The 57671-nt window shown below is 51.0% G+C and carries 40 protein-coding genes (2 of these 40 only partly in view); 13 read left to right on the forward strand and 27 right to left on the reverse strand.

The window, feature by feature from the left end; genetic code table 11:
- Both Pan161_RS20280 and Pan161_RS20285 read right to left on the reverse strand, forming a co-directional pair.
- Positions 1 to 1426: the 5' portion of an amylo-alpha-1,6-glucosidase gene (locus Pan161_RS20280; protein WP_145230279.1), read on the reverse strand. The gene continues 740 nt to the left of window position 1, outside the view; only the first 1426 of its 2166 coding nucleotides appear in the window; it begins with the start codon at positions 1424 to 1426; its stop codon lies beyond the left edge, outside the window.
- Positions 1427 to 1502: 76 nt separating this feature from the next.
- The gene (locus Pan161_RS20285) at positions 1503 to 2597 is read right to left on the reverse strand and encodes a glycosyltransferase family 4 protein (RefSeq protein ID WP_145230280.1); all 1095 of its coding nucleotides are present in this window, start codon (positions 2595 to 2597) and stop codon (positions 1503 to 1505) included.
- A gap of 662 nt (positions 2598 to 3259) precedes the next feature.
- Between Pan161_RS20285 and Pan161_RS20290 the strand changes: the two genes are divergently transcribed.
- The 3 genes from Pan161_RS20290 (at position 3260) to Pan161_RS20300 (ending at position 6324) form a co-directional block, all read left to right on the forward strand.
- A complete protein-coding gene (locus Pan161_RS20290) occupies positions 3260 to 4060 on the forward strand; it encodes an SRPBCC family protein (protein ID WP_232103345.1) in 801 nt (266 codons plus the stop codon).
- A 75-nt stretch (positions 4061 to 4135) separates the two neighbouring features.
- Positions 4136 to 5305, forward strand: a complete 1170-nt coding sequence (locus Pan161_RS20295) for a zinc-dependent alcohol dehydrogenase (RefSeq protein WP_145230282.1) — start codon at positions 4136 to 4138, stop codon at positions 5303 to 5305.
- Positions 5302 to 6324, forward strand: a complete 1023-nt coding sequence (locus Pan161_RS20300; RefSeq protein WP_145230284.1) for an SDR family NAD(P)-dependent oxidoreductase — start codon at positions 5302 to 5304, stop codon at positions 6322 to 6324. Before Pan161_RS20295 ends, Pan161_RS20300 begins: the two co-directional genes overlap by 4 nt.
- Before the next feature lie 162 nt (positions 6325 to 6486).
- On the opposite strand, the gene Pan161_RS20305 is transcribed toward Pan161_RS20300, so the two are convergent.
- The 12 genes from Pan161_RS20305 to Pan161_RS20360 form a co-directional block, all read right to left on the reverse strand.
- Positions 6487 to 6741, reverse strand: coding sequence for a DUF7218 family protein (locus Pan161_RS20305; protein WP_145230286.1), 255 nt, complete (start codon positions 6739 to 6741; stop codon positions 6487 to 6489).
- Between the two features lie 71 nt (positions 6742 to 6812).
- A complete protein-coding gene (locus Pan161_RS20310) occupies positions 6813 to 7688 on the reverse strand; it encodes an SDR family oxidoreductase (RefSeq protein ID WP_145230288.1) in 876 nt (291 codons plus the stop codon).
- A 266-nt stretch (positions 7689 to 7954) separates the two neighbouring features.
- Positions 7955 to 9091 carry a c-type cytochrome gene (locus Pan161_RS20315; RefSeq protein WP_145230290.1) on the reverse strand — a complete coding sequence of 379 codons (1137 nt, stop codon included), beginning with the start codon at positions 9089 to 9091 and terminating at the stop codon, positions 7955 to 7957.
- Positions 9088 to 9750: a cytochrome c oxidase assembly protein gene (locus tag Pan161_RS20320; RefSeq protein ID WP_145232780.1), complete on the reverse strand. Its 663-nt coding sequence runs from the start codon at positions 9748 to 9750 to the stop codon at positions 9088 to 9090. Before Pan161_RS20320 ends, Pan161_RS20315 begins: the two co-directional genes overlap by 4 nt.
- A 53-nt stretch (positions 9751 to 9803) precedes the next feature.
- On the reverse strand, positions 9804 to 10214 hold the full coding sequence (locus tag Pan161_RS20325) for a hypothetical protein (protein ID WP_232103348.1): 411 nt from the start codon (positions 10212 to 10214) through the stop codon (positions 9804 to 9806).
- Positions 10211 to 12751: a cytochrome c oxidase subunit I gene (gene ctaD / locus Pan161_RS20330; protein ID WP_197995435.1), complete on the reverse strand. Its 2541-nt coding sequence runs from the start codon at positions 12749 to 12751 to the stop codon at positions 10211 to 10213. The genes Pan161_RS20325 and ctaD overlap by 4 nt, the downstream gene beginning before the upstream one ends.
- Before the next feature lie 11 nt (positions 12752 to 12762).
- Positions 12763 to 13773: a cytochrome c oxidase subunit II gene (coxB, locus tag Pan161_RS20335; protein WP_232103350.1), complete on the reverse strand. Its 1011-nt coding sequence runs from the start codon at positions 13771 to 13773 to the stop codon at positions 12763 to 12765.
- Between the two features lie 213 nt (positions 13774 to 13986).
- Positions 13987 to 14580: a superoxide dismutase family protein gene (locus Pan161_RS20340; protein WP_145230292.1), complete on the reverse strand. Its 594-nt coding sequence runs from the start codon at positions 14578 to 14580 to the stop codon at positions 13987 to 13989.
- Positions 14581 to 14757: 177 nt separating this feature from the next.
- Positions 14758 to 15270: a ferritin-like domain-containing protein gene (locus Pan161_RS20345; RefSeq protein ID WP_145230294.1), complete on the reverse strand. Its 513-nt coding sequence runs from the start codon at positions 15268 to 15270 to the stop codon at positions 14758 to 14760.
- Between the two features lie 590 nt (positions 15271 to 15860).
- Complete coding sequence (locus Pan161_RS20350; RefSeq protein WP_145230296.1) at positions 15861 to 18923, reverse strand: efflux RND transporter permease subunit; 3063 nt, start codon at positions 18921 to 18923, stop codon at positions 15861 to 15863.
- Positions 18920 to 20176 (reverse strand): efflux RND transporter periplasmic adaptor subunit, encoded by a 1257-nt coding sequence (locus Pan161_RS20355; RefSeq protein ID WP_145230298.1) that lies wholly within the window; start codon positions 20174 to 20176, stop codon positions 18920 to 18922. The genes Pan161_RS20350 and Pan161_RS20355 overlap by 4 nt, the downstream gene beginning before the upstream one ends.
- A 126-nt stretch (positions 20177 to 20302) precedes the next feature.
- Complete coding sequence (locus Pan161_RS20360) at positions 20303 to 20644, reverse strand: cupin domain-containing protein (RefSeq protein WP_145230299.1); 342 nt, start codon at positions 20642 to 20644, stop codon at positions 20303 to 20305.
- Between the two features lie 720 nt (positions 20645 to 21364).
- Between Pan161_RS20360 and Pan161_RS20365 the strand changes: the two genes are divergently transcribed.
- From Pan161_RS20365 to Pan161_RS20375, 3 genes are all read left to right on the forward strand, one after another.
- The gene (locus tag Pan161_RS20365) at positions 21365 to 22318 is read left to right on the forward strand and encodes an NAD(P)-dependent alcohol dehydrogenase (protein ID WP_145230301.1); all 954 of its coding nucleotides are present in this window, start codon (positions 21365 to 21367) and stop codon (positions 22316 to 22318) included.
- Between the two features lie 186 nt (positions 22319 to 22504).
- Entirely contained in the window at positions 22505 to 23119 is a 615-nt protein-coding gene (locus tag Pan161_RS20370) for a superoxide dismutase family protein (protein WP_232103352.1), read from the forward strand.
- A gap of 137 nt (positions 23120 to 23256) precedes the next feature.
- Positions 23257 to 24063 (forward strand): MBL fold metallo-hydrolase, encoded by an 807-nt coding sequence (locus Pan161_RS20375; protein WP_145230303.1) that lies wholly within the window; start codon positions 23257 to 23259, stop codon positions 24061 to 24063.
- Between the two features lie 95 nt (positions 24064 to 24158).
- On the opposite strand, the gene Pan161_RS20380 is transcribed toward Pan161_RS20375, so the two are convergent.
- From Pan161_RS20380 to Pan161_RS20395, 5 genes are all read right to left on the reverse strand, one after another.
- The gene (locus Pan161_RS20380) at positions 24159 to 29492 is read right to left on the reverse strand and encodes a CheR family methyltransferase (protein ID WP_145230305.1); all 5334 of its coding nucleotides are present in this window, start codon (positions 29490 to 29492) and stop codon (positions 24159 to 24161) included.
- A gap of 356 nt (positions 29493 to 29848) precedes the next feature.
- A complete protein-coding gene (locus Pan161_RS31245; RefSeq protein WP_261342927.1) occupies positions 29849 to 29977 on the reverse strand; it encodes a hypothetical protein in 129 nt (42 codons plus the stop codon).
- 112 nt (positions 29978 to 30089) lie between these two features.
- Entirely contained in the window at positions 30090 to 30311 is a 222-nt protein-coding gene (locus Pan161_RS20385; RefSeq protein ID WP_145230307.1) for a hypothetical protein, read from the reverse strand.
- Positions 30312 to 30636: 325 nt separating this feature from the next.
- Complete coding sequence (locus tag Pan161_RS20390; protein ID WP_145230309.1) at positions 30637 to 32151, reverse strand: FAD-dependent oxidoreductase; 1515 nt, start codon at positions 32149 to 32151, stop codon at positions 30637 to 30639.
- Positions 32152 to 33500: 1349 nt separating this feature from the next.
- Entirely contained in the window at positions 33501 to 38291 is a 4791-nt protein-coding gene (locus tag Pan161_RS20395) for a glycosyl hydrolase family 8 (protein WP_145230311.1), read from the reverse strand.
- A 553-nt stretch (positions 38292 to 38844) separates the two neighbouring features.
- Between Pan161_RS20395 and Pan161_RS20400 the strand changes: the two genes are divergently transcribed.
- Both Pan161_RS20400 and Pan161_RS20405 read left to right on the forward strand, forming a co-directional pair.
- The gene (locus Pan161_RS20400; protein WP_145230313.1) at positions 38845 to 40185 is read left to right on the forward strand and encodes a hypothetical protein; all 1341 of its coding nucleotides are present in this window, start codon (positions 38845 to 38847) and stop codon (positions 40183 to 40185) included.
- A gap of 63 nt (positions 40186 to 40248) precedes the next feature.
- Complete coding sequence (locus Pan161_RS20405; RefSeq protein ID WP_197995436.1) at positions 40249 to 42234, forward strand: carboxylesterase family protein; 1986 nt, start codon at positions 40249 to 40251, stop codon at positions 42232 to 42234.
- A 12-nt stretch (positions 42235 to 42246) separates the two neighbouring features.
- Here the strand turns inward: Pan161_RS20405 and Pan161_RS20410 are convergent, their stop codons facing one another.
- Together Pan161_RS20410 and Pan161_RS20415 are read right to left on the reverse strand one after the other, a co-directional pair.
- Positions 42247 to 42492: a LexA family protein gene (locus Pan161_RS20410; RefSeq protein ID WP_145230317.1), complete on the reverse strand. Its 246-nt coding sequence runs from the start codon at positions 42490 to 42492 to the stop codon at positions 42247 to 42249.
- 85 nt (positions 42493 to 42577) lie between these two features.
- Positions 42578 to 42883 (reverse strand): hypothetical protein, encoded by a 306-nt coding sequence (locus Pan161_RS20415; protein WP_145230319.1) that lies wholly within the window; start codon positions 42881 to 42883, stop codon positions 42578 to 42580.
- Between the two features lie 391 nt (positions 42884 to 43274).
- Here Pan161_RS20415 and Pan161_RS20420 point away from each other — a divergent pair, with 391 nt between their 5' ends.
- Positions 43275 to 44639 (forward strand): OprO/OprP family phosphate-selective porin, encoded by a 1365-nt coding sequence (locus tag Pan161_RS20420; RefSeq protein WP_145230321.1) that lies wholly within the window; start codon positions 43275 to 43277, stop codon positions 44637 to 44639.
- 20 nt (positions 44640 to 44659) lie between these two features.
- Here the strand turns inward: Pan161_RS20420 and Pan161_RS20425 are convergent, their stop codons facing one another.
- Positions 44660 to 46096, reverse strand: coding sequence for a DUF1501 domain-containing protein (locus Pan161_RS20425; protein ID WP_145230323.1), 1437 nt, complete (start codon positions 46094 to 46096; stop codon positions 44660 to 44662).
- Positions 46097 to 46280: 184 nt separating this feature from the next.
- A complete protein-coding gene (locus tag Pan161_RS20430) occupies positions 46281 to 47699 on the reverse strand; it encodes a mechanosensitive ion channel family protein (protein WP_145230325.1) in 1419 nt (472 codons plus the stop codon).
- A 268-nt stretch (positions 47700 to 47967) separates the two neighbouring features.
- On the opposite strand from Pan161_RS20430, the gene Pan161_RS20435 reads away from it, so the two are divergent.
- Entirely contained in the window at positions 47968 to 50355 is a 2388-nt protein-coding gene (locus tag Pan161_RS20435) for a dienelactone hydrolase family protein (protein WP_145230327.1), read from the forward strand.
- A 16-nt stretch (positions 50356 to 50371) separates the two neighbouring features.
- Here Pan161_RS20435 and Pan161_RS20440 read toward each other — a convergent pair whose 3' ends face one another.
- Genes Pan161_RS20440 through Pan161_RS20455 form a run of 4 tightly spaced genes read right to left on the reverse strand, consistent with a single transcriptional unit; the run spans position 50372 to position 55165 of the window.
- The gene (locus Pan161_RS20440) at positions 50372 to 51985 is read right to left on the reverse strand and encodes a glycoside hydrolase family protein (RefSeq protein WP_145230329.1); all 1614 of its coding nucleotides are present in this window, start codon (positions 51983 to 51985) and stop codon (positions 50372 to 50374) included.
- A 29-nt stretch (positions 51986 to 52014) separates the two neighbouring features.
- Positions 52015 to 53559, reverse strand: coding sequence for a hypothetical protein (locus Pan161_RS20445; RefSeq protein WP_145230331.1), 1545 nt, complete (start codon positions 53557 to 53559; stop codon positions 52015 to 52017).
- Between the two features lie 27 nt (positions 53560 to 53586).
- Positions 53587 to 54435 (reverse strand): alpha/beta hydrolase family protein, encoded by an 849-nt coding sequence (locus Pan161_RS20450; protein WP_145230332.1) that lies wholly within the window; start codon positions 54433 to 54435, stop codon positions 53587 to 53589.
- 34 nt (positions 54436 to 54469) lie between these two features.
- Entirely contained in the window at positions 54470 to 55165 is a 696-nt protein-coding gene (locus Pan161_RS20455; RefSeq protein ID WP_145230335.1) for a FadR/GntR family transcriptional regulator, read from the reverse strand.
- 112 nt (positions 55166 to 55277) lie between these two features.
- On the opposite strand from Pan161_RS20455, the gene Pan161_RS20460 reads away from it, so the two are divergent.
- The 3 genes in view from Pan161_RS20460 to Pan161_RS20470 are tightly spaced (at most 33 nt apart) and all read left to right on the forward strand, a layout consistent with a single transcriptional unit that may run on beyond the window.
- Positions 55278 to 56006 (forward strand): RraA family protein, encoded by a 729-nt coding sequence (locus Pan161_RS20460; RefSeq protein ID WP_145230337.1) that lies wholly within the window; start codon positions 55278 to 55280, stop codon positions 56004 to 56006.
- A gap of 33 nt (positions 56007 to 56039) precedes the next feature.
- On the forward strand, positions 56040 to 56903 hold the full coding sequence (locus tag Pan161_RS20465) for an alpha/beta hydrolase family protein (RefSeq protein WP_145230339.1): 864 nt from the start codon (positions 56040 to 56042) through the stop codon (positions 56901 to 56903).
- Between the two features lie 29 nt (positions 56904 to 56932).
- Positions 56933 to 57671, forward strand: the start of a protein-coding gene (locus tag Pan161_RS20470) for a hypothetical protein (RefSeq protein WP_145230341.1). The gene runs 920 nt beyond the window's last position; 739 of the gene's 1659 nt are visible here — the first part of the coding sequence; it begins with the start codon at positions 56933 to 56935; the stop codon falls past the right edge of the window.

The following is a 57671-nucleotide window of genomic DNA, read 5'->3' on the forward strand; positions in this document are numbered from 1 at the left end:
CACCAAAGATTTCTGCCAGGTCAGCGGCCCTGTTTTTTGCCGCATACACATACCCCTGAACTTCGCTGAGTGCGATGGCGCCTTCTGCATTATTTCCATCAGCGTGAAAGATGGAATCATCCGAGTCTTTCCAGCCCTGTTGTTTTAAGCCATCTTCATTCTGCCTCATGTACTCTAGAAAGCCATCGCGGTCGGGATCTCCATAGCTGTCGATCCATGCGATCGCGCGTTTGATATTTGTCCAGATTTTTTCCAGGAACTCCAGATCTCCTGTCCGCCAGTAATAATGGGCAGCCAAGATTACAAACAAGGGAGTGGCATCCACCGTCCCGTAATATTGTCGAAAGGGAATCTCGCCTAAGGCCGCCATTTCCCCCTCACGGATTTCATGAAATATCTTTCCTGGTTCCGATTCAGCAACAGGATCGAGTTCTGTAGCCTGCGTAGCTGCCAGAAAGTTGAGAACGCCTTTTGAAAGCTGTGGATGAATCCACAGCGTCTGCAGAGCAGTAATGATTCCATCACGTCCAAAAGGAGTGGAAAACCAGGGTACCCCTGCATAAGGATAAGGGCCATGGGGGGTTTCAGACGTCAGCATCATCAGATCGGAGGTGGAACGGTTGATCCAGTCATTGAACTGTTCATTCGAAGTTTGGATGCAGGTTCTCTCCTGATTGAACTGATCGATAAAAGTCGAAACCTGTTGGATCGCCTGTTGCTGGCTGCGTTTCGTGACCGGGATCTGGTCATTCTGGCAGGCGACGATGGTCCGCAGAGTATCAGATTCACCTGGCTGAAGTTGAATCCGAATGTTCGCTTCTTTGTCAGAGACGGTTTGCTCTTTTCCCTGGACATCGATTTCCGTGCTGCGTTCTATTTGATCCAGCCCCCGATATTTCAGAAGGGCGGAGTCAGAATCGACTTCTACCGGCAGCAGCGATCCCCGCCGACTGCGATGATTCCCGCGCACTTCAAAAATATCGCGAAAATCAGCCGCGTAGTGATATTTTATTTCAAAAACCAGTGGCGCATTGGAATAGTTCGTCAGTTTCAGGTTTTCATACAGGATGGCGCCTTCAATGATAATGGAACGCGAGGCATGCAGTTCCCCTTTCCGTAACACCAGACGGTCTCCCTCATGTATATCAGGCGTTGTCAGTTCAACCATCAAAACGCTGTTGTCCTCTTTCATTGTAGAATTCAACAGCATGGGCCGACGATCGTTGATCAGCAACTCCCAATGAGAAAGATGTCGCGTTCCCAGGTGATAAACCCCCTGCTCGCCGAGTCCGGTACGGGAGATATCCCCCAGCAGGTCAAGCACGGCAAAGGTGTTTCCCTGTTTTAAAACCTGATTTCGAGAGTCGGTTTTCTGTGAACCGGCAGCGTAATACCACTGATCGTCGATTTGAATGACGTCATCCATAGGGTGTTCTTTTCCAGTTAAGGCCGACAGCTTGTCTGAGCTGTTCTTTACTTTTGAAAAGCAATTCCCTTTGAAATTACGGGCTGCGTTGCTGATGAAGCATGGTCCTGGGTTTAAAGACAGGTTTGCCGGGATTCGCTTTTCTCTTCCACTCAGCGAGTACGTTTTGATAAGTTTTCAGGTAGCCTTGTGCCATGTGCTGGCAGGTAAAACGGTTTTCAAAATATTTTCGGCAGAGCCGTCGGTCCAGCTGGCTGATTTTTGAAACCGCTGCAACCGCTTCCTGCACCGTCTCCACAATAAACCCGCTCACGCCAGGTTTGACAACTTCCGGGACAGAACCTTCCATGAAAGCAATCACGGGAGTGCCACAGGCCATTGCTTCGGTCATGACCAGCCCGAACGGCTCTGGCCACTTTATGGGAAACAACAGGGCACGGGCACCACATATCAGTTCTGATTTTTGGGGCTCACCGACTTCCCCCAGATATTCAATCAGGGGATGCTCCAGAAAGGGTTTTATCCGGGATTCGAAATAGGCTTTATCAGTCACATCCACCTTGGCTGCCATCTTCAGATGGGTATTGGATTTCAAAGCGATATCAATCGCTTCTTCCGGACCTTTATCAGGACAGAATCTTCCCAGAAACAGCAGGTAATCTCCGGGGCTGTCATTGTACTTTTCATTGACGGGAATTCCATTATACACTGTCGAAACCCAGTTGGCATCAGGAATAAAACACCGCTGCGCATCCGAGATGGAGACGACAGGCACTTCTGGGAATTCCTCATACAGGGAAATCACATCCGGTCGGTCCAGGCGGGAGTGCAGTGTGGTCACATGCGGGATGCCAAGATGACGCACCAGGGGATAATGAATCGTTTCGATATGAAAATGGATTATATCAAAACGGTCCCGCATCTGAATCAACTTTTCCAGTTGAATGATCTGAGCGATCTCCGGATCTCGCGGTGACTGAGATAAACGCAACGATTGCTGTACTACCGCATACAGATCGGCGGTCGTTTTTGAATCTCCTGAAGCAAATAAGGTAACATCGTGACCTTCCTTAACAAGTGATTCCGTAAGATTAGAGACCACTCTTTCAATTCCCCCATAAGTCTGGGGAGGAACGCTTTCAATCAATGGTGAAACCTGGGCGATCCGCATTTTCTCTCCTTAGTTCAATGTGAACCTCGTAAGTATTTTCCTGTGCCACCATCTCCAAATTTTGATGGCTTGTTACTGTCAAACAATTTTAAACTTATCAAGTGACATCTACTGAAAGGGCTCCCGTATCGTATCTCTCGACGTCTCTTTTTAAACTCGCAGAAAAAGAATGAAAACACGTCAGAATAAAGTCTCCTTCGCAGTGAGAAACACTCTTGCAAATGATGAGCCAGTCAGAACAGAAGATTTTAAACTATTATCAAATCGTCTTTTTCGCGTTTCAGAAGCAAATTTCCACCCGCTTGAACCAGTCAGAATCATTGATCGCCCATGGCGCATCGTGCGCGTTGATAGACCAGAAACTGGGAAGTCGAAGAAGAAACATCACACGCATAGAGTCAGGCAGTGAGAAGAACCGGAAAATGCGACAGGCCACGGCATTACACGAAATATGATCGCTCAGGAACTCTGGACGAACTTTGTTTCTCTCCGATCCTGTGTAGTGGCCCGCTATTTGCTCGCTATATTTGCTGCTATTAGCAAATAGGAATGATCAGTTCGTATTAGTGAAGTGATTCTGAATGGCGGTTGCGTAAGTCTGCATACCAGTGAGCGCGCTTTCGATATGGGGATCACATCAGATAATAAAACGGAGAGCAAAGATGAAAACGGGATTAATGAATTCAACGTGTTCTTCCAGTCAATCGGTAAAACAATGCCCTCTCTCACAGAATGTCGCTAACAGCGAGCGTGTGCTTTCGTTACTGGGAGGAGGAGGCTTGCTCTTGATGGGATTGAGACGTGGATCGGGCGCCGGTTTACTGGGCGTGGCCGCAGGAGCTTCACTGTTATATCGCGGATGGACGGGGCATTGCCACCTGTATGAAGGTCTGGGGATTAATACAGCCGACTCGCAGAGAAAGAGACCCGGCGTCCCCGCGCACCAGGGAAGTAAGGTAAATAGCGCTCTGCACATCAATCGTGATCGCCAGGAAATATACGATTTCTGGCGAAAACTGGAAAACCTTCCCCAAATCATGCAGCACCTGGAGTCGGTGACAATGCTGGATGAGAAGCGTTCTGAATGGGTGGCCCGCGCGCCGTTAGGAAAAACGCTGCAGTGGGAAGCGGAAATTATCACAGATAAACCGGGCGAAGTAATCGCTTGGCAGTCATTACCCGGTTCTCAGGTGGATACCGCTGGATCCGTTCATTTTAAAGATTCGTCTACAGGAGCCGGCACGGAATTTGTGGTTTCGATTATGTACAATCCCCCCGGCGGACAAATCGTCACTCAAATCGCACATCTGCTGGGACAGGATCTTCAGGCGGAACTGAATCAGGATCTGAGGGAATTCAAACAACTCCTCGAAGCGGGTGAGATTGCGACGAACGCGATCGCACCGGAACCAGGTCAGATCCAGAAACCGGTGATGTCTGACCTGAAGGTAGTTAAATCATAATTGTCGTTCTCCTTACTGGTGTTTTAAACAGGAGCCTACCCCTTCCGCTAACCATTCAATAGAAGTGAGATCATCATGAGAGCTGTTTCCTGGCATGGAAAAGAAGACATTCGTGTGGAAACGTTTCCCGATCCCCAGATTGTCAATCCCCGTGACGCGATCGTGAAAGTAAGTCTCACAGCCATTTGCGGATCTGATCTGCATCTTTATACGGGACGAATTCCCACCATGCAGGCTGGAGATATTCTCGGTCATGAGTTTATGGGAGAAGTCGTCGCCGTTGGTCATGAAGTGACAAATCTTAAGATCGGTGATCGTGTCGTGGTTCCATTCACCATTTCCTGTGGCGGCTGCTATTTTTGCAAACACGATCTCTGGTCTCTCTGCGACAATTCAAATCCCAATGCGTGGATGGTGGAAAAGTTATACGGTCATTCCCCCTCTGGACTGTTCGGGTACTCACATATGCTGGGAGGCTATGCCGGCGGACAGGCGGAGTATGTGCGCGTGCCCTTCGCCGACGTGGGGCCGATAACTGTTCCTGAAGGACTCTCCGATGAGCAGGTTCTGTTCCTCTCAGATATTTTTCCTACCGGGTATATGGCCGCTGAAAATTGTCAGATCAGAGAAGGTGACACTGTCGCAGTCTGGGGTTGTGGTCCTGTGGGACTGTTTGCCATCTGGAGTGCCTATAAATTAGGGGCCGGAAAGGTGATTGCCATTGATCGCTTCCCCGAACGCTTGAAACTGGCCCGGGAATATTGCAAAGCCAAAACACTCAATTACGAAGAAGTAGACGTGTTTACCATGCTCCAGGAATTAACGGGAGGACGCGGACCGGATTCCTGTATTGACGCAGTTGGGAGTGAAGCACACGGCACCACTCTTGATGCATGGTATGATCTGGCTGCCGAGAAACTGATGCTGGAAACAGATCGCGGGCATGTCTTGCGACAGGTCATTCATAGCTGTCGCAAAGGAGGCACCATTTCCATCCCCGGCGTTTATGGAGGCTTTCTGGACAAAGTTCCCATTGGTGCCGCGTTTGGAAAAGGACTACAGCTGCGGATGGGTCAGACACACGTGCATCGTTATTTACCACGATTGCTGGAATTTATTCGTGAAGGCGAACTCGACCCTTCGTTTCTGATTACACACCGCAGTTCCCTCGAACAGGCTGCAGACATGTATCGGATTTTTGAACAGAAGCAGGACGAGTGTATTAAGGTAGTATTACAAACATGAATTCGAACATTAAGCAACCACTTGTATTAGCAACAGCCGGGCTTGGACTGGCTCTGGCAGGCCGGGCTTTGTATCGACGCATGACCCGCCTCAATCTGGCTGGCCGCACCGTATTGATCACGGGTGGCTCCCGCGGACTGGGACTCGTACTGGCACGTCAGTTTGCTGCAGAAGGGGCCAATTTGGTTTTATGTGGTCGCAACAAAGATAAACTTCTGCAGGCAGGAAAAGAATTATTTGAAAAAGGCGCGAACGTCAGTTGTGTCACCTGTGATGTCACTCAACCGGAACAGGTTCAAGACATGGTCACACAGATTGAACGACATTTCAGCAGTATTGATGTCGTTGTGAATAATGCTGGCATCATCCAGGTCGGTCCCATGGAATCCATGGAAAGACAAGACTACCAGGAAACGATGCAAACTCACTTTTATGGACCGCTGCATGTGATTGAAGCAGTTCTACCCGGAATGCGGAAACGAGGTGCAGGACGCATAGTCAATATCTCCTCAGTCGGTGGTCGCATCAGTGTGCCTCACATGCTGCCTTACAGTGCCAGCAAATTCGCCCTTGTCGGCTACTCACTCGGATTACGGAGTGAACTGGCAAAAGAGGGGATCGGCGTTGTAACGGTCTGCCCCGGTATGATGCGGACGGGCAGTCCCCAAAACGCCTATTTTAAAGGTCAACATGAAGCGGAATATGCATTGTTTAAAATCAGTGATTCACTGCCTCTGATCTCCATGAGTTCAGAAAGAGCTGCCAGGCAGATTCTCAAGGCCTGTCAACACAATGACGGATTTGTTGTCCTGGGCCTGCATATCAAGCTGGCAGAAAAACTGTACGCGCTCTGTCCCGGCCTGATGGCAGATGCGCTGGGTGTAGTCAATCGGATCCTGCCTGCAGCGGGTCCCGCTGGCTCGGTCAAAAAACAAGGATCAGAAAGTCAGTCGAGATGGTCTGAGTCCTGGTTAACGGAATTAACTCAGAAAGCCGCTGAACGTAACAACGAACTCTGAAGGCTTCAAAGCAATACATCATTATTACGTTACAGCCCTTATAGACTGTGTCCAGTCTCACCGTAGCGTCGAGAAGTCCATTTAGACCGGGTTTCTCAGATTGACAGACGCTACAGTTAAATGTGGTGCGATCCAGAATAAACAATATCGAAACAGAATTTCTTAGTGATTCCTGAGAGCATGAATCAATTCTTTTTTGTCCATTTTCGAACGCCCCTCAATACCCACTTCTTTCGCTTTATCATAAAGCTCTTCTTTCGTCCAGTCTTCGTATTTGCCTGCTTTACCTCCGCGTTTTCCTGTTGTCTGACGATCAGAATTCGCAATGCGTGCCGCCTTTTCCTTACTCATCCCTTTTTCACGCAGTGTCTGATATTGGGCATCATCTTTGATAGTGGGACCATGACTTTTAACCATGATTATCTCCTTTAGATTGACATTGAAATACAATCCGGTAAAAACAAATCTCTGCTAAGTTTTCAACTAATTCAGCCGGCCCGTGTCGCCCCTCCCAGGATGGTCATAACTTCTCCGGTGACATAGCTGGAATCTGCATTGGAAGCGAAATACACATAAGCTGGTGCGATTTCTTCCGGCTGTGCGGGCCGCCCATAAGGCGTACCACTACCGAAGTCCTTTATCTCATCCTCGGAACGTTCCGCGGGATTCAGAGGCGTCCAGACCGGACCTGGGGCAACACAATTCACTCGAATTTTCCGGTCCACCAGGTTCTGGGCCAGGGACTTGGTAAAAGCATGAATGGCCCCTTTAGTTGCTGAATAATCCAGCAGGCGACCACTGCCCTCCAGTCCGGTGATCGAACCCGTATTGATAATGTTCGCCCCCTCTTTCATGTGTTTCAAGGCAGCCTGCACCATGTGAAAGTATCCATAAATATTCGTCTTGAAAGTATGGTCCCACTGTTCTTCACTGATGTCATCTATCCCATCCTGGTGCTGCTGATAGGCGGCATTATTCACAAGAATATCCAGGTGACCATACTCAGTAACCGTTTGCTCAACCGCAGACTTACAGAAGGAGGCATCAGTGACATCGCCGCAAATCAGTAGAACTTGATCGCTGCCGACAGTCTCTAGAATATAGTTGCGAATGGCTTCCGCGTCCTGCTGCTCCTCTTCCAGACAGACCAGAGCTATACTGGCGCCTTCGCGGGCAAACAGCGTTGCGACAGAACGTCCGATTCCAGAATCTCCACCTGTGATCAGAGCCACCTTACCCTCCAGCTTATCCGCAGCTCGATAATCGGGAGCCTCAAAATGAGGTTGTGGATCCATCGCTTCTTCAATTCCAGGTTTTTCCAGTCCCTGTGGAGGAAATTCCGGAGCAGGTTGTTGGCGGGGCATAATACGTTTCCTTTTTACTATTGATTCGAGTCAAATAATGAGAGCAATATGATTTCTCGTAGAGTGCTTAAGTCAGTGAGAACAGCACTTCGCGTACCAATCCAGAAAGGATTTTTCAGTGCCTGACGAGAAAAGACTTCAGTAACGCGTCTGGAAAAAAGGCACTCTTTGCCCGGGAGATGCCAGACCGAAACTGTTCTCTCTGCGAACAATCTGCTCGGTGAGGAATCAGCGGTTCTGACGAATATATTGTGAGAAACTGCGTTTTATCTCTCAGGTAGTTCAGAGTAATAAAAGCAGACATCGCGAATCTGATCCGGCTTCAATCCATCGACGGCCGCATGCATCAGATTGGCAGACTGAGACCCACCACGACTGCGGTTCTGAAAGAGTCTGATCTGCAGTTCCAGATAATCCTGATACTGTCCAATCAGTGCCGGATAAGCATTTTTGAAAGGCTTTCGTGTCGCAGGATGACAGTCTGCACAGGCGGGGACGTCCTGGCCTGCAATTCCTTCCGCCGCAATCTGGGCGCCGCGTTCGAACGATGCGTCTTCTTCTTGAGCATCGCGGTTATTCGTTTTATCACTACCCTGACTTTCATTTGAAAGAAATGGTTTCAGTCGAGAATAATAGCGTGAAACCTCCTGAATCTCTTCCTGATTCATTCTACTGGCAAGCTCTTCCATCGTACCGCTCATACGTTTGTCCTGATGATAGGCTTCCAGAGAAACCCGTAAATAAGCCTCATTCTGACCTGCCAGTCTGGGAAATACGCCGAGCCTCCTCCCCTGTCCGTCTACACCATGGCAACCGGCGCAGACTTCGATTACCAGATGAGGAACCGGTAACGAAGTTCCCTCGGCTGAATCGATCGATTGACCACTCTGTTTTTGATGCTGGCCCCAGACCAGTTCATCATATTCATTGAAATCCAGCTCAGGATATTTCAACAGAAATGCAACGACAGGCCAGATTTCATCATCACGCTTTAACTCCGGCCAGGCGGGCATTCCGGTCATCTTAATCCCGTGTTTCACCACATAGAAAAGTTCCTGTGGCTTCCGTTCCGGAACGATGGTTTTTAAATTCGGAGGCTGGGGAGTCATCAGAGATACCAGTCGTGGACGTATGCCATCCGGTTTTCCGTGGCACATTCGACAACCTGCTTCGTAATGCCCTGCCCCCTTGACGATCATCGCCTGATTATCAAGGTCAGGAACTTTGATTCCAGTGCTGTGCGTCGCAACAGATCGTTCTTTGGTGAAATTCAGAAACCACCTGGTAATTTCCCAGTGTCCTGAACTGGCTTTCACAGGAATCACGCCACTGACTACGACCAGAATCCCACCAATGGCAATCACCAGGATGAGACCAGTCATAATTTTCCAGGGTCGTTTCATGATGACAACTCCTTTCGCTGACTTTTAAGCCATAACAAATCCACCGTAAGCCAGAGACCTCCGGAAAGGTAAACAATGCCCCCCACCACCAGCATAATCGCTCCTCCCAGATGCTGATCCTGCATTGCAGACATGGTTGAAAAGCCTTGATGGTGCGCATAGACCGAGCGTGGTGCCAGCGCCAGCAAAGCCCCCAGGAGAGTCATATGCATGGAGGTTAACAGCAGCCCGATCACTCCCGCGGCACTGCGGGAACGACTGCGCGGACTGGTCCCACCAAATGCGGAGATCCAGACCGCGACCCCCGCCAGCAGAAACGATCCCTGTTCTGCCACAAGCCCCCAGGAAGTCATCCGGGCCAGATGATGCAAGCCCGGTGCATGCCACGCCCAGACAATAATCAGTTCCGCTACGGATGCCGGTATTGGAGCGAAAAATACAGGATACTTAATGACTGGATCAAAACGACTGCCGGCGATTGCCAGACTGAGTAAGGGAGCTGCTACAGCCACAACCAGCATGTGCATTGTCATGTGCGCAAAAAATGCATGATGCGCCAGTTGGGGTAGTGGCCCCGACCAGGCAACCGCCAGGCTAAGCAACCCCAGCAGTAACAACCAGACCTGTACTTTTCCATAACGCAAAGTAGAATAATCCATATGAATCCCCTCCAGTTGATTCGTCTTTGTCATTGCAGTCATAATAGATTTCATCAGTTACAATTCCCGAAAAACAGAGCTACAGCCGCTACGAACAATGTCGCAATGGCACTCAAAACAGAAAGCAGAAAGGTCGCCAGTCCCAGAAAACGATATCGATCCAGTGGAGTATCGTCATGATATGCCAGGTCTTCAGAAAGATGTCGATGCCGCCTGTAACCGATCCAGCCAAGGGATCCAATGATGGCAATCGCCAGCAGGGTATAAATTCCAATCGCTACCCTTACGGTGATGAAATTATATGTCGTACCGGAATATTTCGCGCACCAGATCGCAGCGGTCAGGTAACAGGCCAGCAGGTGAATCGCCCAGACGAATGGTGGAATAAACATGAACCAGATTCGTTCATGTTTTTCTTGAAATTCTTCAGAATGATGATGTTGCTGCTCCATGATGTTCCTCATGATACACTGGGAAATCCTGCGATTACGCCGACAGTCATGGCCACGGTCAAAGCCAGAAAGTGCCAGTACAGTGAGACATTCACAATGTCCGCGTCCCACTGGTTTGTCATTTTCCCTGCCGCCCTTCTCGCCAGACAGTACAACTGCATGATGACCCCCAGAATCACATGCAATGCAGTCCAGCCCGTCAATACCCAGACAATTGCCGGGTAGACATGTGTCGTGGGATTAAGGCCGGTCAACCAGGGACCGGCCAGTAGCGCACAGGTACCTGCCAGTGAAAAAACGACGGCCAGTGAGAGCGACAGATAAAAGGCACTGGTATACCCCGCCCGATTCCAATGGCGGGAGAGCCATGTCAGCCCATACGCGATCATCAGTAGTACCATTCCCGTTACCGGCCAGAAGACTCCGGGCCCCTGCACTGGCTGCGGAGGAAAATCTTCGTGAATCGTCCAGTAAAAGAAATAACCAAATATCAGTGAAACGAATGCGGTGATGTCAGCAGTCATCGTGATAAACATGGCCCACCAGCCGACTGCATTGGGACCGGAGATATACAAAGGCAGCGAAAGTCCCAGCCCCACATCCTTGGTCTCTTTTTCAGGTATTTCAGCAGTCCCGGTCCAGACCCAGGTTAGAATGACGCCGATCGCAATCAATCCGCTGATGATCGCAGCCAGCCACCAGTGATAGGTCGCGAAAATAAAGAAACCACCCGTAAACAACGCGGCAAAAAATGTAAGAAAGGTCGGCACTCCTACCCGCAGGCATTGGATGGGCTCTGCGTCGATTACCGTCGTGACCAGCGTCTCCCGTTTCCCTTCCACCGCATCGGGCAGGTAAAACCGGCCTTCATCTACATCACGCACAAAGTTGGGTTGTTCCCATAACGGATAACGGCTCTCGATGATGGGAATCGTACGCACGCCCCAGGGCTGATCCGGCATTTGCGCCAGCCACTCCAGTGTACCCGCCTGCCATGGATTCCGTTCAGAAAGCGGCTGCTTTGTTCGTGGTCGAACCACATCATATAAAAAGAGCACGAAACCGGCAGCGAGAATCATCGACCCCAGGCTGGAGATCAGGTTCAACGTATCAAAGCCCATGTCAGCGGGATAAGTAAAAACCCGACGCGGCATTCCCAGCAAGCCGGTGATATGCATCGGAAAAAATGTGATGTTGAATCCGATCAATACGAGCCAGAAAACAATCCTGCCGATCCGTTCCGAAAGCTGTTTACCTTTAACCAGCGGAAAGAAATAGTAAAAGCCTGCCATGATCGGAAAGATGGTTCCCCCGATCAAGACGTAATGCAAATGACCGACGATAAAGAATGTGTCATGTGCCTGAAAATCAAATGGTGCCACCGCCACCATCACTCCCGTTAATCCGCCGATGATGAATGTCGCGAGACCGGCAAAAATGAAATGCAGACAAACAGACCGTTTCACATTTCCTGCTGTCAATGTTGCCAGGAAACAGAAGAGTTGCACTCCGGTCGGAATTGCCACTGCCTGCGAAGCGGCTGAAAAGATGCCGATGGAGATGCCAGGCAGACCGGTGGTAAACATATGATGGACCCATAACCCGAAACTCAGAAATCCGGTCCCCACCGCAGACAGTACCACCCAGCTGTAACCGACCATCGGAGTTTTGGCAAACGTCGGCACCATCATCGCCATCAGGGCCACTGAAGGCAGGAATACAATGTAAACTTCCGGATGACCAAAGATCCAGAACAGATGCTGCCACAACAGCGGATCCCCGCCTCGCTGGGGATCGAAGAAGGGCCAGTCAAAGGCACGTTCCATCTCCAGCAGAATGTCACCTGCGATCAATGGCGGAAAAGCAAACAGAATCATTCCCGCAACGACCAGGATGTACCAGCAATACAGGGGAATCAGATTGATTCTCATACCGGGCGGACGACACTTGAGGACGCCGACAATCAATTCAATCGCAGCTGCAATCGAGGCAATTTCAATAAAAGTTAATCCCAGCAACCAGATATCAGCGCCGATATCATCTTGAAAGGAGCTCGTCAGAGGAGGATACATGAACCAGCCCCCTTTGGGAGCTGCGTCAAAAAACAATGAACCACAAACGAAGATTCCACCGATCACGAAGCTGTAGAAGCCGTATGCTGACAAACGGGGAAACGGCAAATCGCGGGCTCCCAGCATTTCGGGAAGAATCATGATTGAAAATGCTTCAAAAATGGGGACGGCAAACAGAAACATCATCACCGAACCGTGCATCGTGAAAATCTGATTGTACTGATCGGCGGTTAAAAACGTGTTTCCTGGCACAGCAAGTTGAATGCGCATCAGCAGTGCCAGCACTCCACCGAACAGAAAAAAACAGAACGAAGCGACGGTATACCACATACCCACTTCAGAATTGTTGACTGCCGACCAGTAACGCCAGCCGCGCGGAGTTTCCCAGGCCTTCAACAACCGCGCTGCAGACTGTCGACGGTATTCTGCAGAATCAAGATCCTGCTCTGAAATCAGGTTGGCTGGTTTAGAATCCATATCGTCTGGCTTCACTTCAACTGTTCTAAATATTTTGACAGAGTTTGGTATTCATCGTCTTTGAGCGCACGAAATGCGGGCATCTTCACGCCGGGTTTCAAAGCGGACACATGTGCGATCCACTTCTGAAGGTTTTCTCGATTATTAGGAAACATATCCGCTCCCAGAGAGTTACGACTGCCGATATGTGTCAAATCGGGGCCTATCTTTCCATCAGCCTCTGTCCCTCGAATCGTATGACAGGCACCACAGCCTGTCTGCAGGAATAATGCCTCACCCCTCTCAACAGATGCAGATTGCGGCGTTATTCTGCCTGTAGACTGCTGCGCCAGCCACTCATCAAATTCCTCTTTCTCGACAACATCCACCGTAAAATTCATGTAGGCATGGGAAGCACCACAATATTCTGCACAGGCCCCTCGAAAATGCCCCGTCTTCGTGGGATGCAATGTCAGGCGAGTGGTACGGCCGGGGATCATGTCGACTTTCCCGCCCAGTGAGGGAATCCAGAATGAATGCACGACATCTTTACTGGTGAGGATAAACTCGACCGGTTCGCCTCGAGGTAATCGTATTTCATTAGCCAGTTCAACTGGCTTTCCACTTTGGGCCGGGTAACTCACTTTCCACCACCATTGATATCCCTCAACCTCGATCTGCAGTGTCCCTGCCGGAGGTCGGGCAAGCAGCGCGGGCAGAAGATTTAATCCATAGATCAACAGTATGGTGAGGATGATCGTGGGGGCTATTGCGCCTCCCCCGATAATAAACAGGGCGGATTTCTGACGATGATGGGCAACGGGATTCAGATGCAGTGCATAGATCGACAAAGCGACCATGACTAACCAGATGATTGTTGCCCCCCCGGCCATCCACCAGAACAGTCTGGCAATCTGTTCGGCACCTGCCCCTGCAGGATTCAATGCTGATTGCGAACTGGAACAACCAGAAATCAGAACACCTGCGCAGATCAGCTTAGCCTTGACAGCATCACCTTCAGCAGGCATTTCAATTACTTTCATTCTGGCAGGTCAGAGACGTTCGATTTAATCTTATGCATTACAGGATCGTCAGATTCATCTGCAATTCAGGAATATAGTTAGAAATGGTCTCTTTCATATTAAGGCCCGGCCAGATTGTGAAGCCAGCCTTTCCGCGTTTACAGAACGGCATCTGGCCGGGCCCGAAAGAGATATTTTTGATTGATCTATTGTTTCTCTCGCATGCGATTTCGTTTAATGTCTGCTGGCACTTCGGGGCGAAACAGGCAATTCAGCTGTGACTTTCGGGGCTGATTTGGCAATTCCAATGACTCCTAAACCGGCTCGAGGACCTGAATCTCCAGATGGCTGACTGGCAAGATCATCAGCGCCGGCATGGACAACGATCGACCTGCCAATTACGTCTGAGAGTTTGAAGTCTTCAGATCGCATATCGATCACAGCGACTCCGTTATGATCTGCGGTAATATTCCCCAGGTCCCCGGCATGATGCTGACCTTTGCCTGGTTTCCCATGTTGATGACCTTCTGGAGCATAATGGCCCCCGGCTGAGCTGCCGTCGACCGCACTGAGATCACCAAACTGATGGATGTGAAACCCATGCTTGCCGGGAGTAAGTCCTTCGATTTTTCCTGTCAGATGCACGACTCCTTTGCTCTGCTGCAATTGAACCAGGCCTGTGGCACTGAAATCTTTGGTCGGCATCACCACTACCACGGCCTTGGTTGTTTTTAGCTCTATCTCTTTCTGGTCAGATTTGACCGTAGACACCAGTGTAGTCGCAACAGGAATGACAGCAGATAGCAGATAGAATACTTGGGTTTTCATGGTTCAAGTCCTTTACTTGCTTTTAGTGATAGCATCCTCTGTTATCACTCCAGATTCTATTAGTGAACCCAGATTCAACCGCTAATTCGACACCTGAAGTAGCAAAGATCTGAGTCAACCATCAGACAAAACCCCCTCACTACCATCGCCGGTAGTGAGGAAGACCAAACTCATATTTCAGGCACGCGCTGCCGCTTTATTCGTCGATTCTTCGGCGATCTGCGTCAGAATTTTGTCGGCATTACCTTCTTCATCTAATGTTTCCTGCAGAATTCCAGCAAGATTGGTTTTTCCCAGGCGCTGTGCAAAATTGCGGGCAGATCCATAACCGGCCATTTCGTAGTGTTCCACACGTTGAGCCGCGGCGATCAAGGCTGCGTCTTTGACATTGGAATCCCCTTTCGCATTAACCATCTCTTCGCCTTCGCTGATTAATCCTTTCATGGCTTCACAGGATTCTCTCTTAGGTTCGACACCCATCCCTTTGAAAACAGATTCCAGGCGTTTCACATGTTCTTTGGTTTCTCCTAGATGCGTTTGGAACGCCGATTTCAGTTCCTGGCAGGAAGCGGCCTCAGCCATTTTAGGTAAGGCATCGACGAGCCGATTTTCCGCATCGTATAAGTCCTGAATCTGCTCAACAAATAAGTCTTCTAAATTGGAAAATTCTTTACTGGTGAATAAACCCATTTTGATACTCCTGAATCTTAAAACATTCCGTTCCGTAAAAAGTAGCACAATGACACAATGTCACTGCGGCAATCTCAGATAATGTCCGCAATTTTTATGCCGCAGAAAAGAATTCGATACCACTTCGCCAGATTGATTTGCGATCGAATCAGGTAGCAGTGAATCTGAAAAGAGTGGTAAGATCTATGCGATCAACATCGGTTTACGCAGCGCATACTGAGGCAGTTTTAAAAAGTTAATCATTGCTGCTTGAAAACACGAATACCGACACAGTTCAACAGGCAATCAGATTGAACGACTGACCTTTCCCTGAAATGATTTCATTTTCTGCCGAAGGTGAAGGTTTCGGAACGACATGATATTCTCTCACCAATATCTAAAAAGCGCTTTTCAATAATCGTCAGTTCACAAACCATTCTGGTTGCTGGGCAGTCAGTAGGTTAATCGCCCAGAGACCGAAAAATGGAACTGAATACAAGACTCACGTTTCTTCATACGACAAATTGTCACAGACGTATTTCAGAATTTTCGTTGCATCTAAACTGGTTGTCGCCATCTCCTGCAGCCAGATTAAGTTGATTTGGTTGGTTTTAATTGAATGATGATCGGCTATGCTTTGTTGCGAATACCGTATACAGAGCCGGTACCATGTAGAGTGTAAAGATCGTTCCGATTGCCATCCCTACGCCTAAGGTAAAACTGATGGCAAAGCGGCTGGCGGCCCCGGGCCCTCCGGAAACAATCAGCAATGGTAACAGCCCCACCAGCGTGGCGATTGTCGTCATCAGAATGGAACGCAATCGCAGCGAAGCTGCTTTTTCAATCGCCTGCCGACGGTCCAGACCTTCCTCGCGCTGGATTTCATTAGCAAATTCCACCAGTAGAATTCCATGGCGAATAATAGAACCAATTAATGCCAGCAGACCGATCTGCGTATAGATATTGATACTGGAAATTCCCAGAGCAAAGAACAGCATCGCGCCCGCCAATGACATCGGAATGCTCACAAACATGATCGCCGGATCGCGAAAGCTCTCGTACTGGGCCGCCAAAGTCAGGTACATCATCAGGATTGCCAGGGCAAATGCTACCAGCAAAGATGTATTTTCAGAAACAAACTGCCTGGACTGACCTTTCCAGTCGGTCACTACATTCTGCGCGACAGTCTCCTCGACGGTTGTCTGCAGAAATTCAATCAGTTGATCGAATGATACACCGGGAGCAGGGACGCCTGATAACGTCGCCGAGTTGAGTTGATTGAACCGTTTCAGTTGTCGCGGCTGAATTTCATCTTCCAGTGAAACAAAAAGCGAGAGTGGAACCAGATCACCGCCACGGTTAGTCACTCGATAGTCGAGCAGTTGGTCTGTCTGCAAACGATGCTCGCGTGCCACCTGGGGAATGACACGATAGCTGCGGCCATCGTAGCTGAAATAATTGACATAGCCTCCACTCAACGTGGTGGCCAGATCTACTCCCAACGTACTGATATTAATACCGAGTGCTGCTGCTTTATCGCGATCGATTTTAATTCTCTGTTCCAGCTTATCAAACTTGAAATCCGACTGAATGAAAGTGAATAAGCCGCTTTCCCGGGCTTTTTTCAGAATGGTCTGCGAAGTTTCATACACGACCCGCGGCTCATCAATCGAACTGATCACAAACTGCAACGGAGGACCTTCTCCCGCGCCGGGGAGTGTGGGGGGAGCGATGACCACCGCTTCCAGGCCTGCCACTTGAGCAGCAGTCATCTGAATCTGCTGCTGCAGTTGCAGCTGAGAAGGATCGCGTTGTTCCCAGTCTTCTAAAATGACACCTCCAAAGGCGGAACTGCTCCCTCCACCAGTATTCCCTCCTCCACCATTCACCGCAAAAAAATACTGGACTCCCTCTATCTGACTCACCTTCTTTTCCAGCACACCGGTCCAGCGTTCCAGATGATCGATCGAGATATTCGGATCTGCATTTGCAGAAACGATCAGGAAGCCCTCGTCTTCCGGCGGTGAAAGTTCTTTATTCGCAGCGCTAAACAGAAAATACAGACTGATGAGCATGCACATGCCTGCCGCCAGAATAATCCAGCGGGCATCCAGCGCCAGCCCCAGCGTTTTTCCATATCCACGGGAAAGGGCTTGAAAACCCTGATCGACTTTGCGGGACAACCATCTTTTCTGCATTCCGGTTTTAAGCAGCTGGGCACACATCATCGGCGAAACAGTTAATGCCAGTATACCTGAAATCAGCGTCGCGCCGGCGACCGTATAAGCAAATTCGGTAAACAGACTGCCCGTCAGACCTCCCATCAGTCCTACAGGAGCAAAAACGGCCACCACAACCAGATTCATGGCAATAATCGAACCGGTCAATTCGCGTACCGTGTTTTTCGCTGCCTCTTCAGGTGTCGCCCCTTCTTCAATATGGCGTGTGGCGTTCTCAACCATTACGATCCCGTCATCAACAACGGTTCCTATCGCCAGTATTAATGCCAGCAGAGTCAGCAGATTGACAGAATATCCCAGCATCTGCATCAGAAAAAATGCACCAATGATTGCCAGAGGCATCGCGATCCCCGGAACCAGTGCCGAACGCAATGCCCCCAGAAACAGGTAAATCACAACAGTCACAATCAGCAATGCTTCAATCAGCGAGCGGATGACTTCATCGATCGAAGCTTCCACTGCTTCCGTGCTGTCATATACAACGATGCCTTCCAGTCCGCCTGGTAACTGTTTTTTCACCTGAGGAATCAGTTGCCGTACACCCGCTATGGTATCGAGCAGGTTCGCTTCAGGAGCGACCTGCACTCCAATGAAGGCTACATTTTTACCTTCAAAAATCACCGAACTGTCATAGCTTTCTGCGCCAAGTTCGACTTGAGCAATATCACGCACGCGAACAATGGTGTCACCTTCTTCTCGGATCACCAGATTTTCAAAGGCTTCTACCGAACGCAGGTTCGTATCTGCTTTCAAGGGAATGGAAATCAGCGAGCCTTTGGTTTCTCCGATGGCGGAGAGAAAATTACTTTCAGCGATCGAACGACGGACTTGACTGGGAGTCACCTTAAAGGAAGCCATTTTCCCGGGATCAAGCCAGATCCGCATCGCGATATTCTGAGCACCAATCACCTGTGCCTGCTGAACGCCGGGAACAGTCTCCAGTCGCGGGCGGACAGCACGGGTCAGATAATCGGTAATCTCACTTGCTTTGAGGACCTCGCTGAAGAATGCCATATACATGGCGGCCTGATCGCTACCTCTGCTGATGGTAACGATTGAGTCTTCCGAACCTTCAGGCAGGCGATTTCGCACCTGTTGTATTTTAGTCAATATTTCAGCAACCGCAGCATTCGGATCATACCCCAACTCCAGGCGTGCCGTGATTGTACTGGTTCCCAACGTACTGCTGCTCTCCAGGTATTCAATACCTTCTGCAGTGGCTATCGTCTGCTCAAGAGGAGTCGTGATAAAGCCCTGCACCAGCTCAGCGTTCGCCCCGATGTAGGGGGTGACAACTCGAATTGTTGAGGAAGTGGTTTCCGGATATTGCCGCACCGTCAGAGAGGTCAGCGCCTGTACTCCCAGCAGCAGGATTACCAGGCCAATGACAGTAGCCAGCACAGGACGTTCAATAAACCGATCAAAAATATTCATGGCCTGGTCGCCCTCGCTTCCACATCGCGAGCAGCGTCGGTTTCGGAGATCTGGACAGGGCTGCCATCATCGATTTTCAGCTGGCCGGAAGTTACAACGCGTGCACCTGGCTCGATCCCTTTTCGGATTTCAATCAGCTTTCCCCGACGTTCCCCGGTCTGAATGAATGCGCGCCTGGCTATCAGAGAGGTTTTTTGATTACTTCTGTTTTTTCCAGACGAATCTCCGGTATTGTCAATTTTCTCTGTGGGACGTTCCGAAGCGTTGGCTTCCTGCTTCGATTCCTGTTCCTGCACAAAATAAACGGACTTACCGTACGCATTAAATGCGACAGCAGTCTGCGGAATCACAACCACTTCGCGATCGCCTGAGATCTCGACGACCACTTGCGCAAACATCCCTGGTTGTAATTTACGCTCTTCATTTCCCAGCTGTGCCCGAACTTTGAAGCTGCGCGTCGACTCTTCGATAAGAGGATTGGTGGCTATGACTGTCCCCCGAAAAATATGCTTGGGATGGGCACTGACTAAGATCCGGACAGACTGCCCCTCCTTGATGAGCCCGGCATCCTGTTCGGGCAGATCGAAGTCCACATAAATCGGATCAAGCTGCTGTAAAGTGGCAACTGCAGTTTCCGGCGAGAGATATTGACCCAGACTGATTTGACGGATGCCGATTTCACCACTGAAGGGCGCCAGAATTTCCTTTTTTTCGATAATCGCGCGCTGACGGTCAGCAGATGATTTCAGTCGCTCCACTTCGGTCATCAACTGTTCGTAATTCTCTTCGGTCGTCGCATCTTTCTGCAGCAATTCTTTCGCCCGCGCGAGATTCGAATGCGCCTGTTTCAGCTCGGCTTCGATGGATTCGAGTTCTGCCTTTTCGCTCGAAGCGTCCAACTGTACCAGCAGTTCCCCCCGTCGGACCCGTTTTCCCGATTCGAATAGAATTTCAATGACTTTTCCAGCCAGTTCGCTGGTCAGATCTGTCCCTTGAATCGCACGGATAGTGCCGATGCCGGTCCGCTCTTTCTGCCACGTCTGTTGCTCCGCCTGAGCAACGGTCACAGTCGCCGGGGGTCTGCGGGGGCCTTTCGATTTTTTGCCTTTCGCGGTGAAATACCAATAGCTGGTTGAGACTGCTGCCACAAACAGGATCACGAGAAAGATACTGGTAAAAAGAGCGGTTTTCCTCTTCCTGGTTTTTGCAGCTGCTGTCTGCTCTGGCCCCGAAACCTGAGTTGATGAATCCATTGATTCTCCACTTCCATTAGCCCCGCTATAAGATATCTCAACTCCCGTTCTGAAAAATGAAAATAAAGCTGGATCCCATTCCCCCTGTTTAATAACCAGGCTGAGACAACAGGAGCACGTCTGGTTTTATTTCTTATCCCGTTCGTGGATATGGGCTGGTGGGGCAGTTGCTTCCACCGCAACCAGTGGTTCCAGAATGCGGTAGCGGTGGACGGCTTCTCTGGGAACAACCCAGCTGTCACCAGCTTTCAGAATAATCTTCTGATCATCGATTTCCAGTTCGGCACTCCCTTTGATCACATAGCCAACCACTTCGTAATCGCGGCACATTGGCTGAGGATCCGGTTGAGTGGAATCTTCTTCCCAGAGCCGCATCGAGACGGTCACACCAGAGGCAAGATATTTCTGTCCCATTGACCCCAGCGGTGAATGAGTGGAATCGACTTTCTTGATGCTCGTATCATTCATCAATATCTCCCGACGTTGAGACGAAATACAAAAATTGTGACTATGAAGTAAAACAAGATCGAAGCAACTGATTGAAATAAATAATAGATGCTGCCTGACATGACATGTCACCCATCTGGTATGACACCAGACAATCCCTCCAGGAGACGAAGGTGCGGAAAGCCTTCCTTCATCGGGTTGGGGCAACCACATCATTTCTGACGCACCTGATCTTCGATTGGCAGCATCTATTATTTTGAATGATGAAATTGTTTCGCAAATCGCATGCCGCTTGGCTTGATATCCGAAGTGGTGTTCGACTGAATGTCTCATTCCACACTTCCTTATCAATACAGCCTGGCTCCCTATTCGCTGGGAAGAAACTGACATTCAACAGGGATATCGCTCAGTAATTGATTCGAGATCGCAAATCTGATTACTGCCTGACAAGCCAGGTTCAATCATCAATATGGTTGCTGAGCGTTCATATTGTTCAATCAATGATCAGTCATACTTCACTAGTCCCCCTCATGCTCTGCCACGTCTTTCTGTCTTTTCAAAAGAAAATAATGGTTCGTTTATGGATGATTCTAACCGTGACACAACAATCATTTTCTCAGAATTGATGAAATAGGAATGCGATATGCAAACATTATCCTGTTAAAACAGGAATGCTGTTGATTGCGTGAAAGGAATCGGTCGGAAGTTTTAAGCAATGGTTAATTTCAGCAGGGCGAAAATATGAAAGCAGTCACATTCAATGAATACGGATCGCCCCGGGTTTTAGAACTATCCCAGATCAACAGACCTGATCCTGATAAACACGAAGTACTGATTCAGGTCGCTGCAGCTGGTGTCAATCCCATTGATGCAAGATTGCGTCAGGGCGAAATGAAATGGTTGCTGCCGGGAGGCTTTCCCAGAGTCCCAGGCTATGATGTTGCGGGGATCGTCAAAGCGTCAGATCCTGCAAGTGATATCGAACCAGGCGACCGCGTTCTCGCGTTCCTGGATAATATTTATGGTGGTGCTTACGCTGAGTATGCTGGCTGTTCGGCACAGTGCGTTGTCAAAATTCCGGATGCCCTTTCATTTACACAGGCAGCAGCTATCCCATTAGCTGGTTCAACGGCATTACAGTCACTTCGAGATTTTGGTCATCTCAAGCCTCGTGATCGCGTCCTCATCAATGGTGCCAGTGGAGGTGTCGGCGCGTTTGCCGTTCAAATTGCAGTCGCTTATGGAGCTGAGGTAACCGCAGTTGCCAGCACCCGGCATGAAGACTTTGTCCGCTCACTGGGTGCCTCGCATTTCTTTGATTATAAACGGGAAGACTTTACTGATTCCTCACAAAAATGGGAAATCATCTTCGATGTCGCAGGAAAGCGGTCCTTCTCTCAGGTAAAAGACTCCCTCGCTCGAACTGGACAGTACGTCACAACTGAGCCCAGCTTTCGCGGTTTGGCCATTTCTGTTCTTACCTGGCCACAGTCAGAACAGAGCCATGTCATGTTGGCACATCCGAAAAAAGAAGATCTTACAGAACTTGTTCGGCTCTGGTCAGAAAAACTACTGGTTGTCACGCTGGCAGACACTATTTCATTCAGTGATGCTGTAAAAGCACATCAAATGATCGAAGAAGGAGGCTTCTGCGGCAAGCTGGTTCTAAAGCCAGATCTCTTTAACGCTGACTGAAAATGTTTGAGATCCATGGCAAGCTGATCGCCAGCTGAAAGTTCCTGGCTGGTTCGGCATAGTTTTTGCGAATATTTTTTTGAGTTAGAAACGGTCAGATGATTTATCAGACCACCAGATCAAATCAATGTCGACTTTTTTTATTGAAATGGTCGTCCATCTCACTATGAGCGCAAGGAGAATCACATGTTACATCACTCACTTCCTTTAATGCTGCTTGTCCTATTTACGGTAGGTTGCACTCAGCAGGAAAACAGGCCGAATGAACCGGCAGAAAATAATCAGACGCAGACTGAAATGGGAGAGCCAGGCCAACTGACACCTCAGGCTGCAGATGAAACGGAGACTGTTACGAAAGCAGTCTGCAAACTCCAACCCATTGGTGACAGCCAGGTTTCAGGGATCATTCATTTCACCAGGGAAGGAAACAACATACATGTTGAGGGAGAAATTACAGGTTTGAAACCAGGGAAACATGGATTTCACGTTCATGAGAAAGGGGACCTGTCTGATAAAGAAACCGGTAAATCAGCGGGAGGCCACTTCAACCCTACGGATAAGCCACATGGCAAGCCCACCGATTCAGAACGTCACGTGGGTGACCTGGGCAATATCGAAGCCAATGCTGACGGTCTGGCTAAAGTGGATATCGTTGATGAAGTGATCCAATTGAATGGAGAGAACTCAATTATTGGTCGTTCGATTGTTGTACATGCCGGGGAAGATCAGTTTACCCAACCTTCAGGTGATGCTGGCGACCGGGTGGCCTTTGGTGACATCATCGAAGAAAAAACGGATTGATTATTGAATCGAGCCATCGTTCCGTTTTAATCTCAAAGCAATTTACGGCCCTGGCAGATCGTTGACCTGCCAGGAAGCTGGTCCGTTTCTGGATTACCTGTGGTTGATTCTGTGGGTTGAGCGAGAAGAAAAGAAATATGCCTCATTATATCTGCACAAATTGTGGCACACAGTTCGCAGAAACAGTTCAACCTCCAGAAGAATGCACGATCTGTCTTGAAGAACGGGAGTTTGTTGCCTGGGATGGCCAGAACTGGACGACCTCCTACAAACTGGCAAAATCGCATCGAAATGTGATTCGGCAGGAAGAGGCGGGGCTGTTTGGCATTGGCATGGAACCTTCTTTTGCCATCGGCCAACGCGGCTTACTCATTACGCATCCCGAAGGAAATGTGCTCTGGGATTGCATTTCCCTGCTGGATGACAGCCTGGTCGAAATGCTGAACGGGATCGGCGGGCTCTCTGCCATCGCCATCAGTCATCCACACTATTATACATGCATGATCGAATGGGCCGAGACTTTTGAATGCCCTGTCTTTCTCCATCATGCAGATTGTAAATGGGTCATGCGGTCAGGTTCGGCGATTGAGTTCTGGGAGGGAGACCAGAAAAATATCGGCGCTGGTCTGACGCTCATTCGCTGCGGCGGACATTTCGAAGGCGGAACTGTTTTACACTGGTCAGCGGGAGCTGGTGGGAAAGGCGTTCTGTTGAGTGGGGATATCATCCATGTCGTACAAGACCGTCGCTGGGTCAGTTTCATGTACAGTTACCCCAATCTGATTCCGCTCTCTGTTTCGAAAGTACAGAAGATATGCGACTGCGTAGAGCCTTTCGAATTTGATCGGATTTATGGAGCGTGGTGGGGGAAATCGGTTTCAAGCGATGCGAAAGCCGCCGTTGACCGCTCCGCCAGGCGTTACATCCAACACCTGCAAGAATGAGATTCGGTCAGGCAATCAAAAACATGGAATCAACCTCGCTGTCGATGGGATCGAACTTCGCGCTCTTCGGTAAATAAGAATATCCAGTGACAGGTTCACCCCTGACCGGTATAACGCGATATCATCTTCAGCAGTTCACTGGAATTGATGGGCTTGCTCAGATAGTCATCACAACCCAGTTCAAGACATCGATTCATATCTCCCTGCATCGCATCTGCAGTGAGAGCGATGATCGCCCGACTAAATCCGATTTCCCGCAGACGGGCCGCAGTCTGATAGCCGTCCATTCGCGGCATTTGCATATCGAGCAAGATTAAATCGACAGTCAAGCCGTTCTGTAACTGATTCTCGATCAGTTCCACTGCCTGGATTCCGTCGACTGCGAATTCGGTTTCGACTCCTGCCCGCTGCAGCAACAGATTCGTCAGATGGCGGACATCACGCTGATCATCCACAATCAGCACTCGGCATTGAAGCTGGTACTCCCGCAATGCGGTTTCAGTTTTCAATGGTACCGCTTCCAGATTTAGATTCGTCAATTTTACATTTTCTCTGACCGGCAGATTAATCGTGCAGCTGAATGTACTCCCTTCCCCCGGCTTACTTGAGACCGAGATATTGCCATTCAACATATTTGCCAGCCGTTGACTGATCGCCAGCCCCAGGCCGGTACCACCGTAATTGCGGGTGACGGAAGCATCCCCCTGCGAAAACGTTTGAAATAATCGAGCCTGCTGTTTGGGCGTGATCCCTATTCCGGTATCAATGACATCAATTTTCAAAGTGGCTTCTGTTTTCTCCCTGAGATAATTAATCACGACTTGCACGCTGCCCGTCTCAGTAAATTTGATCGCATTACTGATCAGATTCAACAGGATTTGACGTAAGCGTTTGGGATCTGTTTCAATTCGTTCCGGGAGTTCGCTGATAAATTCAATCCCAAATTCCAGTTTCTTTTCCTCAGCACGGACACGCATCATGGATCGTAAGTCCGCGAGCATCTCGTTCAGCGCAAATGATTCCTGGTTGATTTCCAGCTTACCCGCTTCAATTTTTGATAAGTCCAGAATGTCATTGATGATGTCCAGCAGGAAATTCCCATTGCGTTTGATATTCTGCAGGTACTCAGCTTTGTCCTGCTGCTGCTCCATTTCAATCAACAGATCGGTATACCCCAGAACGGCTGTCATCGGCGTGCGGATTTCATGACTCATGTTTGCTAAAAACGCACTCTTGGCAATATTGGCCTGCTGCGCCTGTTTCTCGCTTTTCCGAAGTGCTTCTTCCCCTTCTCGCTCCTGGGTAAAATCCCAGTTCAGTCCGAATATCTGGGTCACATTGCCCTGCTGATCTCGTACGATTTCACCGACACCGGCTAACCAGCGGATCTCTCCATCGGCGCGCACGACTCGAAATATCTGATCGTACTCCGTTACCCCCTGAATGGCCTCTTCCCATGCTTTGGCCAGACCGGGAACATCTTCCTTGTGGACACAGGAAAAGAATGTCTCTGGTGATGCGGTAGTGGTATTCGGGATTCCCAGCAGTTCATACAATTCATTGGACCAGAAACTGGCATCAGGCTGCCATTCCCAGGCTGCCATTCCCCCCGCTTTCAATGCCATGAACAGTCGTTTTTCATTTGCTTCGACTTCCTGCTGAAGCTGTTTCTGTCGAGAGATATCCAGGTTCATGCCTACCCAGCGCAACACAGACCCTTCCGAATCGAGTTGGGGCACCGCACGCACCGAGGTCCAGCACCACTCCCCTTCCCGGTTTCGCAAGCGGTACTCACAATCAAGCGGGGTGATTGATTCAAATGCTTTCTGCCAGTTCCGCAGTGTCTGCTCACGATCATCGGGATGGATCGCATCCATCCAGCCTTTGTCTTTCCATTTCTCATAAGTCTGGCCGGTAAATTCGCGCCAGGTAGGAGAATCTTCTACAGTCCGCGCATCGGGCGTCATCGTCCAGACCATGTGCGCGGAAGCTTCTACCAGCGCCTTGGCTCGTCCTTCACTATCCCGGAGCGCGGCTTCCTGCTCTTTGCGCAAGCTGATGTCCCTCAAACAGAGAGTGAAAAACGGCTGACCATCGTCCAGATGAGTGACGCTAATGGCAAGTTCCACCGGAAAGTGACTTCCATTCTGATGCAGCACCGATAACTCGATGTGCCGTCCGATTAAATCGGCTTCACCCGTTTTTAGAAACTTTTCCAGCGCCGTATGATAGCGTTCACGATACTCTTCCAGAAGAATCAGATCACACAATGACTTCCCGATCACATCCTGCTTGTTGTGTCCAAAAGTCTGTTCTGCTGCCGGGTTGAAATCGATGATTTCCCCGGCGGCATCGGTAGTAATGATACAATCGATGGCCGAAGTCATAATGGCATTTTTACGGGCGACTTCCTCATACAACTGATCCTGGATCCGGCAGCGGCTGAGAAATGAACCGATCTCATGACCGATGGAAGAGAACATGTTCGCCAGCAGGAGATCGCGTTTCAAATGTTCCCGGGTATAAAACTCCATGATTCCCTGACACTTCCTGTCTGCAATAATGGGAATCGCAATACCACTGATCAGCCCACTCTTACTGGCTACTTCATTGCGATTATACCAGACGAGCGTTTGAATATCCTCGCACCACTCGATCTGCATGCTCTCCCAGGTTCTCCCCGGTAGTCCTGCACCGCGATCAAACTGAATCGATGAATTACTCTTCAGAAAATTACGGTTCTTAGCGACATTGGTTGCCACACTGGTTTCCAGAACAAGCCGCTCATGCGTTTTGTCGGGAAGCCAGAGCAGACCCACACTCGCCTGCAGACATTTGCGAATGGTTTGCAGAATCGTATGATCGATTTCTTTTAATGAATTTGCTTCGGCCAATAGTTGTGAAATCGTATGTTCGGTCTCCAGGCGAATCTCTGCCAGCTTGAATTCCGTGACATCCATAAAGGTCAGGATCATCCCGTCAAATTCACCATCACTTTCATAAGGCAGTATGCGTCGCAACAGCCAGGTCCCGTTTTTCAGCTGCATCTCATCTTCGAACTGACCGTTTTGCCTCCTGGTGTTTTCGAGCGAGGGGATCCTTGGCATTCGTTTCACGTTATGAGTAATATCCGAAAGCGGACGGCCCACATCAGTCGCATTCAGATTATAAATTTCGCCGGCTGAGGAAGTATAACTTTTGATCTGCATCTGACGATCCAGATAAATCGTTGCAATTTTTGTCCCGTTCAGCAGATTTTCCAGATCAGACTGAACGCGAGTCAGCGCTTCCATACTGGACTGAATTTCTTCCTTGGACGTCTCCAACTCCTCATTGGCCGACTGCAGTTCCTCATTGATGGATAACAGTTCTTCATTCGAGGATTTCAGCTCTTCATTGGAACCTTCCAGGTCCTGCACGCTGTTTTCCAGTTCCGTGCGTGCCCGCTCCAGTTCTGATTCCAGTTGCTCTATGACGGTGTCTGTCTCTGCCGCATCAGCGTTTGACCTTTCTGAAAAAGAAGTATGATGCACGATCGGTCCCTGGTCTTCAAAAATCACCAGAAACAATTCTGCATCCTGACTGATTTCGGGTAGCGGGTGAACCACCATTCGTGCGCGTCGCAGGCAGTCACCTGTCTTATAAGACAGGTCCTCGACTTCCACCTTCTGTCTCGTCTTACAGGCTTCCGTCAAAGCAGTCCTTAAGCCGTTCCGCAGACCGGTGCGCGTCATCTTGATGAGATTATTATGAAAACTCCCCTCAGGAAATTCCAGAAACTGCTCAATCCCGGCTGACGTGGTCAGAATATGTGCTTCCTCACTGACAACGGCATAACGGGGAGCATACTCTGTCAGCAGGATGCGTTCAGCAATCCCGGGGATATTTGCCGTTTGTACTTCCAGACTCTGTTTACCAGCCAGATAATTTTGGGATCGAGTCGAAGGGTAACGCAATGTAGAGGTTTGAATGGGAACCGATTTACGCTGGGAAATACAATGTTTCTTATCCAGTGGACGAAACATTTCCGTGTGCATCATCATATTTTCAGATGGCCCCAGCAGTAAAAGGCCATTCGGTTTCAAGGCAAAGTGAAATATTGGAACAATACGCTGCTGCAATGGCGCGTCCAGATAAATCAGCAGGTTACGGCACGAAATCAGATCCTGTTGAGAGAAAGGCGGATCGCTGATGAGATTATGGGTCGAAAAAACACACAACTCCCGGATCTCTTTGACCACACGGTAATGCTTCCCTTTTTTGATAAAAAAACGTCCCAGCCGCTCCTGCGAAACATGTTCTTCAATGGAAAGTGGATAAACGGCCTCCCGCGCGATCGCCAGCGCCCGCTCATCAATGTCGGTCGCAAAAACATGCATTTCCACATCAATCTTTGCCTGTTCCCGGGCTTCATACAATAACATGGCCAGTGAATAGGCTTCTTCTCCACTGGCACAACCAGGAACCCAGATGCGTATCGGTTGATCCCGCTCCCGATCCTCAAACAGATTCGGAATATATTGCTTTCCCAGAATCGCGAAGGTTTCCGGATCGCGAAAAAAGTCTGTCACGCTGATCAACAACTCGCGAAACAAGGACTGCGCTTCTTCGCGATTCGTTGCAAGCTGCGACAGGTATTCCTTCACGTCGCTCAGCCGCAATACCTGCATGCGACGGATAATCCGGCGTATTAATGTCCCCGTTTTGTAATGCCGGAAATCGTGGCCGGTCTCTTCCAGTAACTGATCGCAGATGCGTGGCAGATGGTTTTCCACCTCGTTCAACAAGTCCCGCTCATCGTTCTTCTGCCGACTGGACTGTTTCAGAAACGACAGGTAAGCATCCAGTTCCGCTGGCATCTGCTCCGGCTGCAGGGTATGGTCGACGTGATCGATTCGAATCGCATTAGCAGGCATATCTTCATACTCGGAAGATTTCGGATCCTGAACCATCGTCATTCCGCCGGCTTCCCGGATCGCATTCAGACCATAGCTGCCATCACTGCCCATTCCCGAAAGCACAATACCCACTGCATTCGGGCCGACAATCTCCGCCAGGGAACGAAATGAGGGATTGATCACTGGAGTACCCTGTCCCTCCTGCGGCACTGCGCTTGCGGAAAAATGAGAATCGTCGTCAAACTGGACGCTGCAATGCGGCGGGACAATATAAACGTGATCCTTTTGGACCCGTGTATTCTGATCGATGCTTGAGACAGGCAGAGGACAGATATGCTCCATCGATTTCAGTAGAGCCTGTGCACCTTCAGGCAACATATGCTGAATGACAACGATCGCATAGCCGGGCTTGTCTTTAATGGTCGAAAAGAAATTCTTAACGGCATTCAGTCCACCAGCAGAAGCGCCGATTGCAACAACAATTAATGTGGAAGAGTTCTGAATGTGTTTTTTTTCCGCAGATTTTGGCATACATGGTCCGCCTCATTTAGCAGTCACTTCACACATAATTCAGCTATCCATAAATGGCAGTTTTTGACTGTGATCAGAGTACCTGAAGATCCTGCAGATATTTTCAATTAAGTCACTGAGGAAGGCCACCAGAGTAAAGCCGGAAATGCTCTTTAGAACTTCATCTCCGCCTACTCTACATCTGTATTACAAATTTTTCAAGGAATCCCCTGCTCACCGTGGGGGATTTCAAAGTCGATTTTCACATCTGAATTACAAAACTTCCCAAACAATACAGCCGGTCTCATCTGTGACAGTCTGTCGTACTGAGTCAATTACATTCAGTTCATATACGAAAACAACACAAAGCCACACAGTTATAAATCCAGCATCAATACGCTTTCAAAGCCGATATTGGCATGCCCATGCTTCTGTCTGTAGATTAAAGCGGAAAGCAGAATCACATTCAGTAATAGTGTTATTGAAATCAGAAAGATTTCTCGCATTGCTTCCGACACCGGGGCTCTGTAGCCCAATCAACAGTATGGTCTTGTAGATATATAATCTCTTAACCAGCGTTCGATCAGTACCTTTCCAGCAAAATGGCTTTATCTAATTTCAACTCCACCAGCATTTTTTTGAGTCAGTCATTTTCCTTTTCAGCTGTTTCAGGCGTTTCGCCTGGCCCATCCTTAAATCGCCGTATTCTCGACACCACATGAAGTGAGTCTGCTGTTGATTTTTCACCTGTTTACACGTCAGGGTAACCTTCATTCCCTGGACTTCGACTTCCCCGAGTTTCGAAATAATCTGTTCGGATGAATGACGCTTGGTGGGCATGTTCGCCTCCTTCTCTAAGTCCAGAAGCCTGTATTTTATACTAACTGCAGGATTCGGTTAAAGGGGGCAAGGTCAACCAGAGTGATTTATTACCCAGGAATATACGATGAACTTCCGTCAGTGCCTGATCCGCAAAACATGATTGTTCCAGTTACATTCCAACTTACGTGAAGGATTTCAAAACTCATCACGTATTGATGGTAAGTATGAATGGCTCTCGATAGTACAGTCATTCAGAATGATTTCTTGCTTTGCGGGTCGTTAGCAAATATTAATGTGTTTCTGTCGGTTACTGAATAAAGAGAGTTTAAAGTGGCAGCTCATTTCATTCCGTTTCCAGCTTCTTTTCCGGCGGCCCATACAGTCGTTCTCCACTGGCAGAGAACCGTCCTCCATGGACGGGGCAATCCCAGGTCTGTTCTACCTCATTCCATTGAACGACTCCCCCCATGTGAGTACAGATCGGACTGTGGGAATGCACACAACCGTTGCGGTCGCGGCAGACCGCTGCAAACTTTCCATCCACTTTACCCACGGCTCCCTCTCCAGGCTGCAACACATCCACATTGATTTTCTGAGCCGGTAAAACGCGTTCGGCCAGATTGACTGCCGTTGTAGTGCCTTCCGAGATCACCTTTCCAACTGACGTTATATTTAACCGCCCAGGGGACAGTTCTTCTGTCAAGCTGTTTGACTTACCGATAATAAGATCAGCCAGCATCGAACCCGCAGCAGTTCCCAGGGTCAAACCTGTTCCACTGAAACCGGTCGCGATCCAGACATTCTCCTTGCCGCGCACTTTTCCAATAAAAGGCAAACCGTCGGTCGGCTCAAAAAACTCCGCACTCCAGCGTGATACAATGGAGACCACCTGGAATCGTTCTCGAGTCCACTCTTCCAGATGATTCAACGAAGCCGTCGTGTCGCCAGCACCAGTCCGGTGATCACAGCCTCCGACGAGAATGAGATCTTCCTCGTCTGTTGCACGACGAATATAGAAATAGGGGTCTGAGTCATCCCAGAACAATGCATCTTCCAGAGGGACCCGAACTTTGGCAGCAAGAACATAAGATTGATAGGCGGGTGTTTCCAGATAGAGTTGCTGAAAGTCAGTAAAATTACAGTGAACTGCACAGACGACCTGATTAAAATAAATCTCATGGTCGGCAGCCGTCTTCAGCGATGAAGGTGCTGGTTCGACGGGACCACTGACCTGCGTCTGTTCAAAAATCTGTCCCCCTTTTTGAACAACCAGTTCTGCCAAAGACTTGAGGTAACTCATACAATTTATGCGAGCCATTCCCTGAATAGCATAGCCGCCCACTGCCCGGGGAACAGGAACCTGGTCGGTCCAGTTCACAGAAAGCCCGATTTTCTTCGCGGCCTCATATTCTGCTTTGACATCATTCAGGGCCTCTTCGTGTTCGGTATAAAAATATCCCTCTACAGATCGAAACTCACAGTTTTTGTCACATCGACTTTGAATCGCACGGATTGCTTCCAGTCTCATCAGGGTATAAGCGCGTGCCTTCTCTTCTCCCATCTGATTCAGTAACGCCTGCGGGCCGATCTCTGGATGAGCATCCAGGTGGCCGCTGCTGCCACCAGTTGTTCCTGCTCCGATGACGGATGCTTCGCACACGGTGACTTGCCGTCCGCGCTCCAGTAATTCCAAAGCGACACTCAGTCCTGCAATCCCTGCTCCCACGATCAAAACATCTGTATGATGATTTTCCTCCAGCACAGGGTACCTGGCATCCAGAGGCTGATCATGCAGCCAGAACGATTTATGAATAGCAGAGGGTGAGGATATTTTTTGTTGAGATATCGTTTGTTTCATGTGATTCTCCAGCAAACCGAACTTGTGATACGATTCGCGCATTCGTAGCCTGTTGATAATGCAACATCTCTCCCAACGGAGCATTCAAGAGTCCTCTGGAAGTTGCATTTTTCATGCCACACCTCTTACGGAAAGGACGGGAATCGAATTATTTAGCGGGAAGCAACTCCCCTTTCCGGCATTCCGTCTAAACAAATCCCAGGCGAAATCAGATGAGCAAAAAATAAGTTTCAGTTATTGGTCAAAATAAACCTGAAATATACCGTTCAGATACTGATTCTCTCTCTTTGAGTACGACATCCTGACAGCCCTGCATGCTTCTCAAGGAAGCGCAGCAACAGTCTTGAACCATCTCCGGACCAGGGGTTTTTCAGATCGAACTGTCTGATCAGCGATCATGCTGAACTGTCACCGTGCGGAAAGAAGGGGCAGGTCAGCACAGTGTTCGAGTAGAATTCGAACTACTTCAGCGTGACCTGCAGTCGACGCGTTGCGCAAACTTCTTCCGGAGACTCAATCCCCTGAACTGCGGCACATTTGCCCCTGGAGAAAAATGGATCATCTTCTGAATTCATCTCTTTTCTTTGTTTCAATGTAAAACAGGTCCATAAATCAAGTGGTTTCCTACTGAATAAACTCCCCTTGACTCAGCCATGAAGCCAGACAAGATAAGCGTCTCACTGAGTCGCGCGCGTGACCAGTTTACAGTGCACTGAAACACACGCCAGTTGTTCATAATCTTCACTGCAAATGAGCCTGTTTTTTCCGAATTTGCACTGCCTGAAACCACACCCATTCGGGATGTAACCCTGCGGGTCGCCACACATCGCAAAGTTTCATCCCGGCACCGCCTCGACATCGCAATCTATCGGTCCCGTATCAACCTGTATCGCCACAATTGTTTATTCATCTCCTCTTGCTCCCTCCAAGCCATTATCGATAATTCAAATCTGACCGTGTTACCCATGTGTCCGAACGTGTGTTACCTATGTGTCCGGTCTTTACTCTTGCCCAATAGTGCATATCTCACTCTCTCACATAACGAAACGGGTAACCCTGAATGCAATTCGGGGCGAGCATCGCGAGCAGGAAACTGTCAGTGCAAACGATCAAACGTCCCTGCCAACCACCCACCCAAACAACCTGTCGGATGCCACTGTCAGCTCGCCCGATAGTGCGCGAAACACAATCCCCAAGGGATCAGATAAATTCCCCGGAAGGCGCTCCGAGTAGAGTTCGTCCGCCATATCCATACTACTGAAAAGCCACCAAACCCGAGATATGAAAACAGGGCACTGCTGAACAGTGCCCCATTCTCAAATCCAGATCATCTACTTTCTCTCAGTAAATCAGACGGGACTTCCATTCAGAACAAAGTCCGAAAGTGGTTCGTCCAGACCGGTTGACGTTCCGATAAAGCCGAAGGAGACCGTGCCACCAGCGGGAATATCAGAATTCCAGGAGGCACCCCGAATCACATACGTGTTTCCCACGTGTGAAACAATCTCGGCGTTCCAGATATCCGTAATATTACCATCGAAGGTGAACTGCAGCATCCAGCCTTCCATAGGCTGGTCACTTTCATTCCGAATTTCCATCGCGCCCTGGAACCCGCTGTTCCAGGCATCCACGACATCAAAGTCCACGGCGCCCGCCGCAGTCGGTGCATCGTTGTCCTGAATACTTCCCGTGCCTGTAGTGGCCGCAATCGTACCACCCACTGGCTGATCAAGGATAACCTGGAAGCTTTCACTCCCTTCCTGATCCATATCACCCAGGATCGGCACCACGATCGTTTTCGTCAGCTCTCCTGGCTGAAAGATCAGCTGGCCATTCACCGACTGATAATCCGCACCAGCGACCGCCGTTCCATCGACTGTATGAAACTGAACTGTCACCAGTTCAGTCGTCGGTTGATCCAGTGAAACAGTAAACACTGCCTGTTGACTCCCACTGTCACCTTCTGTCACATTTACATCATTGATGGAAATTTCCGGGACAATCACCATGAATGCTTCCACGGTGACATGCACCGTCGTACTGATGATGCTACCCGAATCAGAAACCGTTGTGAACACGAAGCTGTCTGCTCCTGAGAAACCAGCGTCTGGTGTATAAGTCAGCGTTCCATCCTGATTGTTGACCACCTCACCATGTACAGGTTGAGAAACAGACTGCAGCGTTCCTCCTGCTCCCAGCGAGGACGAAGGACTGATGTAGTTGCCCGACATCACCAGCATACTCAACATCGACACAGAGTCCGCATAGTAATTCGAATGCGTCGTTGCCACACTGTCGAAGACCGAATTCATCCACGCCTGGTCACCCGCGTCTGAACCGGTCATCGCCGACACACCGACCGCCGCACGGAAAAATGGATCGCTCCAGCTGTTGAGCGGCGTTCCATCCAAAGCATAGCCACCTCGAATCAATGCCGGATCCCCACCCGAAGACTGCTGAAAGAATTCCGACAGCATCTGCGCCTGCGTCAGCGAGACCGCGTCTCCACTCAACACCGCGTCAGCACCAATCCGCCAGGGCACACGCCCCGCGTTGTACCAGTAATGCTGATCATTCACTTCCAGGAAGCCCGAAGGCGCAGGCGAAACATTCCCGGTCGTCGGATCGACAATCACAAAGTCCGGCACCAGACCCGTACCCGATTGCTGCTGCAGTTTCGTCATCACAGCCTGAGTCGCCGCGATCACTTCATTCCAGGCTCCCGTACCGGTTGCGGCTTCAAAGGCGCGGAAGTGACCATACATGAAATCGCTGGTACGTACAGACCACTGATTCCGCCCACCACCATAAGGATTCACCCAGTCACCCAGCATCGGCAGATGACTGTCCGGTCCTATGGTCGAAGCGTACATGGCATCAATAATCGTAATCGCTTCCTGCAGATAGTTGACCGCGCCGTCACTTCCCCATTGAGCATCTGCAACGAGCAGCGCATAGGCAATATCGGCGTCCCCATCGAAGGCGCTACTGTTTCCGTACGCATCCGGCTGCGCCCAGTCCATCAGATCAGGATTCCCTTCGCTGGGATTCGCACGCGAATACTGAAACAGGCCATCGAAAATCGCCTGGGCCTGTGGATCGCATCCATCCATATGCGCCAGAACCAGCATCCCGTAACCCTGCGCTTCGGATGTGGTTCGACCTGACGCATCCATAATCACCCGGTATCCATTCCCTCCCGGGTCCGCACGCAACCAGTCCGCTTTCCAACTGTCATAGTAGTTGCTCACAATCTGATCCAGCTGCGCCTGACTATATTGGCTGGGGAATAACGTCCCGTCGACATACGATTGAACATGGCTGCCATAATCAGGATCGCCTCCCGAACTTCCCGCGGCTATTGTGACTGCCGTCTCATAAGGCGTCGTCACAGACAATTCATTCTCGCTAACCACTTCCGCATCGTCATTGGTAATGACTGTGGTCGCCGATGACAGACTCGCATCCAGCGTCGCTCCCACCGGACTGCTGAGTGTTACATAGAACTGTTCGTCCGGCTCTACCAGGCTGTCACCAAATATCTGAACCGAAATCGTCTTCGAAGTTTCTCCTACTGCGAAGGTAACCTGACCACTGGAAGCTTCATAATCCTCACTGGCGGTCGCCGTCCCATTGGAAGTCTGATAGTTAACGACAACCGTTTGAGTCGCTGGTTCAGACAGGGAAACCGTCAACGTAGCCGACACGGTCCCGCTAATACCTTCTGCAACAGTCGCTCCGCTGATACGAACTTCAGGAACCACTTCGTCAGGAGGCTCCACGATGCTGCCCTCCAGAGGAACCGGATTCTGATAATACTCCTGCACCCTGGTGATCCACCAGTAGTCATCCGTTGGTTCACTGCCGATTCCATCGGTGCTGATGCCGACCCCCGCCCCGAACAGAATCTGCCGGATACCGGCGGCGCGCGCTTCTTCCATATGCGATCCCCAGGTGATCGTGTTGCCGGAAACGGTCAGCTTCGCATCACCCAGATCATTCGTCGAGAAATAATCCAGCCGATTTCCACTGGCCGTAAACGTATCCCCCAAGAAGAAGGAAGCTGCGGAATCTTCATACTGCCGCGTTGTGTTGGTCAAGGGATCAAACACACCATTCGCGTCATAGGGGTTCACCGCCTGGCTGTCATTGATGTGACCAACGGGCAACTGCCAGAGTACCATTTCACGTTCAGTCGTTTCCGTGAGCGTCTGCACAATCAGCAGGTAATTCTGCCAGTGATCGCTGTTCCAGAACCAGGTACTCGCTTCCGGATTACTGGCTGCCCCGTTCTGCGCCCCTGCATCCAGTCCATACTTATCGAGGGAGACGAACCCCGCCCCGTAACTCAGAATACCGGCGTCCATGTAATACTCGGCAATCAGTTCTGCTTCACGGGCAATCGCTGCCTGACCGGCTGCGACTCCCATTGTATCCGTCAAATGCACGATTCCCGTGCCCGGAATGGGGGTTTCGATCCCAGGTGAAGCCCAGAGATTGAACTGCCAGCCAAACTCCACGTTCGGTGCAAAATGACTGATGGTATAATTGATCGCTTCAATCAGCCCCGTCACCGTATTGTCAAACTGGGGATCAACGCCTTCCTGCAAAACGCCACTGCTGTAAGCGGCACTCGTTACAGCCGAAATTGCACTCGCCGATGTGCCGGCATTCTGCATCAGGTAACCGATGAAGTCCGGTTCCAGAATCATCTGCACCAGTTCGTCACCTGCTTCGGTGCGAATGGTGTCCAGCGCGAATTTCAGGTCACGAAAATAGTTTTCCATATACGACTGACTCTGGATGTGCTCCAGGTTGGTCGTATAACTTTCGCCGCCATCAGGAATATTGTAGTACACGAATTGCGGAATCATTCCCAGCTTCATGCTTTCGCGTACATAACTGCTCACACGGTCTGGATCCCAGCTTCGCCAGCCGGTAAGCGGCCCCCCATTGAGATAGATATAACGCGAGTCGACATATTTGCCGGTTAACGAATTGCTGTCATCAAAATCCTGCCAGAAAGCCAGGTCACCGGTCGTGTCTTCGCTGACCGAACCGATGGTCAGATAATCCGGAAGCCCCGGCAGTGCGCCCTCTGCCGTACGTACGCGAAACCCGATATAACGATCTTCGCCGCTCTCAACATCGGTAATCCGCACAGACGACCGTCCTGCTTCGAGACCGGTAATCCGCAATGTATTGCCGTTAACGATCTCTGCGGTGACTGCCCGAGAATTACTGACTGCTACGCTGAACTGACTCGACTCACTCGAGGAGGCCAGCGTGTATTCGTAAACTGTTTCCTGATCAATGGTGACCTGTAAGGCCTGCCCGGCACTGTCGACTCCCTCAATGCTGATCAGACTGGCGTCACCAGCCACATACACGACTTCATCGCTCAAAGTTGCTCCGTTTGCGTTACTGACTTCGACCTGATAGCGAAACACACCGTAGTCCCGGTTCGTAATCAGCAGACTGTCCGTTTGCGGGGTCGCATTTCCCGTCAGATCTGCTTCATGAATCACTTCGCCATTCTCGTACAACTTCCAGTGATTCGCTGCTGACCCTGCCCACAGATTGAGAGTCACACGAAAACCGCCCGAAGCCTGATCTGTCAGCACACTCACGCTCGGCTGATTCGGTGCATTGACCACAGGATCGGGATCCGGGTCTGGATCCGGGTCGGGGTCAGGGTCAACGGGACTTCCACTCCCGTTAAACGCAAACCCGCTGGGCTCACTGTAAGCGCCAACAGCCACAAGTCCAATCGCCAGCGTTTCACCTGCATCCAAAGTCGCATCCCAGCTGGGAGGCGTAATCCGATAGCGGCCCCCCCCGAGATTCTCCACTTCGGCATTCCACAGTGACTGGATCTCACCGCTGAAATCAAACTCCAGTTGCCAGTCGGTAAACGCCGTTGCTTCATCGTTATTCAGAATCAGGTTGGCTGTCCGACCGGAGCCCCAGTCCTGATCCACCTCAAATTGCACATCGGGTGCATCCGCCAGTGGATGGGCGGTGAGCATCGTCCGCACCTCCAGTGCCTCGATCTGTCTTGCTGCCTGAGCACGTGATCGCCTGGGAGTGCCGTGCTGTTGAATGAACCATTCAAGAAGTGTTGCGTAAAGTCGTTTCATCGCATCAACTCTGCGAACGCAGAGCCCTTTCAGTCTCTGCCAGAACAGTGCGACGTTTCAAACTGAGAATCAGCCTGAAAGTGAAGGAATGGATACGAGTCTCGGAAGGTAGAAATGCTGAGACGCGTTTAACTCCCCGTAACACTGTTTATCGAAAGGCGCGAGAAGAGACCGCAACACAGGCAGGCCACCACAGGCTCTCACACGCCCAGGATGTCCTGGCGCGGAAGCTGTTTTGGCCCAGATCAAACAGCAGTTTCCGAGATATTTAAGATAGGATTTGAACCGGGAACCAATCCCGATTCGGAACACTTTGATTGTAACCATAGCCACCCGCCCCCTGTCCAGACCTGATTTAAATTTTATTAAATACTCTTCAAGGCAGCAGCTCAGAGGAACGTGAGGATCACTCATAATCAATACGATCCGATCAGCAGTGAAGTCCGAAAAGTAAACTGCGCATTGAATTCACATGTGAATTCGTTTACGTTTATGGTTACTTATCTGTGGAAATCCAGACCACGTATTGAAATTACCCGGAAAGGCTTATTCGATGAACTTACCTGCACGATTCTCCCTGAATCTGCTCTTCTCACTCGTCAGTCTGATCTGCCTGCAGAACACTTCCACGGCAGCAGGACCACAGACCGAAAAGACAGACACAGATCGTCTGCAAGCCTGGCAGAGAAAAGGAGTGGAATATGCGCGGATTATGTCGCAGGTGAAATGGACGCCGGTTGCCGAGGGAATGCCCCGCAGGAAAGGAACTTTCGAGCCCGGTAAAGAATACACGGGCGTCCCCTATTCGAGTGTAAAATATATCGGCCGTTATATCGGTTTTGATATTTATCTGAAGACCTTTCTGGCAGCCGTCGAAAATCCACACAGTGTGTTATACACAGAAAACCTGTATGGAAAGGTAGCCAATGCGGAATGCTACTACGGCAAAGTCTGCTCCTCTTACACCAGTTATGCGTTACAGTGTGGCGTCTGGTATGTCAGCCGCCTGCATAACCCGCCCTATCGCGAAGGCGTCATGCTCGTAGAGCCCCAGACAGCCCAGGCGGCACAGGTGGGAGACATCATTTACACGCCTCCTCAGCCTGGCTCGCACGTGGAAATCGTCACGCGAGTCACCCGGAACGCTGAGGGAAAAGTCACACATGTCCGTGTAGAAGAAAGTCGGCCGCTCACGACCAAAACCAGCAATCGCTCTGTCTCGACCTTTAACAGCCACCTCAAAGCGCGAGGCAGAAAACTGTTTCGCATCACCGATCTGGATGCCTGGCGCGGCCAGAATAAAGCAGAGTCGTTCCTGTTCCCCAACTATGAAGAAGACGCCAAAACTCCGGTCATCAATCGGGTTTTACTGCTCGATCGGGGAGACTGGGTCCCCTATTTCAAAGATCAGAAAGTAAAAATCAACATCATGGACAGAGACGACCAAGGCGTAAAAACGCTGGTCGTCAAACGGGGGGACAAAGTCGTCAAAGAAATCGATCAGCCCGGGAAAGGAGTCATCGAACTCTCATTTTCCACCTGCGGCGATTACACGGCACACTGCATCATGAATGACGGTTCGCAGAGTCAAACCTGCGAATTCTCTGTCTGTGACCTTGATTTCAGCATCTCCACAAAAACGGCTTCCAAAAGTGAACCGTGGGAACTGCAGATCAACTCTGACAACATGAAAGTCATCATGGCGCTTCTCGTAAACGAAGCAGACAGTTATGACTATCACAACATCTATGTGACAGAGCAGGATCGGCAGAATGGAACAGTGCACATTCCCGCCAATCTGATTCAGACCGCAGGCAAGATGCAGGTCTGGCTGGTCGGTGAAAACAAATATGGCAGGCTCAAGAAACGACACGACATCCTCATCCAGGATTAATTCACAGCAGGTCTGGTAGCCATTGATGGTTACTTACTTTCTGACTTTCCCGGAGAACGTTTCTTGAAAATATTCCTGTGCATCCTGTTTTCTTACGCAACTCTGGTACACGCTGCCGACACCAATATTCGTTGGAACTCAAACTTCAAAGAGACCTGTCACAGTCAGGCAGAAGGCGCTCCCGTCTCGTTCACCGTACGCACACCTCCGCAGATCGCAGGTCGAAAGGCCTACCCGTTACTGATTGACCTCAAGGTCGGCCTCAACGCAGTACCGAGCACACAGTATCCGTTTTTCTACGCGTTACCTGCACGCGGTCGCATCTGGGGATACCGCTCACTTTCTACTTACGATGTGCTGCAGGTCATCGACTGTATGAAACAAAAATACCCGATCGATCCGGACCGAATTTATCTTACTGGATTTTCCGCGGGTGGAAGTGGCGCCATGCATCTGGCCTCCTGCTTTCCCGATCAATTCGCAGCAGTCCTGGCCTTAGGAGGCGTCGGCAACAATTACCCGCTGGTCAATTTCAAGAACCTGCCGGTCGCGTTTCACCATGGAGACGAAGACTGGACCTCTTCCATCTGCAACGCGCGGGTGCAGGCAGACAGAATGCAAGCCCTGGGCAGTCCCATGTTTCTCAAAGAATACCCGGACGCCGGCCATTCCATCCCGGGACCACGTGCGCCTCTGCTGGACTGGCTCTTCAAACAAACACGAAATCCGAACCCGCTGTCCCTCACCCACGAATGCGAAAGCATATCGCTGGGGCGTTCCTACTGGTTCACCATTCAGGAGTTCATCGATCCACACCAGCGGGCATCGGTAGCAGCTACCATCAATGACCGGACCGTCGTCGTCCATCCTCATAACATAGCCGCTTTTTCCTTAGACCTGGCTGCATTTCCCAATGTAAAGACAGTCCAGATTGATCAGACCCGGCTGCCAGCAGACATGTATTACAGGTTCGAGTCAGGCCATTGGATAAATGGAAGCCCTCTGCCAAAACCACCAACACGCGTCTACCAAGCGGGTGCTGCTGCCAACCTGTATCAGGGCGAGCCATTACTCATTGTTTACGGCACTCGCGGTGATCGCACGCAGCAGCTGAAAACACTGGCACAAACGCTCGCGTCCTATGGCGGCCCCACTAATGAGCGGATCCCCAACCTGTTTCCCGTAATTTCTGACATAGAGCTGACGCAAACTCAGCAGACGAACGCTAATTTAATTCTGGTCGGCACCCCCGCAGAAAACAGGCTCAGCCAGGCAATCCTGTCCGGACTTCCCATCAAAATTCAGCAAGGCACGCTACTGGCAGGGGGTAGATCACCGTTGCCCCTGGAAAATCAGATACTGAGTTTGCTCGCTCCCCATCCTGATCATCCGCAGCGTCTGGTCTATCTGCTCGCCCCCTTCACTGACACAGCCGGACTCGCCCAGGTTGTCGCTAAGCCGGCTTCGTTCCTGGCTGGCTCAGATGGGTTTGACCGCATCAGTCAGGCAGACCTGCTCACGCAAAACCCGCAGCATCTCATTTCACGACAGTTGCAATATGGAAAAGACTGGAACTGGATTCGCTTCCCGGATGCAGACCAGCCGATCCCGGCCCGTTATAGTAACCGGGCCAATCTCGCGACCACCTGTCTGCAGCTCATGCAGGAAAAATCCCAGGCTGACTTTGCACTCTGGTGGGGGCCCGCCGATCGAGGCATGTGGGGGACCGACTTCAATCACCTCGAACGCTATCAACCCGAATTCTATACCAAAGCAGACTTCCTCACCCGACATCGTCTCTTTGAGACCATGACAGGCAGTGTGACTGGTGCAGAATTAAAAGAGATCTGGAATCGCTGGGGCACAAAACAGGAGCTGCAGAGCTTTCCTGAAATCACCCCCGGTACGCTGATCGACGAACAGCAATACCGACTCCACATACCAATGGACCTGTATATCAAACTGGGTCAGCGCAAACAGAATCTCATCAATCCGCAGACAGCCCCCGGCATTACCTCCGCTGAACTGCTACAGCAGATCTTTCCCTGAACGCTATCAGGGCTACTGCACTTCGCCGCAGAACCGGATCCGCAGATTCTCCACGACTTCCAGCCCCCGGGGCATAAACTGATTCCGTTTCAGTCGGCCTTTGGCTTCAATCGCCTTGAGATGATCCGAGACCCCATTGGTCGATTTAATCCCAAACGACTGACCAATCTCCCGCACCGTCGGCGCACACCCCGTCTTCGCGGTAAACACACGAATAAAACTGATAATATGCTTCTGTCGCTCGGTTAATTTTTTCATCGCAGGGTCTCTGAATAATGGTACCAGAAATACAGATCGTTCCCGATCATCGTCGGCGATTATATAGCATCGCCGAATCAGAATGCTACTCCATCCCCAGATCACGTCCCAGCCAGGCGTCCAGAGTCACTTCCTGTTCCTCAACCTGCAGACAGTCCATGATATCCAACCTGACGCCTGCAAAGACATCCACCGCAGCCTCAGGGTACTGTTCCGCGACCAGAGTTTCGATTAATCCGACAAAATCACCCACGCAAATATCCGTCCAGAGATTGTCCGGCGGATCAGCAGTATTCCCCTCATGCAGAAGCAGATGCATCGCATCCCGGGGTATTTTAATCTCAAACCGTTTTTCAACCCGAAATACCAGATCAAGTAAGTCAATTCCCATCCTGGTCTCACACGAAAGAGGTTCACAAAAAAGTCTGTTTATGTTTTTGAATCGATATTGTTGCCAGAGCCACTCTTCAAACCCAAAAATCATACCAGAGTCAACCAGCCCGTCAATAAGTTCACCCCACATACAACCGGAATAACCCGCACAGTTTCCACTGCCTGTAACACAACCCGCTCTCTTACCCGGCTTTTCTACCCGGTTCCGCGGTACCCTTTTCCAATCGCTGCAGTTCCCCAATTCCTGTAACCGATAAAATAAGCAGCCCTGCTTCTGCGGAGACGGTCTGCGCCTGCGCGTGCCAGACCGGTTTCCAGGGAAGGTCCTCAGCAGCAGTTCGGTTTCTACAACGTCAACAATCACGGTCACAGCCACGAAATCCCGCCCGATGGAACGACAGCAGGATCAATCGCGAAATGTGTTCCGGCACCCCGGTCGATTCCGACGCTGGTTGTCGCTGCTGGGATGTTGTCTCGCGCTCAGTGTCAATCCTCTGTTCGCGCAGGAATCGAGAGCAGATGCACTGCCGCCGCCTCTCACCGATTCGCTGCCAACCGAAACAACGCTCGTCAGTACCTTCTCTGCCTGTGACGAAGAACTCATTCCCTGCGTAACCGGCCTGAATGGGCACAGCGATTATCCGACTGGCGAACTGAGTGGCTTCATCCAGATCGACTCCGCAGGTTTCGAACAGTCGCCGGCGTCCATGGCAGCGTTTGGGGATATTAATAACCGCACCGCCGTCCGGCGTGCGCGGCTCGCGCTGACCGGGGATCTCGCAACGGACGTCGGCTATAAAATGGATGTCGAGTTCGCCACTTCTCCTCCTGCGGCTCGCGATGTCTACCTGGATTTCCGTGATCGTCCCTACGCCGATCGCCTGATCGTCGGGACCACGAAAGTTCCCTTCCAGATGGAAGCCCTCACCAGTTCCAAAAACTTCACCTTCGCCGAACGGGCTCCCTTTTTTACCTTCTCCCCCTTTCGGCAGGTCGGCATCTGGGCAGATGGCACACTCGAAGAAGAACGGGGTACCTGGTCACTCGCCGGCTTCCTCGTCGGCAGGGGAGGCTTCGATCTGAATCACAACGCCGACGGCCTGGGCTTCGCTGCTCGCACCACGTATCTGCACTGGTACGAAGACGACGGCCGCGATCTGCTGCACACCGGTTTGAATTACAGCGTCCTGCAGCCATATGATAAGATGGTTCGCTACGATTCCAAGTTGAGCTTCTTCACCAACCAGGAACCGGGCATCAATTCATCAGGTCCCCCACAACTTGTTGACACGGGTAATGTCCCTGCGGAGAGCGTCAACCTGTTTAACTTCGAACTGGCGGGCTCACGTGGCCAGTTGAATTATCAGGCCGAACTTACGTATGCCCTGGTCAATCAGATCGGCGGCCCCCCGCTGGTCTTTTATGGCGGATACGCCCAGGCCGGCTGGTTCTTTACGGGCGAATCCAAACCCTACAATCGCAAGGCAGGCGTCTTTGATTCCGTCAAACCGCTGCACAGCTTTTTTGACGGCGGCTGGGGTGCCTGGGAACTGGCCGCGCGGGGTACCTTCCTCAATCTGAACGATAAAAATGTGACGGGCGGACGCATGAACTCCGCCGAACTGGTACTCAACTGGTACCTGAGTGATCAGCTCAGCGTCAAATTTGATTACGTGCACGGCTTCATTAATAACGCGACCACTGACGATCTTCCCATTGATGTCATCGGCGGACGTCTGCAGTACATCTATTGAGGAAACGGCCCGCTGCGAGCTTACCCAAACAACTGTTTGAGCGGTGTGCCGCTTTCGATAATGGGGATCGGGCGGTCTTCGCGGTCGGGCAGAAACAGTTCGGGATCAATGCCCAGCGACCAGTAGATCGTCTTTGCCAGATCTTCCGGGGTGACCGGGTTGTCTACAGGATACGCAGCCTCTGCATCCGAGGTGCCATATACGATTCCCCCCTTCACTCCCGCGCCCGCCAGCAGACAGGGAAAACAATGCGACCAGTGTCCGCGACCCCACGCCGCAGTCCCTGTGGGAGTTCGCCCCATTTCACCCACGGCAACGACCAGCGTTTCATCGAGCAGCCCCCGCTCTTCCAGATCGGTCAGCAGCGCTGAATATGCCTGATCAAATCCGGGCAGCAGGTGATGCTGCAGATGATGCGCACTGCGATGCGAGTCCCAGCTGTATCCATCGGGGGCATCCCAGCAGACGGTCACAAAACGGGCTCCCGCTTCAATCATCCGCCGTCCCATTAAAGTCGACTGACCAAACAGATGCCGCCCGTAGCGGTCGCGCAATTTTGCTGATTCCTGTTGAATATCAAACGCGGACCGCATCTTCTCTGAAGTCACCAGTGACAACGCCCGTTGCTGGATGCGATCATAGTTTTTATATTGATGGTCTTCATGAAAATCCCGATTGGCCTGGTCAAACTGCTGCAGCAGACTGCTGCGACGGTTCAGCCGATCCAGTGTCATCTCTTCTTTCGTCGCCAGACCGCGAATCCGGAAATCCAGTTCCGCATCCGTGCAGTCGCGAAAGTACGGATTGTCCGCAGCATTGCGTTTGCGGATATCGGTGGCGAATGCGTTATACGCCGAGCCCAGCCAGCCGGCATGTTGCCCGGTTCGTTCCAGTCCCTGCAGCACTCCCAGCCGATTGGGCAGATACACATAATCGGGTAGCGCACGCTGATGGGCATCGGGACTCCTGCGGGACAGGTATTCCACGACACTTCCCATCGCTGGCCAGTCTGTGCCTCGGGCATTGACATCGCCCCCATCGGCGGCAGAACGCGTCCACTTGTGACCCGTCTGAATGTAATGGCAGGCGTTATGATCGTTATGCTTATGCGTCATCGTGCGGATCACGCAGAGCTTGTCGGAAATGTTCGCCGTCTGTGGCAGATACTCGCTGATGTGCAGGCCCGGCGTGCGACTGTCGATCGGATGAAAGGGGCCGCGAATGCCACTCGATGCTTCCGGTTTCATGTCGAATGATTCCAGCTGACTGGGACCACCAAACAGAAACAGGAACAGCACGGACTTCGCCCGCCCGTTCTGAAATGCACCGGCAACTTCTTCCGCGGCGAGCACCCCCGGCAGACTCAACCCGAATAACCCCGCGCCCCCGGCCTGCAACGCTTCGCGTCGCGTCAGACCGGAACAAACCTGTTTCGCATACCCGTTTACTGTCAGCATCAGATCTGCCCCATCCGGATTCAGGTATAATGCAATTCATCCCTCGACAGTTTTCTTGAGCCGCTGTCTGTGAAGGATAATTATAGAATGACCCAGTCTAGTGAATTCTGAACAGAAGATCAATTATTTTCTGTGTTTGACCAGAAACAAATCACATACCTTCCACTGGTCGCTCAGCCGCCACTCATGAAGTCAGCAGATCCGTCGAATCTTCTTCAGGATCGCGTGCCTGCTGGCTCTGTCGCTCCAGCTCCGTGTATTCACTGGCCAGGCTGCCTTCGGCATCAGTGACGGTCTCCTCATCCTGAATCTCAACCGGCGAGCGGGATGGTTGTTGAACCGGTTGCTGAGGGAGAGCTGTTTTGGTGGCTGCTGCTTCCTCCGCGGATACCATGGTCACGGGTACTCCCTGGGGAAAGATCACTTCCCGTGCATCGTCCGGCATGGAGAATCCCCGTTCTTCGAACTTTGTCTTTACCAGTCGCATCATCGAAGAATTGACTTTCAACACACTAAATTTATGACCATCGATCCAGTAATACAGTCGCAGATTGACGGTAGAAGACCCCAGACCTTCCACCAGCACAGTCGGTTCGGGATCGTCAAGCACAGCCGGATGCGATTCCAATATCTCTTTCGCAATAGATTGCGCTTCATTAATGGGAACGTCGTAGCCCACGCCCACCAGAAAATCGAGCCGCACTTTGGGATTCGAGGTATAATTCAGAATCTTACTCTTATAGATAATTGAGTTCGGGATCTGAATATGATTGCCGTCCAGCGACATCAGCAGAGTACCACGCGTATTCACACGTTGCACATACCCCTGAATCCCTTCCACCTCAATCAGGTCACCATAGCGAAACGGGTTCTGCATACTGATCAGAATACTGGCGAGGAAGTTTTCCGCGATATCCCGAAACGCGATCCCGACGATCAGACCGAATAAACCCGTTCCCCCCAGCACGGTTGCCGCCAGCCGCGTCAGGCCGGCAATCTGTAACACCAGGTAAATTCCCAGCAGAAAGACCAGCAGCAACACCCCTTTGCGGACCACGCCACGCAGCAGTTTATTTTGAAACCGGCTGAGAATCGTATAATCGGCAAGATGGCCTGAAATAAACATCGCCAGAAACGTAAACAACAGCACCAGCAGCGCCGCCAGGATGATGGGAATGGACTGCACCGTGTTTCGCATGATGGATTTGACCGTACCATACGAGGCGCTTAAATCAAACAGGTCCGGCTGCCTGATTTCAATCCGGTTGACGACAGCGACAACATCCTGTGTATTCCGCGAAAGATCGCCGGCCCATTGGCGGTATTTTTCATCATTCGTTGATCCAGACAGGAAGGCGACTCCCTCTTCCACATCGACTTGGGGATCTTCAAACCACTCGGTCGCCTTGAGAATGCGAGTCAGCCGCGCCGAGATTTCGGAATCTTCTACAGCCGGTGTAACATTCACGGCTTTGGGAGCGGACAGCGATTCCGCCGGCGGTGGATTGACTGGCTCTTCAGGCGTCTCCTCTTGCGCGACACATACGACGGAACAGATTCCAGAGACGAGCAGAAATATCAGTATCCTGCTTGCATTGATCATTCAACAACTCCCGTTTCTGAAAAATGAATTTCAAAATAAGATACAACTTTGACATTAAAAGATGACGCAACTTTGCTACAAGGCAAGACAATTTTTTTGCCATACCAGTCCGTTTTTTTTGATGCCGGTCAGCAGAGTTCAATTCGTCCAGAGTTCATAAAAGAGAAAAAATCAGCTGAATTGATTGCCCCTGCAGGCGTGACAGGGGTATCATCTTACGGATACGGACCTCACGAGTCACGGAACTGAATCCAGCCAGGGAATCTCCATGAAAATCTTAAGCATACTTCGTTTGACCACGCTTGTCACCTTCGCCTCACTTGCAGTCAGCCCGTTTACACTTTTACTCTCACAGTCAAACGCAGATGAAAAAACAGATGCTCCTCCCTGGGCGGTACTGCAACCGGCCCCCGATCCGCGACCTCTGCCTCATACAAAACCGCTCATCTTCCCAGGTGATCTCAGTGAAAAAATGATTGCCGGCATCGATAAGTTCCTGCTCAAACAGATCGCACAGGCAGCCAATAAACGACCTAAGCTGTGGAACCGGGATCTCTCTTCACCGCAAGCTTACACGAAATCAATCGCCGACAAACAGGCGGAACTCTCCGCCATGCTCGGTCTGACCGATCCGCTGGTGACAGGACGCATCTCTTATATCGGCGATGCCTCTGATCAACCTGCGAAAGCATTCACGCTCCATGAAGTCAGCTGGCCTGTATTAGATGATATGCAGGGTACGGGCCTGTTACTGATTCCCAAAGGAACCATCCGCGGTGACATCATCGCGATCCCGGAAGCCGACCAGCTTCCCGAAGATCTGGTCTCCGCAAAAAAGCCGGCGGACGCTTATGCACAGCAACTCGCGCGTTCCGGTTTTCGCGTCTTGATTCCCACTCTGATCAATCGGGAAAACAATCAATGGAAGATGAGCAACCGTGAATGGGCTCACCGTCCTTCGTTCGAACTGGGTCGCACTCTGGCCGGCTATGAAACGCAGAAAGTCATGGCGGGCGTCAGTATTCTGAAACAGACCAGCGGGGATGAAAAACGCCCCGTAGGAGTCATCGGCTGGGGTGAAGGGGGAAGGCTGGCTCTCTACGCGGCGGCCCTGGATTCACGCATCGACGCTGCCGCAGTCTGCGGTTACTTCGGTTCGCGACAGTTTCTCTGGGAAGAACCCGCCGACCGCAATGTGTTTGGCCTGCTCAATGTATTCGGCGATGCGGAAATCGCCAGCCTCGTCGCGCCGCGGACTTTGATCATCGAATCGGGCAAATATCCCGAATACGGTTTCCGCACCACCGCCTGGGGTGAACTGGAAGTCAAGCAGGATGGTTATCCTCCTTTGAAGGGTAAACCGGGACGGTTACTGGTCCCCGATAAAGACGAAGTCAAAACCGAAGTCGCGCGGGCCCGTGAATTCACCGCTGCCCTGAAACCACAGGCACCCACATTGACACTCGTGGATTCTAAAGTCCCCGTCTCACAGGAAACACTCGCCGCATTGATTCAGAGCCTTGTTCCTGACGCGAAACTCGCAGAATCATCCAAACCTCTGGAACTGAAATCACGCGCACAGGCCAGCCAGCGTCATGACGAACAGCTGGCAGAGATCCTCAGGCATAATCAGCGTCTGTTACAGTTGGCATATGAAACCCGTATTGAATTCATGAAGAATCTCAAAACCGATTCGTTGGAAAATTATAAGAAATCGGTCGAACCCTATCGCAAGGTTTTCAGCGAAGAGGTGATCGGCGCCTTCGACCTGGAACTGCTGCCCGATAACGCCCGCAGCCGCAAATTCCAGGTCGGCCCGAAGACGATCAGCTATGAAGTCGAAATGGATGTCTTCCCCGACGTCACCGCCTATGGCATTCTGACCTTACCCAAAGACCTGAAGTTGGATGGCTCAGAACAGCGGCCTGTCGTTGTCTGCCAGCACGGTCTGGAAGGACGACCGCAACACACGGTGGGCGAACAAGGTTATCGCGCTTACAAATCGTTCGCCACGCATCTGGCGGAACGGGGCTTCATCACCTTCGCTCCCCAGAACCCTTACGTATTGTTCGATCGTTTTCGCACACTGCAGTTCAAATCCCAGTCCATCGGCCGAACCCTGTTTTCGATCGCAGTCCCCCAGCATCAGCAAATCACAGACTGGCTCTCGACGCTGCCGTTTGTCGATGAAAAGCGGATCGGCTTCTATGGGATTTCCTACGGTGGAAAATCAGCCATGCGAATTCCTCCGCTGGTCAAGAATTACGCTCTTTCAATCTGCTCGGCTGATTTTGGCGAATGGGTCTGGAAGAATGCCGCCACCGACCAGCGTTCGCTACGATACAGTTACGCCAACAAAGGGGAATACGAAATCTTCGAATGGAACCTGGGCAGTACCTTCAACTACGCCGAGATGGCCGCCCTTATCTGCCCGCGTCCCTTCATGGTGGAACGCGGACACTTTGATGGCGTCGAACCTGATGACCGCGTCGCACAGGAATATGCCAAGGTACGATTTCTCTACCAGGCTCAACTGGGCATCGGCGATCGTCAGGAACTCGAATTCATCAAAGGCCCGCATGCCATTCACGAACAGGGTTCATATGACTTCTTACACAAGCATCTCAACTGGCCCGCCCCCAAAGAGTCAGACTGAGACTTCACGGACAGCATTACTTGCCTGCATACAATGCATAAAATTTCGTCTCTGTGGAATGGGGAAACGTGACCCGTGCCGCCAGCTTTTTGCCGGCCGGTAACGGATTGTTTCCAGACCAGACAATCGGCGTACGGGTTCCCGCTTTGGTAATGCGGGCAGCATCTTTACCGGAGTAACCGGGCAGAGGTTTGTCGAATTCATCGACCAGTTCCACCGTTAAGGGATTCTCTATTGAGACCCCCTCCACATTCGTAAACAGTTTCAGATCTCCTCTGGTTTCAAAGGGAGCCGTCACAAAGTGGGCTGAGCTGTCTTCGACCCTGGGGGAGAGATAGCCAAATCCGTCCCGCCTGAGGGTCGCCAGTCCGATCTCCATATTCTTGAGTTTTCCGCCTGTGTCCCAGTGGGAATACCACATCAATGTTTTATCACCCCGATTCACAAATGCATGCCCCTGCAGCAGCGCGATGTCATCCCACTCCCCCTGCTTTCCTCGGGCAATGACACTATGATCAGGTACGGGCTCCCGGAAGTGAATGCCATCATCGCTGACGACCAGTCCCAGATCAATCGTCACTCCTTTGTTCCAATGTTCGCCTTTTGGTGGTTTCTTCGGGGCATCCTGCCACATCCCATATAAGCCGACCAGCACATTCCCTCGATTCCAGATACCCGCTCCCATATGTGTCTGCTGACCGGGAATCGGCTTCGCCGTCAACTGACCCGGCCGAGCGAACGAAAGCGCTTTCGCGCGGGACCAGTGATCGAAATCGGAAGATCGGTAAGCCAGCATTACCCGACCAACATCAGAGCCGTCCATCCGCCAGCTCCAGGGCGAAAGCAGCTGACCGTTGGCATAATAAAAATTGCCGAACTGATACAGGCTGGAGACTTCGAACCGTTCGCCCCCCGCATTCGCAGGACGGTCACCAACAACATCCCACGTTAATCCATCGGCACTGGTCGCGGCGACGAAAGCACCCCAGCGACTTTCGTTCGGCCCGATTTTACTCCGCCCGCCACGCACCTCGGCAAACGGGGGATGTGCTATATAGACACATTTAAAACGGCGCTTCGGGTCAGGGTCATTGGCATCATACATCACACTGAGAAAATCATTCACCTTGGCCAGCGCGGGGACTTCTGACTTGATCAGACAGATATTGTTCTGTTTATTTCCATTGAATTCCACCAGATTGAGTTTCGGTTTGGTCCAGTGAATCCCGTCATCACTCTCGGCATAACACATGGGCCGCCACCAGCCCGGCGCCTGGCCACTTTTGATCGCGGTCTCGAACATCCCCAGGTACCACATGCGAAATTTCCCGTCCCTGTACATCACACTGCCGTACAGAATCGCATGCCCATGATCGGGTGCTCCTTCCGGTCCTCGACGCAACACGGGATTGGCAGGATGCTTCTCGGCCGTCACCGGAGTCAGTTGCAGATTGTTCCGCCAGGGAATCGCATGGTCATCAAATGAGAAAAAGACCGCTTCGTCCACTTCCGGCCCGCGGTCCACTGAAACCGTCTGGGCGGAGAGCCCGGCAGATACTCCCAAGAGTAATACAATTGACAGACAGGCAGGAAGGCTTCGTTTTAAAGTTTCGAATGGCGAGACAAGCATGGTTTCTCTTTCGTTTTCATTCAGTTTCGTCAGGGAAGGAGAGATCGTACACGTGCGGTAGAAAGTTCGCTTTCAGGAATGGTTGATTGCTTCAGTTTTTTCAGATCAGCACCGGAGCCGGTCTCTGCAGTGAGACTGCTGATCCATTTCGATTGCAGTTCCTGTCCGGTCAGCTGCTGGAACTGACTGAACTGCGTCGGAGTAAAAAAGGTTTTGTCGACTCGCAGGCTCAACAGATCGTAGCAGTTCCGATCTGCCGTCCATGTGACATCTTTCCAGATCAGCATTTCGGGCTTCAATGGTTCTTCGGCGTTAGTACCTGCAGCCAGATAGTCATAAGCCACTTTGGATGAAGGGATCACAGCAGCACTCACAATCAGCGAATCATGCAGTCTCACGTCGCCACCGGTCGCCTGAAAGTTGAGTCCCATCAGCGTCACATGGCTGGCGTCCAATACACAGTTGCGGGAGACGCGGACTTCGTTTTTATCGGCCACCCGCCGGATGAAGACATTTTTCATTGTCAGGTTACAGGGTTGCTCAGGATCATCGCGGCCCACCATCAGCAACGTCCGCACCGCCGAAGAGAGCACCACCGAATTGGTCAGCGTATAGCGGCCCGTATCCAGAAAAAACAGATCGAAGCCCAGACAGTCGCGGATAAAGACCCGGTTGTAACTGGTTCGGCTGGCTCCGGTATCGCAGATCCCCGTGGAATTGCCGATCGACACAAAACCATCCACGCGGTACTCGGCTGTTTCGTGAGCGCTGATTCCGTCATCGCCACACTCGATCGCTTTAATATTCTCAAACAGAACATCTTCACAATGACCGTGAATATTGAAGCCATCGTTGTAGGGATGAGTACAGGTCAGATTACGTATCACCAGATGCGCATTGTGATTCTTTCCGGAACCGCCAAACTGGACACCAGCAGATCGTACCGGGACGCGAAGATTCTGCTCACTCAGCTGGGCTCCCGAGGAGAGTTTTAAATAGAAGGCTCCGGTGACCCGAGTACTCTTTTCTGCCGGTTCTGTCTGCCCGGCTGGTGCTGTCTGTTTCACAAACGTCCATTCCCCCGGTTGCAGATCTTCGGGCTTTTTGAAATCTTTGCTGGGCCCTTTCGCTGTGCGGCCCATGTGCACCATCTTGCCGTTCCAGAGAAAAAACCAGCGTTGTAGAATCGCATCATTCAAAGTCGGCATCAGATTCTCGCAGCGATACAGGTCTGGCTTGACTTCCTGCCACCGCGTAAGATCAATGGGATCGGAACCTTCCAGGGTCGCGCCATGTCCGTCGAGGGTGATCGGCTTTTCCGGTGTTCCCTGCTTGCCATAAAAGCCTGCATACTCGTGATAGACGATAGGCAGTAGATGGATCGTGTCGCCGGGTTCCGCGATGCGAATCGCCTGCCGAATTGATTTGAGCGGCCCTGCAGTTGATGCATCATTCCCGTTGTCCGGGTCGACATGAATGTCGCGGGCAACGGCAGTGCTACTGGCCAGCAGAACCAGGACTACTGACAGGTAAAGGAAGCCAGTTCCATTCAGATTCAGGAAGTATCTTCGCATGAAAAACGCTCGGGTGAAAAAATTCATTTATTTAGCTGGCGGGTTATCAGGTGTACCCACTCGTTTCAGAAACCAGTTCGCCGCCAGATCAGTAGAGCCCGCAGGAACCGTGTGCCCTTTTGGCTCTGCGATCACATGCAGATCGACCTGGCTCTGCCCCCCTTTCTCCAGTCCGGCCTTGGTAATACTGCGGGCCAGTTCAATGGATTCGTCTGTTCCGACGCGTACATCACGATCACCGATGACAATCCAGACGGGACGCCCCGCAAGTTTTTCCGAATTTCGAATCATACTCAGCGATTGCACCATTTCATTTTTGGCCCGCGATTTGAATTCGTTCAGGACCGTCAGATCTGTCACCGGTGCAAACGCGGCAACTCCCTTTATACGCGGATCGTTGGCGGCAAACTGCAACGCCAGGTAACCGCCCCGCGATGTGCCACACACGCCGACATAGTCTGCATTGGTCTGACCGCCGGCAATCAGTTCGTCGAGCACCTGACTGAGCCGTCGGTTGTTGTCGGCGACGAAGTCATCCCCCTGCTCACAACGATAAGCCCAGCCACTCAAACCCGTTGGCTCGGGAGGTCGATGCTGTTTGCCGTGACAGGGAATGTCGACCGAAACCAGCAGATAACCTGCTTCCGCCAGCTGGTTTCCACACTGTCGAAAATAGGGGCTGCCCAGTGTACTCTCCATCGTGCCCGCCAGAATGAAGAGTGTCGGCGTGGGTTGATCAGGCAGTGGTCCCCAGGTCGCGAACACAGTACCCGCTTTTGTTTTGTGAATTTCAACAGCTGGTTCTGCTGCCGACAGCGTCGACGTCATCATTACCAAAGTCAATCCCAGCCACAGTCCTTTTGAGAACTTGTTCATGATGTCATTCCTTAGATAAACTCAGCCGTTATTTTCAAGTGGTCTTTTTCTGATTCAACCAGTTACGTGACTGCATCTGCATCATCGTACGGGCCCGATTGGAATCACGATCCTGAATCGCAGCCGCCAGCTCCTGATGTTCCCAGATCATTCGTTCGCCCGTGGTTTCATCGGACTGATATTCCTGATACACCGATTGAAAGAAATTGACCAGCACTCGCTGCATGCCGGCTATCAGTGTGGAGGATGTCATCTGCAACAACAGTGAGTGAAAGGCGATGTCCCGCTCGGCAATTTTCTCGGTCTGATCACTGCGAATTGCTAATGCCATCTCATCTGCCAGTTCACAGAGTTGCTGACATTGCTCATCGCTGCCATTACGAATGGCCAGATCGACGGCGCCCATCTCGACCACATACCGCAACATCGATAACTCGGAAACATCCTGTTCCGAATCAAACAGGGAAGGCAGGCCCAGCTGCAGCAGCCGCAGTGGATCGGGACGACGCACAATCAGACCGATGCGCTTGCGGCCTTCCAGGAGGCCGATGGCCGTCAGCCGACTGACCGCCTCCCGCGCCACCGTCCGCGAAACATGGTATTCTTCCGCCAGGTCTGATTCGGTCATAAAAAACGCCCCGTCCGCGAGACGTTCTGACTGAATCCGCTGTCGAATCCGCTCTGCCAGCTCGTCAGACTGGGTAATCTGGTAATTGATTTCGGCCGACATATATACTATTTATTTTCCACATAAAACAATATTATTGATTTACAACGTGTATTTTTATGATTAAATAGTATCTATTCTAATTTTAATGTCAAATCTTTTTTCGAGAACGACCATGATTTCCCTTCCCGATCTGGCAGCATTACGTCGATTTGATACTCCCACGATCTGCAACGCGATTGAGCTGTTTGAAGTACGATCCCGGGCCGCGGGATATATGAATCGGGAGATTGCCGCCTGCTTTCCGGAATTCCCCCCGATGGTCGGTTACGCGGTCACCACTACCTTTCGTTCCTCAGCAGCAGCGGACAGTTCGGTCGATCCTGGAATCTCGGCCCGATTGATCAGTTCGTTCGCAGACTTACCCGGTCCGGCTGTGGTCGTCTTCCAGGATCTGGATGATCCCCCGGCAGGCGCGACGTTCGGTGATGGGATGTGTCTGACTTATAAGACATTTGGTGCAGTCGGCCTGATTACATCCGGTGCCGCCCGCGATATCGATAACGTCCGCGCCCTCGACTTCCCCTGCTTCAGTCATGGGATCATGAGCGGACACGGGTATTGCCACTTCGAAGCAACCGGCGTACCTGTCGAAGTGGGGGGACTCACCATCCAACCCGGCGATTTACTGCACGGCGACTGTAACGGCGTGGTCACGATTCCACATGAAATCGCCGCCGCTGTCCCTTATGCCTGCGAACAGTATCTCAAATATGAAGCGCTCGTACTTGATCCCCTGCGTGAAGGGTCGGCGGATCTGGCCCGGCATCAACGGGCAATCCAGGAAATGATCGCGCGACTCAACGAATTGAAAATCGAGCTGAAGACTATGATCCAGTCCTGATAACGACAATAAATTTTTTTAACGAGATTCAGCATGAATCAAATTTTTGTGAATCATTCATGGTGTCGGATTGTAACGACGCTCTCGATCCTGATCGGAATCAGTTCGTCGCAGCTCTTCTCAGCTGAAACAGAGACGTCTCCCCCGGAAAAAATCACGCGACACCAGTATTCTGATCCACAAACGGGCAAGAGTACTTCTTATCTGCTGTACCATCCCGACACAATGTCGAATAATAAACCAGCATCACTGTTAATCTATCTGCACGGTGCGGGTGGATCGCTCAAAAGTTATAATTATTCACGCCAACCCTACCAGAAATTACGCAGTAAGTTGTCTCAACGTGAATTCTATGTCGTTGTTCCTGAACTGGGTAAACTGCACTTTATGAATGAAGCCGCGAAACAGGCCCTGGATGGTGTGACTGCGCAGGTCCTCAGCGAGCAGAAAATCTCAAAAGATCGTGTGCACATTATGGGCACCAGCATGGGGGGAGGCTCGGCACTCGCTTACACCCTGCATCGCCCTGACCTGATCCGTTCCGTCTGTGCAGTCATGCCCATGACCGACTTTGCTGACTGGATCAAAGAGAACCCCCGCTACGCGAAACCGGTCACCGCCGCTTATGGCGGTTCACCTCAACAGGTACCCGATGCGTACCAGGCTAATTCAGCGATCCAAAACGTCGACACGTTCCAGAAAATTCCGGTGATGCTGATCCACGGCCTCAAAGACCGCACCGTGCTGCCCGGACACAGTCAGAAACTGGCAAATCGCTTACACAATAAACAGTATCACTGCGAACTGGTAATACTGGATGACCTCGCACACTCGGATGAAGTCATGCGCAGTGTGCAAATCAAAGCTGCTGATTTCTTCGAGAATGCCATGAAATAATCCTCCGCTTCTTTACAGGACTGATCACAATGTTGAGAACCAAACGACTGCGTTTCCCGCTAAGCCTGTTTCTCGTCTGCCTGCTGGCAGCGGTCAGTATCGGCCATGCTGAAGATGCGAAGCCACAGGCTCGAACACTGCTGCTCGTCGATGATCATCACATTTTGTATCGCGCGGGGACTAAACGCGTTTTTCATCAGACGAGCGCCTATGCAGAAAATCCGGTCGTCCGGGAAGATCAGCCCTGGGAACTGGCTATCGCCTGGTCTTCGATTCATCGCAATCCACAGACAGGAATCTACCAGTTGTGGTACCAGGCGTACGCCGGCGGTCGCGACCCACGTAAGACGCGTCGCTGTGTCGTCTGTTATGCCGAATCGGAAGACGGCATCCACTTCACCAAACCCATGCTGAAACTGCACGATTTCAAAACTGACAGGAAACCCTGGGAGGATTCCTTTCCGGAAACCAATATCGTGCTGCTGGCGTCGGGAGGTTATGGCGACCGCTATTGTAATTCGGTCCTGTTTGAACCGGAAGAAACGGACCCAGGCCGACGATATAAGATGCTGTATTATGACTTCTCTCCCGATGACAAAAAACAGGAATGGCCCGGCTGGCATGCCGCCTTTTCACCGGACGGTATTCACTGGTCGAAATCGCCACGTAATCCTCTCAACCAGACCGCTTACGGCGGACGTACACTACAGCCTCTGTTCGCTGAGGAAGATCCTTATAAAGAACAGTGGGACAAGCGTAAAAACTTCA

The organism is Gimesia algae (assembly GCF_007746795.1).
Lineage (GTDB): Bacteria > Planctomycetota > Planctomycetia > Planctomycetales > Planctomycetaceae > Gimesia > Gimesia algae.

Coding starts and splice junctions, on each gene's coding strand:
- Pan161_RS20435 (WP_145230327.1), top strand. CDS start 47,968: ATGAAAATCTTAAGCATACTTCGTTTGACCACGCTTGTCACCTTCGCC.
- Pan161_RS20325 (WP_232103348.1), bottom strand. CDS start 10,214: ATGAGGAACATCATGGAGCAGCAACATCATCATTCTGAAGAATTTCAA.
- Pan161_RS20450 (WP_145230332.1), bottom strand. CDS start 54,435: ATGAACAAGTTCTCAAAAGGACTGTGGCTGGGATTGACTTTGGTAATG.
- Pan161_RS20365 (WP_145230301.1), top strand. CDS start 21,365: ATGAAAGCAGTCACATTCAATGAATACGGATCGCCCCGGGTTTTAGAA.
- Pan161_RS20400 (WP_145230313.1), top strand. CDS start 38,845: ATGAACTTACCTGCACGATTCTCCCTGAATCTGCTCTTCTCACTCGTC.
- Pan161_RS20290 (WP_232103345.1), top strand. CDS start 3,260: ATGAAAACGGGATTAATGAATTCAACGTGTTCTTCCAGTCAATCGGTA.
- Pan161_RS20285 (WP_145230280.1), bottom strand. CDS start 2,597: ATGCGGATCGCCCAGGTTTCACCATTGATTGAAAGCGTTCCTCCCCAG.
- Pan161_RS20375 (WP_145230303.1), top strand. CDS start 23,257: ATGCCTCATTATATCTGCACAAATTGTGGCACACAGTTCGCAGAAACA.
- Pan161_RS20445 (WP_145230331.1), bottom strand. CDS start 53,559: ATGCGAAGATACTTCCTGAATCTGAATGGAACTGGCTTCCTTTACCTG.
- Pan161_RS31245 (WP_261342927.1), bottom strand. CDS start 29,977: ATGCGAGAAATCTTTCTGATTTCAATAACACTATTACTGAATGTGATT.
- Pan161_RS20465 (WP_145230339.1), top strand. CDS start 56,040: ATGAATCAAATTTTTGTGAATCATTCATGGTGTCGGATTGTAACGACG.
- Pan161_RS20460 (WP_145230337.1), top strand. CDS start 55,278: ATGATTTCCCTTCCCGATCTGGCAGCATTACGTCGATTTGATACTCCC.
- Pan161_RS20385 (WP_145230307.1), bottom strand. CDS start 30,311: ATGCCCACCAAGCGTCATTCATCCGAACAGATTATTTCGAAACTCGGG.
- Pan161_RS20410 (WP_145230317.1), bottom strand. CDS start 42,492: ATGAAAAAATTAACCGAGCGACAGAAGCATATTATCAGTTTTATTCGT.
- Pan161_RS20415 (WP_145230319.1), bottom strand. CDS start 42,883: ATGGGAATTGACTTACTTGATCTGGTATTTCGGGTTGAAAAACGGTTT.
- ctaD (WP_197995435.1), bottom strand. CDS start 12,751: ATGGATTCTAAACCAGCCAACCTGATTTCAGAGCAGGATCTTGATTCT.
- Pan161_RS20295 (WP_145230282.1), top strand. CDS start 4,136: ATGAGAGCTGTTTCCTGGCATGGAAAAGAAGACATTCGTGTGGAAACG.
- Pan161_RS20370 (WP_232103352.1), top strand. CDS start 22,505: ATGTTACATCACTCACTTCCTTTAATGCTGCTTGTCCTATTTACGGTA.
- Pan161_RS20350 (WP_145230296.1), bottom strand. CDS start 18,923: ATGAATATTTTTGATCGGTTTATTGAACGTCCTGTGCTGGCTACTGTC.
- Pan161_RS20380 (WP_145230305.1), bottom strand. CDS start 29,492: ATGCCAAAATCTGCGGAAAAAAAACACATTCAGAACTCTTCCACATTA.
- Pan161_RS20360 (WP_145230299.1), bottom strand. CDS start 20,644: ATGAATGATACGAGCATCAAGAAAGTCGATTCCACTCATTCACCGCTG.
- coxB (WP_232103350.1), bottom strand. CDS start 13,773: ATGAAAGTAATTGAAATGCCTGCTGAAGGTGATGCTGTCAAGGCTAAG.
- Pan161_RS20345 (WP_145230294.1), bottom strand. CDS start 15,270: ATGGGTTTATTCACCAGTAAAGAATTTTCCAATTTAGAAGACTTATTT.
- Pan161_RS20395 (WP_145230311.1), bottom strand. CDS start 38,291: ATGAAACGACTTTACGCAACACTTCTTGAATGGTTCATTCAACAGCAC.
- Pan161_RS20425 (WP_145230323.1), bottom strand. CDS start 46,096: ATGCTGACAGTAAACGGGTATGCGAAACAGGTTTGTTCCGGTCTGACG.
- Pan161_RS20300 (WP_145230284.1), top strand. CDS start 5,302: ATGAATTCGAACATTAAGCAACCACTTGTATTAGCAACAGCCGGGCTT.
- Pan161_RS20320 (WP_145232780.1), bottom strand. CDS start 9,750: ATGGATTATTCTACTTTGCGTTATGGAAAAGTACAGGTCTGGTTGTTA.
- Pan161_RS20420 (WP_145230321.1), top strand. CDS start 43,275: ATGGAACGACAGCAGGATCAATCGCGAAATGTGTTCCGGCACCCCGGT.
- Pan161_RS20455 (WP_145230335.1), bottom strand. CDS start 55,165: ATGTCGGCCGAAATCAATTACCAGATTACCCAGTCTGACGAGCTGGCA.
- Pan161_RS20355 (WP_145230298.1), bottom strand. CDS start 20,176: ATGGATTCATCAACTCAGGTTTCGGGGCCAGAGCAGACAGCAGCTGCA.
- Pan161_RS20440 (WP_145230329.1), bottom strand. CDS start 51,985: ATGCTTGTCTCGCCATTCGAAACTTTAAAACGAAGCCTTCCTGCCTGT.
- Pan161_RS20340 (WP_145230292.1), bottom strand. CDS start 14,580: ATGAAAACCCAAGTATTCTATCTGCTATCTGCTGTCATTCCTGTTGCG.
- Pan161_RS20430 (WP_145230325.1), bottom strand. CDS start 47,699: ATGATCAATGCAAGCAGGATACTGATATTTCTGCTCGTCTCTGGAATC.
- Pan161_RS20390 (WP_145230309.1), bottom strand. CDS start 32,151: ATGAAACAAACGATATCTCAACAAAAAATATCCTCACCCTCTGCTATT.
- Pan161_RS20315 (WP_145230290.1), bottom strand. CDS start 9,091: ATGAAACGACCCTGGAAAATTATGACTGGTCTCATCCTGGTGATTGCC.
- Pan161_RS20305 (WP_145230286.1), bottom strand. CDS start 6,741: ATGGTTAAAAGTCATGGTCCCACTATCAAAGATGATGCCCAATATCAG.
- Pan161_RS20310 (WP_145230288.1), bottom strand. CDS start 7,688: ATGCCCCGCCAACAACCTGCTCCGGAATTTCCTCCACAGGGACTGGAA.